The 57,671-nt window shown below is 58.9% G+C and carries 53 protein-coding genes and 2 pseudogenes; 14 read left to right on the top strand and 41 right to left on the bottom strand.

The window, feature by feature from the left end:
- Positions 1-25: 25 nt before the first annotated feature.
- The 7 genes and pseudogenes from AC1DKV_RS25975 to AC1DKV_RS26005 all read right to left on the bottom strand — a co-directional run bounded on the left by AC1DKV_RS25975 (position 26) and on the right by AC1DKV_RS26005 (position 5,575).
- Positions 26-325: a hypothetical protein gene (locus AC1DKV_RS25975; protein ID WP_441624506.1), complete on the bottom strand. Its 300-nt coding sequence runs from the start codon at positions 323-325 to the stop codon at positions 26-28.
- Positions 326-337: 12 nt separating this feature from the next.
- Positions 338-1,345 (bottom strand): annotated as a pseudogene (locus tag AC1DKV_RS25980) (IS630 family transposase); the annotation flags it as partial.
- Positions 1,346-1,462: 117 nt separating this feature from the next.
- Positions 1,463-2,152: a Crp/Fnr family transcriptional regulator gene (locus AC1DKV_RS25985; protein ID WP_441620705.1), complete on the bottom strand. Its 690-nt coding sequence runs from the start codon at positions 2,150-2,152 to the stop codon at positions 1,463-1,465.
- A 248-nt stretch (positions 2,153-2,400) separates the two neighbouring features.
- Positions 2,401-3,402: an NADP-dependent oxidoreductase gene (locus AC1DKV_RS25990; protein WP_441620707.1), complete on the bottom strand. Its 1,002-nt coding sequence runs from the start codon at positions 3,400-3,402 to the stop codon at positions 2,401-2,403.
- A gap of 8 nt (positions 3,403-3,410) precedes the next feature.
- Complete coding sequence (locus tag AC1DKV_RS25995; RefSeq protein WP_477138319.1) at positions 3,411-3,875, bottom strand: DUF2147 domain-containing protein; 465 nt, start codon at positions 3,873-3,875, stop codon at positions 3,411-3,413.
- A gap of 132 nt (positions 3,876-4,007) precedes the next feature.
- Positions 4,008-4,820, bottom strand: coding sequence for an oxidoreductase (locus AC1DKV_RS26000; protein WP_441620709.1), 813 nt, complete (start codon positions 4,818-4,820; stop codon positions 4,008-4,010).
- 149 nt (positions 4,821-4,969) lie between these two features.
- The gene (locus AC1DKV_RS26005) at positions 4,970-5,575 is read right to left on the bottom strand and encodes a TetR/AcrR family transcriptional regulator (protein ID WP_441620711.1); all 606 of its coding nucleotides are present in this window, start codon (positions 5,573-5,575) and stop codon (positions 4,970-4,972) included.
- A gap of 542 nt (positions 5,576-6,117) precedes the next feature.
- Between AC1DKV_RS26005 and AC1DKV_RS26010 the strand changes: the two genes are divergently transcribed.
- The 5 genes from AC1DKV_RS26010 to AC1DKV_RS26030 all read left to right on the top strand — a co-directional run bounded on the left by AC1DKV_RS26010 (position 6,118) and on the right by AC1DKV_RS26030 (position 9,937).
- Positions 6,118-6,600 carry a tripartite tricarboxylate transporter TctB family protein gene (locus AC1DKV_RS26010; protein WP_441620713.1) on the top strand — a complete coding sequence of 161 codons (483 nt, stop codon included), beginning with the start codon at positions 6,118-6,120 and terminating at the stop codon, positions 6,598-6,600.
- Between the two features lie 5 nt (positions 6,601-6,605).
- Entirely contained in the window at positions 6,606-8,147 is a 1,542-nt protein-coding gene (locus AC1DKV_RS26015; RefSeq protein WP_441620803.1) for a tripartite tricarboxylate transporter permease, read from the top strand.
- A 268-nt stretch (positions 8,148-8,415) separates the two neighbouring features.
- Positions 8,416-8,634 carry a hypothetical protein gene (locus AC1DKV_RS26020; protein ID WP_441620715.1) on the top strand — a complete coding sequence of 73 codons (219 nt, stop codon included), beginning with the start codon at positions 8,416-8,418 and terminating at the stop codon, positions 8,632-8,634.
- 540 nt (positions 8,635-9,174) lie between these two features.
- Positions 9,175-9,420, top strand: a complete 246-nt coding sequence (locus tag AC1DKV_RS26025; protein ID WP_441620717.1) for an AraC-like ligand-binding domain-containing protein — start codon at positions 9,175-9,177, stop codon at positions 9,418-9,420.
- A 166-nt stretch (positions 9,421-9,586) separates the two neighbouring features.
- A complete protein-coding gene (locus AC1DKV_RS26030) occupies positions 9,587-9,937 on the top strand; it encodes a hypothetical protein (RefSeq protein ID WP_441620719.1) in 351 nt (116 codons plus the stop codon).
- A 281-nt stretch (positions 9,938-10,218) separates the two neighbouring features.
- Here the strand turns inward: AC1DKV_RS26030 and AC1DKV_RS26035 are convergent, their stop codons facing one another.
- The 13 genes from AC1DKV_RS26035 to AC1DKV_RS26095 form a co-directional block, all read right to left on the bottom strand.
- Positions 10,219-10,365, bottom strand: coding sequence for a GFA family protein (locus AC1DKV_RS26035; protein ID WP_441620721.1), 147 nt, complete (start codon positions 10,363-10,365; stop codon positions 10,219-10,221).
- Between the two features lie 80 nt (positions 10,366-10,445).
- Entirely contained in the window at positions 10,446-11,939 is a 1,494-nt protein-coding gene (locus tag AC1DKV_RS26040) for an MmgE/PrpD family protein (RefSeq protein ID WP_441620723.1), read from the bottom strand.
- Positions 11,926-12,912, bottom strand: a complete 987-nt coding sequence (locus tag AC1DKV_RS26045) for a tripartite tricarboxylate transporter substrate binding protein (protein WP_441649919.1) — start codon at positions 12,910-12,912, stop codon at positions 11,926-11,928. The genes AC1DKV_RS26040 and AC1DKV_RS26045 overlap by 14 nt, the downstream gene beginning before the upstream one ends.
- 30 nt (positions 12,913-12,942) lie before the next feature.
- Positions 12,943-13,956: an Ldh family oxidoreductase gene (locus tag AC1DKV_RS26050; RefSeq protein ID WP_441620727.1), complete on the bottom strand. Its 1,014-nt coding sequence runs from the start codon at positions 13,954-13,956 to the stop codon at positions 12,943-12,945.
- Between the two features lie 41 nt (positions 13,957-13,997).
- Positions 13,998-15,017: a Bug family tripartite tricarboxylate transporter substrate binding protein gene (locus AC1DKV_RS26055; protein ID WP_441620729.1), complete on the bottom strand. Its 1,020-nt coding sequence runs from the start codon at positions 15,015-15,017 to the stop codon at positions 13,998-14,000.
- Between the two features lie 71 nt (positions 15,018-15,088).
- The gene (locus AC1DKV_RS26060; protein ID WP_441620731.1) at positions 15,089-15,334 is read right to left on the bottom strand and encodes a hypothetical protein; all 246 of its coding nucleotides are present in this window, start codon (positions 15,332-15,334) and stop codon (positions 15,089-15,091) included.
- A gap of 48 nt (positions 15,335-15,382) precedes the next feature.
- Positions 15,383-16,804, bottom strand: coding sequence for an FAD-dependent oxidoreductase (locus tag AC1DKV_RS26065; protein ID WP_441620733.1), 1,422 nt, complete (start codon positions 16,802-16,804; stop codon positions 15,383-15,385).
- A gap of 303 nt (positions 16,805-17,107) precedes the next feature.
- A complete protein-coding gene (locus AC1DKV_RS26070; RefSeq protein ID WP_441620735.1) occupies positions 17,108-18,046 on the bottom strand; it encodes a LysR family transcriptional regulator in 939 nt (312 codons plus the stop codon).
- Positions 18,047-18,129: 83 nt separating this feature from the next.
- Positions 18,130-19,476, bottom strand: coding sequence for an NAD(P)-binding domain-containing protein (locus AC1DKV_RS26075; protein ID WP_441620737.1), 1,347 nt, complete (start codon positions 19,474-19,476; stop codon positions 18,130-18,132).
- Positions 19,477-19,544: 68 nt separating this feature from the next.
- Complete coding sequence (locus tag AC1DKV_RS26080; RefSeq protein WP_441620739.1) at positions 19,545-20,522, bottom strand: Bug family tripartite tricarboxylate transporter substrate binding protein; 978 nt, start codon at positions 20,520-20,522, stop codon at positions 19,545-19,547.
- A 38-nt stretch (positions 20,523-20,560) separates the two neighbouring features.
- The gene (locus tag AC1DKV_RS26085) at positions 20,561-21,928 is read right to left on the bottom strand and encodes an MmgE/PrpD family protein (protein ID WP_441620741.1); all 1,368 of its coding nucleotides are present in this window, start codon (positions 21,926-21,928) and stop codon (positions 20,561-20,563) included.
- A 2-nt stretch (positions 21,929-21,930) separates the two neighbouring features.
- Positions 21,931-22,896 carry a Bug family tripartite tricarboxylate transporter substrate binding protein gene (locus AC1DKV_RS26090; protein WP_441620742.1) on the bottom strand — a complete coding sequence of 322 codons (966 nt, stop codon included), beginning with the start codon at positions 22,894-22,896 and terminating at the stop codon, positions 21,931-21,933.
- Positions 22,897-23,230: 334 nt separating this feature from the next.
- Positions 23,231-24,658 (bottom strand): aldehyde dehydrogenase family protein, encoded by a 1,428-nt coding sequence (locus tag AC1DKV_RS26095; protein ID WP_441620744.1) that lies wholly within the window; start codon positions 24,656-24,658, stop codon positions 23,231-23,233.
- A 258-nt stretch (positions 24,659-24,916) separates the two neighbouring features.
- Here AC1DKV_RS26095 and AC1DKV_RS26100 point away from each other — a divergent pair, with 258 nt between their 5' ends.
- On the top strand, positions 24,917-25,216 hold the full coding sequence (locus AC1DKV_RS26100; RefSeq protein WP_441620746.1) for a YciI family protein: 300 nt from the start codon (positions 24,917-24,919) through the stop codon (positions 25,214-25,216).
- A 93-nt stretch (positions 25,217-25,309) separates the two neighbouring features.
- Here the strand turns inward: AC1DKV_RS26100 and AC1DKV_RS26105 are convergent, their stop codons facing one another.
- From AC1DKV_RS26105 to AC1DKV_RS26145, 9 genes are all read right to left on the bottom strand, one after another.
- Complete coding sequence (locus tag AC1DKV_RS26105; RefSeq protein ID WP_441620748.1) at positions 25,310-26,389, bottom strand: porin; 1,080 nt, start codon at positions 26,387-26,389, stop codon at positions 25,310-25,312.
- Between the two features lie 198 nt (positions 26,390-26,587).
- Complete coding sequence (locus tag AC1DKV_RS26110; protein ID WP_441620750.1) at positions 26,588-27,427, bottom strand: SDR family NAD(P)-dependent oxidoreductase; 840 nt, start codon at positions 27,425-27,427, stop codon at positions 26,588-26,590.
- 15 nt (positions 27,428-27,442) lie between these two features.
- A complete protein-coding gene (locus AC1DKV_RS26115) occupies positions 27,443-28,450 on the bottom strand; it encodes a Bug family tripartite tricarboxylate transporter substrate binding protein (RefSeq protein ID WP_441620752.1) in 1,008 nt (335 codons plus the stop codon).
- Between the two features lie 91 nt (positions 28,451-28,541).
- The gene (locus tag AC1DKV_RS26120; protein WP_441620754.1) at positions 28,542-29,516 is read right to left on the bottom strand and encodes a Bug family tripartite tricarboxylate transporter substrate binding protein; all 975 of its coding nucleotides are present in this window, start codon (positions 29,514-29,516) and stop codon (positions 28,542-28,544) included.
- A 73-nt stretch (positions 29,517-29,589) separates the two neighbouring features.
- The gene (locus AC1DKV_RS26125) at positions 29,590-30,909 is read right to left on the bottom strand and encodes an NAD-binding protein (RefSeq protein ID WP_441620756.1); all 1,320 of its coding nucleotides are present in this window, start codon (positions 30,907-30,909) and stop codon (positions 29,590-29,592) included.
- A 107-nt stretch (positions 30,910-31,016) separates the two neighbouring features.
- The gene (tcuB, locus tag AC1DKV_RS26130; protein ID WP_441620758.1) at positions 31,017-32,216 is read right to left on the bottom strand and encodes a tricarballylate utilization 4Fe-4S protein TcuB; all 1,200 of its coding nucleotides are present in this window, start codon (positions 32,214-32,216) and stop codon (positions 31,017-31,019) included.
- Positions 32,209-33,612, bottom strand: a complete 1,404-nt coding sequence (gene tcuA / locus AC1DKV_RS26135) for an FAD-dependent tricarballylate dehydrogenase TcuA (RefSeq protein ID WP_441620760.1) — start codon at positions 33,610-33,612, stop codon at positions 32,209-32,211. The genes tcuB and tcuA overlap by 8 nt, the downstream gene beginning before the upstream one ends.
- Before the next feature lie 72 nt (positions 33,613-33,684).
- Positions 33,685-34,692 (bottom strand): LysR family transcriptional regulator, encoded by a 1,008-nt coding sequence (locus AC1DKV_RS26140; protein ID WP_477138318.1) that lies wholly within the window; start codon positions 34,690-34,692, stop codon positions 33,685-33,687.
- Between the two features lie 324 nt (positions 34,693-35,016).
- Entirely contained in the window at positions 35,017-35,232 is a 216-nt protein-coding gene (locus AC1DKV_RS26145) for a rubredoxin (protein WP_441620764.1), read from the bottom strand.
- A 211-nt stretch (positions 35,233-35,443) separates the two neighbouring features.
- Here AC1DKV_RS26145 and AC1DKV_RS26150 point away from each other — a divergent pair, with 211 nt between their 5' ends.
- From AC1DKV_RS26150 to AC1DKV_RS26170, 5 genes are all read left to right on the top strand, one after another.
- Entirely contained in the window at positions 35,444-36,613 is a 1,170-nt protein-coding gene (locus AC1DKV_RS26150) for a thiolase domain-containing protein (protein ID WP_441620766.1), read from the top strand.
- 4 nt (positions 36,614-36,617) lie between these two features.
- Positions 36,618-37,025, top strand: coding sequence for a Zn-ribbon domain-containing OB-fold protein (locus AC1DKV_RS26155; RefSeq protein WP_441620768.1), 408 nt, complete (start codon positions 36,618-36,620; stop codon positions 37,023-37,025).
- A gap of 36 nt (positions 37,026-37,061) precedes the next feature.
- Complete coding sequence (locus tag AC1DKV_RS26160) at positions 37,062-38,231, top strand: lactonase family protein (RefSeq protein WP_441620770.1); 1,170 nt, start codon at positions 37,062-37,064, stop codon at positions 38,229-38,231.
- Between the two features lie 110 nt (positions 38,232-38,341).
- Positions 38,342-39,475 carry a CapA family protein gene (locus AC1DKV_RS26165; RefSeq protein ID WP_441620772.1) on the top strand — a complete coding sequence of 378 codons (1,134 nt, stop codon included), beginning with the start codon at positions 38,342-38,344 and terminating at the stop codon, positions 39,473-39,475.
- 29 nt (positions 39,476-39,504) lie between these two features.
- Entirely contained in the window at positions 39,505-40,281 is a 777-nt protein-coding gene (locus AC1DKV_RS26170; RefSeq protein WP_441620774.1) for an SDR family oxidoreductase, read from the top strand.
- 36 nt (positions 40,282-40,317) lie between these two features.
- Here the strand turns inward: AC1DKV_RS26170 and AC1DKV_RS26175 are convergent, their stop codons facing one another.
- The 8 genes from AC1DKV_RS26175 to AC1DKV_RS26210 form a co-directional block, all read right to left on the bottom strand.
- Positions 40,318-41,052, bottom strand: coding sequence for an IclR family transcriptional regulator (locus AC1DKV_RS26175; protein ID WP_441620776.1), 735 nt, complete (start codon positions 41,050-41,052; stop codon positions 40,318-40,320).
- A gap of 83 nt (positions 41,053-41,135) precedes the next feature.
- A complete protein-coding gene (locus AC1DKV_RS26180; protein WP_441649920.1) occupies positions 41,136-42,170 on the bottom strand; it encodes an amidohydrolase family protein in 1,035 nt (344 codons plus the stop codon).
- Positions 42,171-42,266: 96 nt separating this feature from the next.
- Positions 42,267-44,144, bottom strand: a complete 1,878-nt coding sequence (locus AC1DKV_RS26185; protein WP_441620780.1) for an NAD-binding protein — start codon at positions 44,142-44,144, stop codon at positions 42,267-42,269.
- Positions 44,145-44,195: 51 nt separating this feature from the next.
- Positions 44,196-45,176, bottom strand: coding sequence for a Bug family tripartite tricarboxylate transporter substrate binding protein (locus tag AC1DKV_RS26190; protein WP_441620781.1), 981 nt, complete (start codon positions 45,174-45,176; stop codon positions 44,196-44,198).
- A gap of 113 nt (positions 45,177-45,289) precedes the next feature.
- Entirely contained in the window at positions 45,290-46,078 is a 789-nt protein-coding gene (locus AC1DKV_RS26195) for an enoyl-CoA hydratase/isomerase family protein (protein ID WP_441620783.1), read from the bottom strand.
- Positions 46,079-46,126: 48 nt separating this feature from the next.
- Positions 46,127-46,852 (bottom strand): enoyl-CoA hydratase/isomerase family protein, encoded by a 726-nt coding sequence (locus tag AC1DKV_RS26200; protein ID WP_441620785.1) that lies wholly within the window; start codon positions 46,850-46,852, stop codon positions 46,127-46,129.
- Positions 46,853-46,886: 34 nt separating this feature from the next.
- A complete protein-coding gene (locus tag AC1DKV_RS26205) occupies positions 46,887-47,930 on the bottom strand; it encodes a CDP-6-deoxy-delta-3,4-glucoseen reductase (protein WP_441620787.1) in 1,044 nt (347 codons plus the stop codon).
- 41 nt (positions 47,931-47,971) lie between these two features.
- A complete protein-coding gene (locus tag AC1DKV_RS26210; RefSeq protein ID WP_441620789.1) occupies positions 47,972-50,098 on the bottom strand; it encodes an acetate--CoA ligase family protein in 2,127 nt (708 codons plus the stop codon).
- A 323-nt stretch (positions 50,099-50,421) separates the two neighbouring features.
- On the opposite strand from AC1DKV_RS26210, the gene AC1DKV_RS26215 reads away from it, so the two are divergent.
- Complete coding sequence (locus AC1DKV_RS26215; RefSeq protein ID WP_441620791.1) at positions 50,422-51,174, top strand: hypothetical protein; 753 nt, start codon at positions 50,422-50,424, stop codon at positions 51,172-51,174.
- A gap of 68 nt (positions 51,175-51,242) precedes the next feature.
- On the top strand, positions 51,243-53,372 hold the full coding sequence (locus AC1DKV_RS26220) for a 3-hydroxyacyl-CoA dehydrogenase NAD-binding domain-containing protein (protein ID WP_441620793.1): 2,130 nt from the start codon (positions 51,243-51,245) through the stop codon (positions 53,370-53,372).
- A 211-nt stretch (positions 53,373-53,583) separates the two neighbouring features.
- On the opposite strand, the gene AC1DKV_RS26225 is transcribed toward AC1DKV_RS26220, so the two are convergent.
- The 4 genes and pseudogenes from AC1DKV_RS26225 to AC1DKV_RS26240 form a co-directional block, all read right to left on the bottom strand.
- Complete coding sequence (locus tag AC1DKV_RS26225) at positions 53,584-54,393, bottom strand: carboxymuconolactone decarboxylase family protein (RefSeq protein ID WP_441620795.1); 810 nt, start codon at positions 54,391-54,393, stop codon at positions 53,584-53,586.
- Entirely contained in the window at positions 54,371-54,871 is a 501-nt protein-coding gene (locus AC1DKV_RS26230) for a (R)-mandelonitrile lyase (protein WP_441620805.1), read from the bottom strand. The genes AC1DKV_RS26225 and AC1DKV_RS26230 overlap by 23 nt, the downstream gene beginning before the upstream one ends.
- Positions 54,872-54,937: 66 nt before the next feature.
- Positions 54,938-55,030, bottom strand: a pseudogene (locus AC1DKV_RS26235) ((R)-mandelonitrile lyase); the annotation flags it as partial.
- 126 nt (positions 55,031-55,156) lie between these two features.
- Positions 55,157-56,407 (bottom strand): MFS transporter, encoded by a 1,251-nt coding sequence (locus AC1DKV_RS26240; protein WP_441620797.1) that lies wholly within the window; start codon positions 56,405-56,407, stop codon positions 55,157-55,159.
- A 277-nt stretch (positions 56,408-56,684) separates the two neighbouring features.
- Between AC1DKV_RS26240 and AC1DKV_RS26245 the strand changes: the two genes are divergently transcribed.
- Entirely contained in the window at positions 56,685-57,575 is an 891-nt protein-coding gene (locus AC1DKV_RS26245; protein WP_441620807.1) for a LysR family transcriptional regulator, read from the top strand.
- Positions 57,576-57,671: the final 96 nt, after the last annotated feature.

Consider the following 57,671-nt stretch of genomic DNA (forward strand, 5'->3'; position numbering starts at 1 on the left):
CTAGTACAACATCCCGTAAATAGATTTAATAATTATCAGGCTGTAGGTACGGCTCCAGGAGCGTGACGACCACCTGGGCCATCTCGTCGAGCGAGCCTGCGCCTGGCAACGGCTCCCAACGCCCACTATGGTTGCGAAAGGCGGCGCCATAACGATTGCGGCCGAGTTCGGTCAGCCGAGCCACCACGGTCGGCTCCTCGTCGTCCAGACGTTTGATCAACAGGTGACGCCCGTAGGCTTGTGTGATGATCTGCTCGTGGCCGAGCAGGCTGCGCAGTTGCTGCTGCAATTTGGCAGCGTAATGTTTGGTGGGTAAGGCTGGCATGTTGATTCTCGATTACGATGCGCCGGTTTGCAGCGGATAGCCCCGGAAGCTCCATTTGAACGGGCGTGCCGCCTGATTGTGCGCGCGGATAAACTGCTCGGTGCGCTCGCGCAGGTGCGCGATGCTAGTGTGACTCGCATGGCGCAGTACCCGGCGCGTGTAGCGGGCAAACCAGAGTTCGATCTGATTGACCCAACTCGCGTGCAACGGCGTGAAGTGGAAGTGAAACCGCTCATCGTGCCGCGCGTTAAACGCCTGCCAGACGGCCTGGGCGCAATGTGTGTTCAGGTTGTCCCAGACGACGTGCACCTGTTTGCCCGGGTACGCGCTTGCCACGCGCTCCATGAAAGCGACCAAATCGTCCTGGGTGCGCCGGTCGCGGCATTCTGCCAGCACCTGTCCGGTATGCACGTCTAGCGCGGCAATCAACGCCTGGGTGCCGTGACGAATATATTCAAACTCACGCCGACGCAGCCGCCCCGGTGCGGGTGCGCGTCCTGGGTGCTTACGCTCGATGGCCTGAATGCCGGTCTTCTCGTCGATACTGAGCACCACCGCGTTTCGCGGCGCCTTCCGGTACAGCTTGCAAATGCCGTTGACCTTCTCGCGAAAGGCGGGGTCTGGGCTATGTAGCCATTGCTGGACCCGGTGCGGACGCACGTCGCCGGCCTGCAAAATGCGCTGCACCTGGCTGCGGCTGATCTGCTCGACAACGCCACGCTCCACCGCGCGCGCCACAATCTCATCGAGCGTGGGCGTGACCCGCCCCTCAGGCTCTTGCGTCTCACACGCCAGCGCGATCAACTGTAGTCGCGCCTCGTGCGTGATGCGCGGCGGACGGCCGCTGCGCTCGCCCTCGCGAATGCCTTGGGCACCTTGCTGGGCAATACGCTTGCGCCACAGGCAGACCGTTTGCACCGAGACATCCAGTTCCCGCGCAATGGCTGTATTGGCGTGGCCCTCGTGGGCCCACAACGCGATTCGCGCGCGCATCACATCTCGCTGCGGCGCCGTCTTGCGCTAGTCAGCCAGTGCGATGAGGGATTGCACATGGTACGGATGGGCGTGCGCATGCGAATGCAAGGCAGCTGACATTCCACGGGTAAGTCCTAGGATCAGTCGCTCGTAGCGCCGTGATCAGGCCTCGCTGAGCGCGCTCAGCGTCTGCTCCGACTCGATGACGATGCGGCCGTACGACAGCGACAGTGCACCCGTCGCGGCCAGGGCCTTGAGCTCCAGGGACAAGGTCTGGCGGGTGAGGCCCAGCATCATCGCAAGGGTCTCCTGCGTGATGGGAATCACCCGCCTGGAGCGGGGCAAGGCCGGAGCGTCGCCGCGCGCCAGCCTGAGCAATCGCCGCACGACGCGAGCGCGCGTGCTACGCAGCGCCGCATCCTCGAAGAAACTGAACATGGTTCGGGTGCGCGCCGTCTGCAGGACCGCAATCGCCCGTGCGAACCGGGCATTCAGCATCAATTGCTCGAACAGTGGTGGCGCGATGTGCAGCACTTCGGCGTTGCGCACGGCATGGATGTCATGCGTGCGGGGCAATCCGTCGAGCGACGATGCCTCGCCGCACCAATCCCCCGGCTCGAGCAAGCCGAAAATCATCTGCCGCCCGTCTTCAAGGACCGAGGATGCAGCGAGAGCGCCGCTCACGACGCCGAAGAGTCCGTTCGCCGGATCCCCCTTGCGCACAACGAACTCGCCGCTTCTGACACGAAACGGGCGCCCTTGCGTTAGCAACACCTTTTGCGACGCCGGTTCAAGCGATTCGAACCACGGGTCGCCAAAAATGCCTTGCAGCTCTTTGTATGGCGTCGACATTTGAGGATGCTCTGTTACCGGGGGGGCGAGCCACCCGGTCTTCGCATCGCCTCCTTCCGTACTGCGAGGGCATAGCTTCCATTTACATCAAGCTGGAGGCAGGGCATGTCTGGTCGCTTTGCTGGCACTGAACAATGTGGGGTCGCATCAGTTCTTGAGCATGCGCTGGCGGCATGCGGCTTCTGCGCCCCCGGCTGGTCATCCATGCAGTCGAGCAGGGTCGAAAAAGAACCGATGGGTGATCGCGCCTATCTGACCTGGACGACGACCTTTCCCCTAGCTCGCCCCTTCTCGACATAGGCCATGGCCTCGTTGGTCTCGTCGAAGGAAAAGACCCGATCCACTACCGGGCGTATCGCGCCGGCGTCAATGAGCGAGGTGATCTCGCGCAACTGGCGCCCGCTGGCCCTCATGAAGAGGAACGAGTACCTCAGTTCGCGACGTGCTGCCCGCTTCCGGACTCCCGAACTCAGAAGACGAACAACCAAGTTCACGAACCACGGCGCTCCGATTTCTTTTGCGAATACGGGATCGGGAGGGCCAGAGATCGAGATGAGCGTTCCGCCAGGCTTAAGGACGCGCAAAGATTTATCCAGCGCCGTTGCATCTTGACTGTGCAGAACCACATCGTAGTCCTGAAGAATCTGCTCGAAATCGTCTTTCTTGTAATCGATGACGACGTCTGCCCCGAGGCCTCTTACCAGGTCGGTGTTGGCGCTGCTCGTGGTGGTGGCTACAGTGGCGCCAACATGCTTGGCCAACTGGATCGCAAATGTGCCTACGCCACCGGAACCCGCCTGGATGAATACCTTCTGTCCTTTCTTCAGATTGGCCTTCTCGATCAACGCTTGCCATGCCGTCAGCCCCACCAGAGGGATCGATGCGGCTTCTTCCATACTCAGTGCCTTGGGCTTGATAGCCAAAGACGCTTCCTTGACCGCGATGTACTCGGCGAAGGCGCCGATGCGGAAATCATCAGGCCGGGAATAGACTTCGTCGCCCGGCTTGAACTGCCGGACGCGAGAACCGACCTTGACTACGACGCCGGCCACGTCGTGGCCCAGGACAAGAGGCAAGCGATAGGGGAGGATCAGCTTGAACTCGCCGTCCCTGATCTTGGAATCCAGCAAATTCACACCTGCCGCATGGACCTGGACCAGGATCTCATCCTCACCCAGCATCGGGCTCGGTACCTCCGCGGAACGCAACGCGCGCTTTTTCCCGTACCGATCGAGAAGAAACGCTTTCATGGTCGCTCTCATTCTTGACGCCCCCAAGTCTGCGAGCGGCCCAGCATTGGCACGCCAATGTAGCCGCGCACGCTGAGCGTCTTGCCGTCGTCGGCCAGGCGGACCTTGCTGCGATAGACCTTGCCGTTGTCGGGATCAAGAATCTGGCCGCCGACATACTCTTCGCCTTCCTTCTTCAGGCCACTCAAGATGACCAGGCCGATGACCGACGCATTCTTGTTTGCACCCTCGCATTTGTCGCACTTCGGATTCGGGTCTTCGCTCGGGGCAGGAAACACTTTCTCTATCTTGCCCTGAAGCGTTCCATTCGATTCAGTGATGCGGATCAGCGCGCGCGGATTGCCGCTGATGTCGTCAACGTTCTTCCACAGGCCAGCGGGAGAAGCATCGCCGGCCCGCACCGGCGGTGCCGCCAGCGCTGCCGCAAGGATCAGAGCGACGCCGGCCGCTTGTTTCAAACGAAGCGCTGCCATGGCTTCAACGGTTAACGTTGCCTGGCCGGCGGGTGGCCGCCTGGCGATGCATGATGACATGGACATTCCTTTCTCACAGATTGGATGACTGGGTATGTGCAACACGGAAAAGCGCGCGAAGCGGGTAACCGCCTATGCTTCAAGCCGCAGGTCTTTGCGAACCCCCGCATCCAGCACGCTGGCCGGCGCAAACCTGCGCAGCATGCGCATGCGCCTGGCGAGGCCCGGGGCGTAGTGAATTTTTGGATGCGTCGCCATGGCCGCCTTCAGCACGACGTCGGCCACCACTTCTGGCCCGTCCGCGCTGACGAGAACTTCCTTCACCCGCCTCTCCACGCCCGCGCGAATCTCTCGATACACATCGAGAGGGGCATCGGGTTCCATCAGGTTGGCATCAAAAGGGGTGTTGATGTAGGCCGGCTCGACCACCGAAACGCGGATCCCCAACGTGCGCAGTTCATGGTCGAGCGCTTCCGAATAGCCAGCCACCGCGTGCTTGGTGGCGGAATATAGCGCCATGTAAGGCATCGGCAGGAAGCCGAGCACGGAGCCAATGTTGATGATGCGACCATCCCCTTGCCGGCGCATATGTGGCACGACGGCCCGGGTCATCCGGACTATCCCAAAGAAGTTCGTATCGAAGATCGACTGGGCCTGCTCGATCGAGCTCTCCTCCGCACCCGCCGGAGCGACCCCGAAGCCGGCGTTGTTGACGAGAAGATCAATACGGCTTTCCAGTTGCATCACCTTTTGGACAGCAGCATCGACGGATTCGTCCCTCGCTACGTCGAGAGACAGCAACTCGAACGATCGCTGACCGGTTGTGCCTGCGCGTCTACTGGTCCCGTACACCTTGTAGCCCGCCTTCGCGAGCCGCTCCGCGGTGGCTTGGCCGATGCCTGAGGAGGCCCCGGTAACGAGGGCAATCTTGCCGCGCATGTTCATGTAGTTCCTCCGTCAGAGTGTGGAATTCGGGATCGTCCGGGATGCGCGTTGAGAGCGATTCGGCGCGACGCTCAAAACGAGCGTCGCCGCCATTTCGCATGATGCGCATCATATCAATGGGCGAGCGAGATGATTGCATTAACCCAGGTTTAGATACCAGGGGGGACCAGGCGCTCCAGCGCAGCTTCGAGCAAGCGATCGGACAGCGCTGGCTCGTCGACTGCACGAGCCAGCACCAAGGCGCCAACCATGGTGGCGATGGTCACGAGTGCTTGTTCGTGAGCACCGGGCTGTCCCCAGTCAGGAGATTGGCGGGCGACCAGGTCTGTCATCGCCTTGATGTGGCGAGTCGTCGCGCGGCGAACTTCGGGCGCCTGTCGAGGCGTTTCCGAGCCTAGCGCGGCCAAGGGGCATCCCATCTCGACGAGTTCGAGGTGTTCCTTGGACAGATAGGCTCGAAGCATCGATTCCAAGGCCGTCTTGGGAGCCGCATTAGCCACAACGCCTTCCGCGGCGGCCGCGGACTCCGCACACGCTCGATCCGCGGCTTCTGCCAGCATGGCTTCGCGCGAGGGGAAATGAGCATAGAACGCTCCATGCGTCAGCCCGGCGTCCTTCATGACGTCGGCGACGACAGCGCCGTCATAACCACTGCGCCGGATCGCTCGGGCAGCCGCGGCCACAATGCGCTCGTGCGACGCTTCCTTGGCGACGCTTCTAGCGTTGATCTTCATATTTCGCATGACGTACATCATACCAAATTTGCGCGATATTTGTACTGAGATTTTCCCGCAGACAACAACTGCCTAGTCAGCGCTCCCTCTACTGGCCTTAGGACGCGGTGAACGATGCAGATCTGGCGGCGTTGTCAAGGTGGAGTCCGATGCGGCGGTCAGGGCGGTGGTTCTCACCGGCACGCATCCCGGGCGCTTCAAGCAGGCCACCCTTGGGCCACCGCGACGGCCATTGAAGCGGCTGCGAGAAAGCGCCAGCAGGCAACGGATCCTCCCTAGGGATTTCACTAAGATTACGTGGCCCTGAATTTATTACATCACATCGTGACATATTTAGAAAGCTTGCCGCAAGCCGACTGAAAGCCGGTTGGAAGCAGCCGGCTTTAGAGTCCTCTCACCCGTTGCGCCACCGCCCTGATCGAAGGGCGCATGGTCATCGGCGTTCTCATAGAACGGAACGAAGGAGACCAATCCATGATCAGACGACGTGCCAAAGAGCGCTGCCCCGAGGCGGGCAGTGTCACATCGCAGCCCACGCTGCACAACGGCAGGAGGGGCGCAGCATGAACACCTCGCATCGTTTCAGGAAGGACTATTACGGGGGCGCGTTGATGACGCTGGTAGGCCTGGCCGCGGTGGCAGCCGGCCTTCAGTACCACACCGGAACGTTGAGCCACATGGGCCCCGGCTTCTTCCCGGTGGCCGTGGGTGCGCTACTGGCCCTGGTTGGCGTGCTGATTGCAATGTCCGCCCGCGGCGATTCACCTCAGGCCGCGCAGCCTGCCGGACACGGCCACAGCCATAGCGCGCCGGACCTGCGCGGGGCCGTGTGCATCGTGCTGGGTGCGCTCGCGTTCCTGCTGTTCGGCAAGTACGGCGGCCTGATCCCGGCCACTTTCTCCATTGTCTTTATTTCCGCCCTGGGTGACCGCAGCAATAGCCTCAAGCAGGCCGCGCTGCTCGCGCTGGCCATGTGCGTGGTGGCCGCGGGCGTGTTCTGGTGGGCGTTGAAGCTGCAATTGCCGCTGTTTGGCTGGGGGGTTTGACTGCTATGGTTTCCAATGCTTTGCATGATCTCTGGTTCGGGTTCGGCGTCGCCTTTCAGGGCACCAACCTGATGTGGTCGTTTTTCGGCGTGCTGGTCGGAAACCTGATCGGCGTGCTGCCCGGCATGGGCGCGCTCTCCGCGATCTCCATCCTCCTGCCGCTGACCTACGCGATGCATCCGGTGCCCGCCATCCTGATGCTGGCGGGTATCTTCTACGGTTCGCAATATGGCGGCGCGATCGGCGCGATCCTGCTGAACCTGCCGTCCCACCCGCCGCACGCAGTCACCTGCCTGGACGGCTACCCGATGACTCGCGCAGGAAAGGGCGGCACCGCGCTGGGCATCACCATGATCTGCTCGTTCTTCGCCGCATCGGTGGGCATTCTCGTGATGATCTTCGCGTCGCCAGTTCTGACGGCGATTGCGTTCAAGTTCGGCCCTGCCGAGATCTTCTCGATCATGTTGCTGGGCTTGCTGGCCGGCTCGACGATGTCGCGTGGCTCACCGCTGAAGGGGGTAGCGATGACGTTGTTCGGGCTGCTTTGCGGCGTGGTAGGCACCGACGTCAACACGGGGGCCTTCCGCTTTGCGATGGGCATTCCCGAGCTGAGCGACGGGCTGGAGCTGGTAGCGATCGCCATGGGTTTATTCGGTGTGGCGGACTTCCTGCTGAACGTCAACCGAATGAGCACTGTCACTGCCAAGACCAAGCTGCGCATCCGCGACATGCGCCCAAGCCTGGCCGAACTCAAGACGGCCTTCTGGCCGATGGTTCGCGGCACCGGCGTAGGAACATTGTTCGGCGCCATGCCCGGAACGGGGCCGACGATCACGACCTTCGTAGCCTATGCGCTGGAGCGCAAGATTTCCAAGACGCCGGAAAAGTTTGGCACGGGAATGATCGCGGGGGTTGCGTCACCTGAGGCCTCCTCGCACTCCAAGACGCAGGTGGACTTCATCCCCACCATGAGCCTGGGAATTCCTGGCGACGCAGTGATGGCGCTGATCCTCGGCGCGCTGATGATCCAGGGCATCAGCCCGGGGCCACAGCTGATCAGCGAGCACCCGGACATTTTCTGGGGCCTGATCGCCAGTTTCTGGATCGGCAACGTGCTGCTGATGATCTTGAACGTTCCGATGATCGGCGTTTGGGTCAAGCTTCTGCAGGTGCCGTACCGCTACCTGTTCCCGTCAGCCATGTTCTTCATCGCGGTGGGTGTGTTCAGCACCCAGAGCAGCCTGTTCCAGATCTGGGAAGTGCTGGCCTTCGGCCTGATCGGCGCCTTGCTCATGTGCCTGGAGTTCTCAGTGGCGCCGATCCTGCTCGGCTTCGTGCTCGGGCCGATGGTGGAGGAAAACTTCCGCCGCTCCCTGCTGCTCTCGCGCGGTGACATGACCGTGTTCCTGCAGCGGCCGATCAGCTGCACCTTCGTTGTCGCGTCGGCGCTTCTGCTGATCGGCGTGACCTGGTCGGCCTGGCGCAGCCGCACTGCAAAGAAGCCGTTGCTCGAAGTGCCGGAGTCCGAGCTGGTCGTCAGCGAGTGATGTTCCACTGCTTCATTGGCGCCGCACAGTGCAAGGTGTGGCGCCAACCGTTCCCGAGGATGCGCATCGATTCCTGGGCCACTCCTGGGATAGTCCAACGGAATTTTTCCGGCTCAGGCCAGATTATTGTCGGTATTGAAACCAATCGTTGTGAATGCTGGGGTTTACCTCCATGAGGGAAACCCCTAATATGCGGTCATCGGATGCCGCAATGCAACAAGTCAGACCAAGAGAATGGCATCCACCAGCTTTAAGAAAGAGGTGAGCCATGAATACCAATCGCCATGCCCTGATCGCTATCGCCGCAGTCGCAGCCGCCCTGCTGGCAGCTCCAGCGTTCGCCAAGAGTGGCAAATTCGACACTTACACCGACGGCGCGCGGTCTGGAAAGTACGATGTGTACACTGACGGCGCGAAAAGCGGCAAATTCGACACCTATACCGACGGTGCCAGGTACTACATAGCGTCTGACCGCGCCGCCCTCTAAAAGGGGCGAACCCGGGTCGGGGACCGCTTCCCTCTCCAGCCTGCCCCATAGGTCTTGGGAAAGGCACCAAGAGGAGCCCGCTTCGCATGCCTTGGCGAAGTGGCCCGCCCGGATGTGGACTTCAGATTGCTGCCGAACCCCACACTTTCCGAAGTGTGGGGTTTTTGCTTTTCGGGTACCCGGCGCAGGGAAAGGAAAAGGGCAATCAGCCCTCCCGCAGATCAGTCTGTGCCTTTCCAGGCAGTTTCAGTGCAGCGGCTCAGTGAAACCACCGCAAGGCCGGAAACACGGGCAATAGCTACTTTCTCCGCGGCCCCCTGCCCTCTCCGCGCCATATAGCAATCCGCTGCTCCGATCCGATGTGTGCGTGGAGGCGCATGACCACGTCTCTCGCGAACTCACTGACCATGTGCTGGGCTGGAAGCCTGGCGCGCCAGATGCGGCGATGTTCAAGGGTGAGATCAATCGCCTGAAGATCTACGCGCTGCGCCATGGCGCCGAAGTCGAGATATCCGCTCGCCCGTTCGGGGACTTTCCCTCGTGCATACGTCGCTCGGAGCCGGCGCCGAGATCGAATGTGACAGCCACCGACTGTGGATTGCCGAGGGCCGCACCGCGGTGCTCGCGCCAGAGGAGCGGATTCGGCTGCGATGGAGCCCCGGCAACCAGCAGATGATCGCCAGGGTGCCGCACACGCTGGTGCACGAGGCCGTGGGGTGCGAAGAGAAATTCCTCCACCGCCGGCCCTTGCAAGGCTGCCGCAATTCGATATCTCAGCAATCATAACGGATACCGGAATCCGCTAGCGCTTGAGCCGTTGTTTCCGCCTACAGCCGACCACGATGCCGCGCAGATCGCGCGCCTGGCACATCGATAAGACCCTCTCGGGCTCAGGCGCCACGCCGACTAACGCTTGCACCGCGGATCAAGCGCATACAACTTTGGATCGCATATGAAGACGACAGACGTCAACAGCACCAGTGAAATCATCGCCGCCGTCAACCCGCAGGCGCTCGGGCACTACAAGCAGATGCGCGCGGCGCTCGGCAATGCCGAGACATTAGACGAGACTACTTACGAGACGATTATCGCGGTGCAGTTCGCTTTGCTGGGCAAGGAGGTGCAATTCAAGATTCACGCGATCCGGCTGTTCTCCCTCGGTCTTTCCAAGGAACATGTCCAAGCCGTCGTACTCGCAGGAGCAGGCCTCACGATAATCATGTGTGAAGCCGCACGGGCTCTGACTTGGGCAGACGAAGCCTACGAAGAATTCCAGGCAAAAAACTGGCGTCCGGCCGGCTGACGAGCGACATTGCCATCGGGCGTGCGGCATTCCAATGTCGGGATGGCACGACGGGCGGGCACGGGGCGCGCTTCGAAAGGCTGCACCTGTGCCAATGGATCATCTCAGCGGTGCTAGCAGCTCGATACCATCAGCCATCGCTCGGATGAATGAAGAAGCCGAGGTCAAGGGGCCGCGGCACCGAGACCTATGGCTGGCCTTCGAACTCTACGACGCCATCGATATCAGGCATCCATTCAAAGCGCCGCTTCGTCCATATTTGTCTCACCGGTCGACCCAACTCATAGCCCAGAGGCCGCAATGTTTGCGCGAAAGGCTGAGCCAGACTGCATCTGACAGTCCGCGCAATTGCATATGGAGATGGTGCCAGGTTCGACCTCCGCCTCATACTGGATGGCCCCACAGTGGCACTGCCCTTCCACTTTCATGACGACTCCAGAGCAGATTGGAATATGAAGAATATCGAGCGGCCAGCGAGGACCAGCGCCTGCGCTGGTCCTCGCATGCCTTACAGCTCTCGTGTTACTCCTCGTTGAGGGCTCAGCAAACGCGTCAGCATCCGCACCGAAGGCAGTGTTTCCAGTCGGCACACACGATCGACGACTTCCTGCGCAGGAATTGGCAGGCCTGACAGCCGAACCATGCGATTGAACTTTGCGATCCTCTCCTCTTCATCGCATGGATCCCCCGGTGTCCCGTGTGCGTCACGCGTCTCCGCACGATGCACCTCTCCATTCTTCAAGTGAACTTCCACACGACAGGCGAACTGTCGTGGATAGACCAGTTCCGCGACTGGATCGACCACCAGTTCAACACGCCTGGCAACACTCGAATTCATAGGATCTCGAATGGCGTCGGGGCTAAACGCCATCGGGTCGCTCGGATCTCCGGTAAGCGCCAAAGCTGCACAGTATGGGATGCTGTACTGGGCATCCATAGTATCGCAGACGTCCGCATTGGCGTTGTTCTGGACAGCGAACGCACTTGTCGCGACGACAATCTTCTCTACTTCCCGCACATCGATACCGACTTGCTCCCGCATTGCAAGCAGAAGCTGTACAACGCCCTGGATCCACCCACAAATTGGATAGACCTTTACCCAGACATCGTCGATTGCCCATCCAGTCCCGAGGCCTGCGTCCAATAACTCCGGCTGTGCCCTCCCGCCGCCAAATGCATCCAGCAATCCGAACTTTCCGTCAATCGCCGTTGGGGGGGCGGTAAAACCACGACGAGCGAGCATCGCCATTCGAACACCCGCTTCCGCCGCTCGGCCCGCATGCATCCGCTTTACCATTCCCGCGGAACCCAGAGCAAAGTTCTTGACGCCAGACGCACACGAGCAAGCAAGGCCGGTTGCGCTCAATAGTTGTTCGAGTGGCAGGCGCATTGCCACCCCCGCCGCCAGGGCGCCGGCAACAGGCCCCACTACACTGGTCTTGTGGAACCCGCGCTGGGAGGGCTCCGTGCCCAGCGCCATGCTGATGCGTGCAGTTGCCTCGTAGCCAGCCACAATAGCCCGAAGAATCTGCACACCAGACGCATCGACGGCTTCCCCCGCTGCGAGTACTGCTGGAACGATGACTGCACCGGGGTGAACCAAGGCGGCGGATAGCAGATCATCGAGTTCAAATCCATGCATCGCGGTACCATTGCAGAGCGCAGCTTGGCTCGAGGCAACCTCATCGACGCAGCCCAGGATAGTGGAAGAGCCACGAGAAGAATCCGCGATGACTTCCTCTGCCATGATCTTGCCCCAGGGTTGCCGCACGCCAAGCAGAGCACAACCAATAGCGTCGAGAAGACACCAACGTGCTTTATCTATTGCATCGCGCGGCGTTTCGTCGCCCAAGGCGCGCAGATATTCAATGAGGTTACGCGCGTGGCCCGGAGGCGGCTCTTGAGATGTCTTGCTGATAGGTGTAGCCATGGCAACCAATTGAATGACGGTGAGGACGCAGAGAACTTTCTGAAACGATCGGTTTGCGCTATTGCAGCGCAATGTGTGCCGCTTTCACCACCATCCCCCACCGCTCGGTATCGCGTCCGAGGAATGTCAGCATTTCCGGGCCATTCGAGCCAACCGGCTCAGCACCCTCGGCGATAAACCGCTCGCGGACATCCGGCATCTTCATGATTTTGGAAATCTCATTGCTGAGTGTTTGTGCCACATCCTTGGGCATACCCGCCGGCCCAACCACTCCATACCAGCCTCCGGTGTCGTAGCCTGGTACGCCAGCTTCCGCGATGGTCGGCACGTCGGGCATAAGTGGCGATCGCTTCCCGCTTGTAACCGCGATTCCCCTGAGCTTGCCGGCACGAATCAACGGCAAGGCCGTAGGAATGGTGGGAAACGAGATGTCGACGTGTCCTCCAACGAGGTCATTTACTGCCAGTCCGCTACCCTTGTAGGGGACATGATCCAACCTTATTCCAGCCATCACCTGAAGAAGGGCGCCAGATAGATGCCCCGGAGAGCCGTTTCCGGCCGAGGCCTGCGTGAGGGGCGCCGGTCGAGTGCGGGCCAGCGTCAACAGCTCTGCCAGGTTCTTTGCCTGAATACCGGGATAAGCGACCAGGACATTGGGGACCATCGCGAGCAGAGAAATGGGCGTAAAGGCTTTGACGGGGTCATAGTTAGCCCCCTTCATAAGCAGCGGATTAGTCGTGAGACCAATCGACGCAAGCATCAACGTATAACCATCGGCCGGTGCGTGTGCGGTGGCGTCACTCGCAATCAATCCATTTGCACCCGGTCGGTTCTCTACCACCACGGGCTGGCCCAGTGCGGAGGTCAGCTTCCGGGCAATGATGCGAGCGGCCACATCCGTAAAGCCTCCAGGCGCAAAGCCGACAAGAATCCTCACGGGTCGACTCGGATAGTGATCCTGAGCCGAGGCTGCATTGGCAAATAGGGCAGCTGTCAATACCACCATTGTAACCAACGTTGTTCTGCCCTTCACTGGCTTATCCATGTCTCTCTCCAATTCCATACAGATGGAAGCTCACTTCAACTGCTGTAGACGCTCCAAAACAGTCTTGTTCACCAAGATGCCCTGCCGACGTCGAATCTCACGCTCCCGAAAGCCGCGCTCCGATGGAATTCGAATCTCCGCAGAAACTGTTTGGCGAGGCAGTGTTCTTACTTTGTTCAATAACTCCTCCAGTTGGTCCTTGAACTGCTCGGCAGGCATCAATAGTTCCGGATTGAAAGCGACGAAGAGATATCCAAAATCGCTAACGTCGCCATTCCGTAGCCGTGAACCCGCCATCAGGCCAAGACTCTGGATTGCGAGGGACAAGCCGTAACCCTTGTGTCCGCCGAATGGAAAGACACCGCCCTCCAGCAAATCTCGGGCAACGCGCGTGGGCTCGCCATGTTTGTCGATGCCAACGACATCACGGAATTCCTCGCCGAGGAAGGCCTTCATCAGGACTTCGCCTGACATCGCCGAGGCCGTCCCCATGTCAAAGATAAATGGGTCCACTTTGCCAGGTAGGGCAATAGCTAGCGGGTTGGTCCCCAACGCCTTGCTTAACGCCCCTGGCGGCACAACGCTTGGGCTGCTGCTGCCGAAGTAGATCGCCGCATACCCCTCCCTGGCAATCTTCTCCAGGTAATATGCGTTGCGTCCCGCAAACCAGCTGTTCCTCAACCCCACAACCGCTATGCCGGAGCGACGCACCTTGTCGATGACAACATCGACAGCACGGTTTAAAGAGATGTAGCCGACGTGGTTCCCTCCGTCGAGCAATGCCGAGACCGGAGACTCGCGCACGATTGAAACCGGCACACGGGGCTTCTTCATTTCCGGTCTTTCCGCAATGACAAGAATCCGCGGAAGGCCTGCGAACTCGTAACCCCACATGGATGCATCAAGCAGATGTCCGGAGATGACATCCGCCTCTGCACGTGTGAATCCAATCCTTATAAGGGTGCTCACGCCAAGATCATGCGCCTCACTTACGCTCAGTCGAATTGAGTTTTCGTTATCGGTGTCCAGCAGTTTCTCAGTCATATCGATAGTCCAAGGTGTCGAATGCGTGCGGCAATACTTCTCTATTCCACGTGGAGATTTATCTTCTTCACGACGGGCTTCCATTTTTCGAGTTCACCGGCGATGAACTTAGACAGGACAGCAGGTTCGCCTCCGACGACCTCATAGCCGGCATCGATGAGTTGCTCTCGCACCTTCGGATCCAGAAGAGTCTCTTTGAAAGCGGCGTTAAGGGTGGTAATTACCGCCCCTGGGGTTCCCGCGGGTACCAGTACGCCATTCCAGGAGCTCACGTCGAAGTGAGGCACTCCGGATTCCGCAATCGTCGGCACGTTCGGCAAGACGCTTGTCCGCTTCGCGGCGGTAATGCCCAATGCGCGGAGCCTCCCCGCTTGGATCTGCGGCTTAAGCACGACCGGCACACCAATAAGGGCGTCGATCTCCCCAGAAAGGACGGCAGACAAGGCTGGTCCACCCCCACGATAGGGAACATGCAACATGTTTGCGCCTGTCATTGACGCGAGCAACTCCCCTCCGAGATGTCCAAGAGATCCCGGCGCAGCCGATCCGTATGTAATCTGTCGCTTCTTCGATAACTCAATCAGTTCCCGGATGTTGTGCACCGGCAGCTTTGCGTTGACAACGAGTACCTGCGGGACGGTCGTCAAGAAAATCACCGGCGCAAAGTCACTCTGCGCAAACGGCATCTTCGTGAACACAAGCGGGTTGATCGAATGGGTCGCTGAGTAGGCAAACGTCAGCGTGTAGCCATCGGCAGCTGCCCGTGCACCGGCTGATGCGCCAATATTTCCCGCCGCTCCACCACGGTTCTCGATGACCACTGGCTGCCCCAGTAATTGACCCAACCGCGCTTGAAGTATGCGTGCGAGAAGATCTGCACCACCACCCGGCGGCCATGGAACAATCCAGCGAACGGGGCGATCCGGATAGGCCATGGCCGCTACGTCTCTTGATGCAAGACTTCCCAGGACACCGGTCAGCACTCCCGCCAGGAGCAGTGACCGGCGTTTTCCTAGCGGCACACCGCTCAAAGCCGGTGCCTGCGATATGGCATCATTCATGTCAGGCCATCCAGTTAAAATACCATTCAGTAGCGCTATCTCTAACGTGCAATACGGCGCGATGCCGTAGCTCACTTCGGAAGCATCGCGTCCACAACAAGCCTGACCAAGTCGACGTAACTGCGCATGATCAGGTAAGCAAAAAGACCTGCGATCCCGCCGCCAATAAGAAAAGCAGTAGATCCGCTGACTTCCCAAATCCAGAATCCGGCTATCGGCATACTCGACGCCAGCAGCAATGCAATCGCGTTGCCATTTTTAACAAGGAAATGCAGAGCAGGAAATGTCGGCATCGTCTGTTTGAAATGTGATTTCATCAATCAAATTCATCGATATTAAAAATTAACGTTGCAAAACCGGTTAAATCAGGCGGCGGCCCATGTTGACGCAATTGCATTTGCAGCGCGCAGGGCGAAGACAGTCGACCGGCTGAGACCGCCTATGTATGCAACCTGTTCAAGATCACCGCCACCCTCGATTCCGCCGGTCGTACAGCCTGCCGCATACAAATTCGCAATCGGACGATTGGCAATATCAAGCACCCGACCGGCAGCGTCGGTCGCGATTCCGCCCATGGTGTATGTGATCCCGGCGCAGAGCTTTACCGCATGGAAGGGTGCGGTTCGGATGGGCCACGCTCGATGAACGCCTGTGCTGCGCCGGGGCCGAAGCTCTCCGGTACCGGCGGCCTCGATTGCGGCGTTGTGCTGCGCGACGCTCTCTGCTAACTGGTTTGCAGGCAAGCCAGCCTGTTGCGCCAAGCCCTCCACGTCGGACGAGGCGTAGACGGTGCCTCCGTTCGTGATCAAGGTGGGATTTGCGGAAATGAGGTACTCGCGCCCTGGGCCATTCCAGATATCCGAGTCGAAGATGACGGTTGCTCCCAGGGGATCGGCCTGTGCCGCAATGGTGTTTGCCATGGTGACTCCACCCAGCCCTTCATCCATGAATCGTCGCCCGGATCTATCAACCACAATGCCCGCGGCACAAACGAGATCGAGCATCGGGAAGGGCGACAAATCGTCGTTGTAGATCGCATCCTGTGCGAGCACGTGCCCGTAGAACCGCGTCATTCCCACGAACTGAGCACCGACTTCACCTGCCATGCGCAATCCGTCTCCGCAGCCTGCCCGTGCGTTTCGTTGCTTAAGCTTCTCTGGCGCAGGTGCGATATGCTCGCGCAGCAAGTCCAGGTTGGAATGGAATCCCCCGTCGCAGATCACAACCGCGCCTGCCTCAATGCCGACTTGCGCGGTAGATTGCGTCGCCAGGAAGCCGACGCACTGCCCACCCCGCATCGTCAAGCGCTCGGCACGAGTTCCGTAGAGGACCGTTCCCCCATTGGCCTCCAGCCTGGCTGCCAGGGTTCGTAGCAGTACATCCCCGCCGCGCCCCTGCCAGTAGTGGCGTCCTTGCGTTGCAATAGGAGGTGCCAGCGTATGTCTGCGGTAAGGCTCGTGTCCAACCTTGATGAACCGCACACCGTGCTGCTGCAGCCATTGCGTTGCCTGCCCAACGTCATGTGCGAGTGCCTCCGCGAGGTCCTTCGCAACCGAGTTGCCAGCGCGGCTGACAATGGCGTCCAGAATGACTTCAGGATCTTCGGCTACGTCCTGGTGGGCGACGTGGAATGCCCCGCCTGCCATCCGGGTGTTGCACGGGTACCTACCCTGCTCACCTTTTTCAACTACCAGCGTTCTGATTCCTTGCTCTGCGAGCCGTAGAGCGACTGTCAGGCCCGCGATTCCGGCGCCGATGACAGCAACGTCTGTATTGACGACATCCATGCCCACTCCAGTAACTGGCTGAATCTCCGATAGCACTTCCGACGCTGGCTCCCGACGAGACTGCGATCTAGCGCACCGATGAATGAATCTTATGGCGGAGATACCTGCACAACCGCGCCCATCCTTTAAGGACTTTCAAGTACGAATTGAAGATCGAATCCTCTGCTTCCGATGGTCGCGTCGTGTACTACGTCAATGTCTCCATACAGCTGGAGAGTTGAAAACGTCGGCGAACGCGCACAGCGTAACGACGCCTTGAAGTTAAGCAATTCCCGAGTGTCAAACGCCGGCCGCGCGATGTGACTAGCGTTGAATCGTTGGAGGTCGCTCTTCCCGCCGCTGCAGGTCGGGATGTTGGCTAAGCACGTCGTAGAGAAAATCTGCCATGGCACGGACCTTCAGCGGCACGTGGTGGCGTTGCTGCATATAGATGGAGTAGCTCAACTCCCCCTCGACCTGTCCGTCCATCACCGTATCGAGCCGACCCGAACGCAGGTAGGGCGTGACGCGATAGAGAGTCAGGAGTCCGATCCCCACTCCACTCAGCATTGCCTCGATCAGGCTATCGCCGTCATTTGTGACAAGTGACGGCTGCCCTTCGCTTACCAGGATTTCGTTGCCGAAGCGGAGGCGCCACGGCCGGATCGCATTGGTCACCCAGCTCCGCAGATCGATCCGTCGATGACGCTTAAGATCCTCAATTGTTGACGGTCTGCCATGCCGCTGCAGATAGGCTGGCGAAGCGCAGAGAACGAAGGGCGAGGTCACCACGCGCCGCGCAATGAGTCTCGTGTCGGGCAATGGGTGTGGAAGGATACCGACGTCAATGCCCTCGGCGACCACGTCCGGGATTCGATTCTGGGCGATCAAATCGACCGAGAGGCGCGGAAACTTCTCGAGGAAGGATCCGAGAGCTGGTGCGACAAAGCGCGCGGCCATCCCGACAGGTGCAGCAACCTTGACCGTGCCGAATACCTCCGCAGAGGCATCACGCATTCGCTCTACCTCACTGTCGATGGCGTCAAATGCATTGACACAGGTCCGATAGAAGCTGGAACCCTCTTCGGTTAGGCTTAGTCTGCGCGTGCTGCGATTCAGAAGCCGAATTCCGACCCACTCCTCGACCTGCTTGATATGCAAGCTGGCGGCCTGGGGCGTGATTCCCAGTTCCCGAGCGGCCCGGCTTAGGTTCCCGGTCTGCACGACACGTATGAAGGTATTGATGCCCCGAACGCTCTCCATGTATCACCTCCTCGGCACGAGCAAACCTAGATGGGACTGTCAGGCTCCCTCGACGGGCACCGAGGCCGACACTGGAATGTCAGTCACTTCCGAGACAGCCCATATGCCCGGCCAAGTTCATCGATGTTCGAGTCTGGGCCGATCTCTTTAATGAGAGCCTCAACTCGGCTCCTAACCGCATTTGCAATAAGCATCGGAGCCCCGAACGACGCCGCTAGCTCCGAAACAAGACGCAAGTCCTTATAGAACAGTTTCGACGTAATGATGGCAGTTGGCACCCCCGTGCGTTCGGCCTCCGCGATTCTCTGGAGTGCCGCGGTCCACGCGTCCGTGTCCTTCGTCTGTTCCAGGAGGTCCGCCAGACCCAGGCCCAGGCGCCGGGCCAAATCGATACTTTCGTAGCAGATGAACCGATTACAAGCGCCAGTTGCGTTCTTCACAAGTTTCGCCGTTTGTCCGCTACCGGTCGGACCGAAGTAGATGCTGCGGCCCATAGTTTGGAGAAGGCCATAGACCTTCTGATAGTCTTCTTGGGACCCTCCGCAGAGCGCAAGAAGAGTTCCGTTGTCCGCACTGGCAGGCCCCCCTGCGACCGGAGCATCGACGAACCCGACTCCCAGTTGGTTGAGCGCCTGCGATATCGAGCGGGCATCCGAGGGACTTCCAGTTGTCTGATCGATCACCACTTTGCCGGGTGACAGGCCCCTCAGCATCCCTTTCTCGCCCAACAGCACCTCCCGAACATGGGCTGACGTCGGGACACAAAGCATGATGATGTCACTCTCACGCGCGAGGGAGGGCATGTCCGTTGCAGCCATAGCTCCATCCCGTACTTGCTCAGCCACCCGATCCTGGACCACATCGAACACGAGAAGCCTGTCTGCAGCCGTACGGACTCTACGCGCCAAGGCAGAGCCCATTGCGCCCAGACCCACGTAGCCAATAGTCGGCTTTTGTGCACCCACCCTGCTTTGAGGAAGCGGCGATTGCGGTGTGTGTCTATATGCGTCGTCGCTTACACCCGCCATTGAGCCTATAAGAGACAGCATGCTGCCCAGGCGAGAATCTCCACCATAGACGTTCATGCCCACATCCAGTAAGCCGCGGGCCACGGATGCCAGAGGCAGAGAAACGCCACATTGCTCGGAGAGTTGGATTGCTCGTCGAATGCCGTCGGAGAGTTCTGATAGCAACGGGCCCTCGAATCCAGGACGATGGTCCGCGAGTGCCGCAAGTCGCTGTTCCGTAAATCGACTACGCCCGCTGCTTCCGTTGATTGCATCAAGCATCGGAGACAACGCAAGCCCCGCCTTCAGGCCCATTGCGATGACTTCGAGTGTCATCAGGCTGCACAATGAAAGCATCGATGCTGCGATCGCCTTGCTTGCCTCTGGGTCGATCGGACGCACTGTTTGACTGGATATTTGCAACACTCTCTCCCTTTCATCCGACGCCAGTCCCTAGCGCCACGCTACGAGCCGCCGAGGACTTCCTAGGGTCATTGCTTTTGAATGTTCAACTTCTCGACCAGAGCCGTCGTGTCCGCCACTTCCTTACGAACGAAGGATGTGAATTCCGCGGGGTTCTTAAAGTACGGCTCTGTACCATCCGATTGAAGCCTCTCTGTCACCTGCGGATCTTTCATGGTCTTCTCCAGGGCCGCCGACACTTTCTCGACCACATCGCGCGGCGTGCCGGCCGGCGCAAAGAGGCCGAGCCAATAGTAGTAACTAAAGCCCGGCAAGCCTTGCTCCGCCACGGTTGGCACGTTGGGAAGAAGCTTCAGACGATCCTGCGATGTGACCGCGAGCGCCCGCAATTTTCCACCCGCGAGATTGGACGAACTGCTTCCGTACGCATCGACCATGAAGCTCACGCGCCCCGCAATCACATCCGGCATGGCAGCCCCGTTTCCTTTGTACGGAATGTGAAGCATCTGTACGCCCGCCTGCTTCAGCATCATCTCCGCCGCAATATGCGTGGTCGTTCCAACCCCGGCCGATGCATAACTGATCGCGCCACGGCTGGCCTTTGCACTCTTGAATACGTCAGCCATGGTCTTGTACTCGGTTCCTGCGCCCGCCACAACCACAGCTGGCGAACGGACCATTGAACCTACCGAGACAAAGTCCTTCATGGCATCAATGCCAGTCTCGCGTGAGAGAGCGCTTTGGATGGGTAGCGTCCCTCCCGTCGACATCAAGGTGTACCCGTCCGCAGACTCCGATTTCGTATAGCGGATACCCACCAACCCGCCCCCGCCAGGCCGGTTCTCCACCACTACGGGCTGACCGATTTCCTGGCCCAGTCGCTGGGCAATAATCCGCGTCGTGATATCGCCCCACCCACCCGCAGATACAGGGACGACCACTTTGATGGGTCGTGAGGGATAGGGCTCAGCCGCGTGGGCGATGGGAATTGCAGAAAGCGTTGCCGCGAATAGGGTAACCTGCCTTATTTTTTTAACGTTGGTCATCTTATCTCCTGTGTATTTTTTTGCAGAATGCGCGTCGGCTACGATTTCCCAGGCCAAAGAGTGCCGATAAGTCTCCGCACGTCCAGGAGATTCTCCATTGCACGTATCACTTCGATGGACGCTGAGATCTGCTGCTCTCCGACGCCGCCATACGGCATCAGGCTCCTGTACTTGCTTTCAATTTCTAGCCAGGTGATTCCACGCAAAGCGGCACCCTTCGGATACCGGACATGTTCTTCGATAAGCTGTCCACCGACAGTCTCGATGCGAACAATTGCGCCGCTCTTGTAGTTGGCCTTATCCGCGACCTCTGTATCTACGCGGAAGACCTTATCGAACAAGGAGCGGATCCTGGGGTCCTGAATCTTCTCTGGGAATGCGTGCTCCCAGCTGTAGTCACGATCCGCTGCGCCTGCAGCCGCGAAATAGAACGGGCTGTGCGCGATCCCGATGAGGTCGGTTGGATGCTTTGGCCCCGGGAAAGGATAATCGGGAAGGGTAAACTCGATCTTGCGAATGTCCACGACATCCAGGTCCCCTCGGCGCGCCGCATTGGCGGCAGCTTCGGCAACGGCGTGAAATGGCGACCCACCAGGAACTAGCTTGATGCCTAGTTCGGTCAGGATGCACCATTTCTCCCCGAGCTGACTGATCACCTCCTCGGCTTGCTGGGTGACGCCCAGTGTTTCGAAGAAGCCGCGCTTCATCTCGAACGTGGCGAGCTCGGCGGTGTATCCCAGCTGAGCGGCTAGAGCGCCGTTCACGCCCATCATTGCTGCATTCCCCGCGTGGTACTCCCTCGCTAAGCTGGTTGCCGCCGCGGCGTGCAAGCCGCCCATTGAGGTTGCCGCCAATGCGAGTGCATGGGCCGCGGCGTCTGCGTCGAGCCCCAGCAGTCGAGCTGCAGCTGCCGCCGCTGCAAACGTTGCCACTACGCACCCGTGAAAGCCTTTTCGCTGCAGGCCTCCAATCATGGCAGTGTTGATGTTGCCGGCAACTTCATAGCCGATAACTACTGCGGCAACTACCTCCGCTCCGGACGCACCGACCTTTTCTCCGACGGCGAGCGCCGCAGCACACGCCTGGGTCCCACTGTGGACAATGTTCCTGAGATCGCTGTCATCCGAAGCAGCCGCATCGCTCATAAGAGCGTTCAGGCGTGCAGCGGCCACGGCCGGCACCGACTCCCAGCCTCCAAACCAAACAGTCGACTCCGGAGAGCCTCCTCGCGTGACTTCCAGGGTTCGAACGATCTTGCTCGATTGGAGCGTCGATCCGAGAGCGGAACTGGCTAAAGTACTGGCGATCAGCATCTTCCCGTATTCAGCCGCTTCAGCGGGGATTTCGTCATACTGCGTTGAAGCGATGAACTCACCATATCGGCGAGAGAGAGTAGCGTTCTTCATCTTCAATCCATCTTGATGTTGCTTTGCTTGGCGACGTCACCCCAACGCCGCGTCTCTTTCACAAGGAACTGTTGAAACGCTTCCGGGGTTGTGACCTGGGGTGTAAGTGCGATCTTGTCGAGCGCATCGACGACCTCCGGCAGGGCCATCACGCTCGCGGCCTGTTGACTTAGTTCGGCGGCCTCTTTTGCCGGAAGGCCCGCGGGTGCAACGAGGCCTTGCCAACTCGTCATGACGAAGTCGCCCCCGATCTTCTCTTCGACCGTTGGAATATTGGCAAGTCGTTCCACGCGCTTCTGGCTGGTTACAGCCAGAAGACGAATCTTTCCCGCTTTCACACCCATGAACGCTCCAGGCAGAGTGAGCATGGCAACATCGACTTGCTTCCCCATCAATGCGGTCACGAGGGCATTTGCTGTGGTAAACGGAACGTGAGTAATCTTCACACCCAGCCGATTCTTCAACATCTCCATTCCCAAGTGATTGCCCTGTCCGATGCCTGAAGACCCATAGTTGAGCGAGCCAGGACGGGCCTTTGCCACCTTCTCGAGGTCCTCGAGACTTGTGATGCTGGAATCCGACGGGACCGCGACCACAAATGCCGATTCAGCCAGCTTCGCGATTGGCGTGAAGTCTTTGATCGGGTCGTAGCCGACCTTCTTGTAGACGTGAACGTTACTGGTGTGACTAGTGGAGACGATAAGCAGCGTGCGTCCGTCCGGATTCGCCTGGGCGACCTGTGCGGTCGCGATGTTTCCACCGGCTCCTGGACGGTTCTCTACGATGTATGTCCGCTTTTGCCTGACTCCGAGCTTCTCAGCCAGGATTCGAGCAAGGACATCGATATTTCCGCCGGGTGCCGATGCGACGACGATGCGAGTCGGTGCGCTTCCTGGATCGGCTGCCGCTCCAAATGCCGACAAACAGATGCCAGCAAGACATAGCTGCCGCCAAATATTCTTTGCCACGTGCCTCCTCCTAGTTCTCGATTTAATCTTCCCAACCATCGTTCGGTGGTTCAATCGTTTCCCACCCTGTCGTGGACGTTTGGGTTCATCTAAATTTGGTCTTTACCTACCGGTTTGTTACCTTTGGCGTAAACGTTCAGCGGAATCAGTCCTGCTGTATTGAATTCGCATACCGAAACGTTACGCGCGTGCGGAGGCAGGCTTAGAGGTCTACCGGGGCGTCGTTGAGTCTTGTCGTTTCCGGTCGTCAATGTGCACGGTAAAAAGTGCGCAAGAGCGGCCAGGAAAGAGCCGGCTTCCTGCGCAAAGGAGACCACCTGGAATCAAATTGCGTTTAGTCGCCTGGATTGAAGCCCAGGAGGGCCTTCGTTTCCAGATACTCCTCCAAGCCAAATACACCCACCTCTCTTCCGTTGCCTGACTGACGGTAACCGCCCATTGGGGCAACGTAGTTAGACGCAGCTCCGTTATAGAAGATGCGCCCCGCCCGCATACGCGCGGCAAGCTTGCGCGCACGTCCGGCGTCCGAGGAGAAGATGTACCCGCCCAGTCCGTACTTCGTTCCATTCGCGATGGCGACGGCCTCGTCTTCTGTACGGTAGGTAATCAACGACAACACCGGGCCGAAGATCTCCTCCTGCGCGATGGTCATGTCTGCTCGAACATCGGCGAAGATTGTCGGCTGGATGAAGTAGCCGCGATCCAGGTTGCCAGGTCGGCCAAGGCCTCCACATACCAATCGCGCTCCTTCTTCGATTCCGCGTTCGATGTAGCTTTGCACTCGCTCAAACTGCGGCCGATTCACTACGGGGCCAACTGTCGTGTCTGGACTTCGCGGATCGCCTACCCGTACCTTCTGCGCCTCGCGTTGCAGTAGGCCAATAAACTGCTCGGCTTGGCTCTCGTGGATCAGGATGCGAGTGGGCGAATGGCAGGACTGGCCCGTATTCGAGAACCCTCGGGTGACGTTATACCGAGCGGCTGCCTCGAGGTCTGCGTCCTCAAGAACGATATTTGCAGACTTCCCGCCGAGTTCCTGGCAAACGCGCTTGACGGTATCTGCGGCTGACTGAGCTACCAGAATCCCCGCTCTCGTCGAGCCGGTGAATGAAATCATGTCTACGTCCGGATGTCGGCTCAGTGCATCTCCGACTGTCGGACCATCGCCGTTAATGATGTTTACGACGCCGGCCGGTACCCCCGCGGCCGCCAATACCTCCCCAAGCAGCAACGCGTCAATGGGCGTGTATTCACTTGGTTTTACCACTACCGTGCAGCCAGCGGCGATTGCGGAAGCAAGCTTCCCGCACAGTAGTTGGAGAGGCCAGTTCCAGGCTGTAATCAAAGCACACACACCAATTGGCTCTCGCAGGATCACGTTGTCGCCCATACGGCTCTCGAAGTCGTACTCGCGAAGCGTAATCACGGCCTGCTTAAAGGCCTGGAGGGCCGTGGTCGTTTGACCAGCAAGGGAAAGCGGAGCTCCCATCTCCTCGGAGATCGCACTCATGAGGTCGGTCTGCCTCGCCGCGAAGGCTTCGACGATCCGTTCAAGCAGGGCAATCCGTTCGGCCTTGGTTGTCACACTGAAAGATTCAAAAGCTTTCCGTGCAGCGGTTACTGCTCGATCAACGTCTTCAACTTCGCCAAGCCGCACGTTCGCGAACGGAATCTCAGTGGCCGGGTTGACCAGTTCAAAGCTGCGGGTTCCTACAGGCTCAACCCACTCTCCCCCGATGTAAAACCTATCAAACGTCTTCATACCTTCCTCTAACTGAATGGACACTCGAACTCTTAGACGGACATCCGCCCCGCGCAAGGCCAAGGCTGCTGGTTGTCGCGTCCGTCCACTTCACAACGCCTTCGAGCCTGGCTTGCCGACTACCTTCACAATACTCTACATTGGTTCCGTTGTACAATTCGGGTTCCAATCACCGAAACTTTCGTGCGCGACGCACAAGGTCGGAATGGCGCCCATGCGCGCAGTCAGTCACAGAGGAATTCTTCATCAGGAGACTTTATGCTTTGCATCGTGTTTTGCTGCGATCGAGAGGGGTCGGCGGAGCTTCGTAAAGAGCTTCAGGCTACTCATCGGAACTACTTGAATGATTGGAACGACAGGATCCCGGGACCGCAACTGGATGAACTCGGCAATGCGTTCGTAGGAAGCGTTTTCCTGCTTAACATCGACACCTATCAACAGGCAGAGGAATTCATCCGGAGCGAGCCTTACAACTCCGCCGGGGTGTTCGCCAGCGTGAAGATTCGTCGCTTAAGCAAGGGCCGGTTCAACGCGCACCTGTTCGACGCGCCGAGATAGCACTTCGCTTCGTGCTGCCCCGGTCCCTTTGTGCACCTTTAGGCTCGTGTCACCATCGGTCTACACGAGCCTTCTGCACCGTCGCTTCAGGCGCTAGAACTTGTGTCGAATGCCTGCAACTGCGCCGAATTGGTTAGCGCTGTTGGCCACCGTTCCGAAGCTTCCCAGGCCAAGTGTCGAGCCGTTCTTGTTCTTCGTGTAACCAACGTTTAGGTAGACGTCGGTACGCTTAGAGAATGCATAGTCGCTGGAGAGCACGAAGAACCAAGGGTCGGCACTGGCTCCAGAAAAATCTTGGTAATACGCTGCGGCGACGACGTTTAGCGGTTGGGTTACCTGGTATCTGACGCCGGTCCAGTATAGGTTCGAGCGTTGATTCGATCCGGCCCGCGCGCCCGGTAGGAGTGCGCCGTCTAGCGCTTTGGCCCAACGGTAGCCAGCGAAGAGCGTGGCATTCCCAATAGCGAAATTGCCGCCAACTACAGCACGGCGGGTGGTGGCGTCCGGCGTAGTGGTTCGAGTACCGGTGTTGATCTGGTCATATGCGGCCGTCACCTCCCAGTTCTGGCCCGTGTACGTCAGACTTCCTCCGATCTCCCGGCCAATCTTCGGACTTCCTGGCACTTCGCTCGCATTGTCTCGAGTGCTGTCAGCGCCGAAGCTATACATTGCGTTCGCTTTCAGGCCCCCGAATATGCCCACATACTTCACCGTGTTGTCAGCTCTAGCGGAGAAGGCAGCGTCCTGCACCAGAATGGAATACTTTGATGCGATCCACATCGGGTCCACGGTGCCGAAGATGTCGTAGAGCGCATTGGTCTGACGACCCAGGGTCAGCACACCCCATCCGCTCTGCAACCCCACGTATGCTGATCGACCAAACAGTCGGCTGTTCTGCGACGCGCGCCCAGTGTCAGACTCAAATCCACTTTCTAGTACAAAGAGGGATTTCAATCCGCCACCCAGATCTTCAGTGCCGCGCAGCCCCCAACGGGAGCCAGCCATATTGCCCGGCGTCATGCGGACGACGCTATTGTTGCCCTCCGTTTGGTGATTCGCATACTCTATCCCGGTGTCCACTACGCCATATAGCGTGACGCTGGATTGCCCATATGCGCTTCCGGCGCAAACCGATGCCACACCGGCGAACCATACAATCGCCTTACTTTTCATGTCTCCTCCTCTTGGGTTTTTCTACTCACAATGTCGATTCGGTACTTTTGCGTCCCGCCGGGCGGCTCTGTTTCGAACATCGGCATGAGTTCCATTTTTTCAAATGGCAAAAAAATGGGACGCCCGCCCTGAGGAGCGAGGCCGCCTCTCAAGGCATTGGTAACGTCCGTTGAAACGGCCCGGGTCTGGCTGCGTCGCCTAGATGCGATTCAGGATTCTTCCACCGTCCACGAGAAGCGACACTCCGGTAATGAAGTTGGCTTCGTCGGAAGCCAGGAACAGCGCCGCATTCGCAACGTCCCAGCCTGTACCCTGCCGGCCGAGGGGCACCTTTGCATTTCGTTCCGCAGTGACCTGCTCTCGCGATTGCCCCCATTCCTTCACGCGCGTATCGACTGCCATCGGCGTGGCGATGAGCCCGGGCAGCACGCAGTTTGCTCGGATGCCGAAAGGTGCATTCTGGAGGGCCAACTGCTCTGTGAATGCAATAACGCCCGCTTTAGAGGCTTTGTAAGCGACGTAGGGATACTTTCCTACTGCGGCGGAAGATGATACGTTGACAATTACGCCAGACCGCTGCACACGCATGATTGCCACTGCGTGCTTGCATGCGAACACGGTGCCTCGGAGGTTGATCCGGCAGATGTTGTCGAAACCTTCCTCTGTGATCTCCATCAGATCTCTGTCTCCGCCCGCAATGCTGACGCCGACGTTGTTATGAAGTACGTCCAGGGAGCCCCACCGTTGCGCTGCATCAGTCATCACTCTCGCAAGATCTTCCTCTCGCGTCACGTCTGCGGAAGCAGCTACGCATTCGAGGCCTTCCGCAAGAATGATTGATGCGGTCTCTTGTGCGGACTCGATGTTCCGATCCACCGCCAGGACACGCGCGCCTTCACGTGCAAACCTGATAGCGGCTGCGCGCCCATTGCCTACGCCCTCTCCTGGACTTTGGCCAGCCCCGATTACGACGGCGACCTTGCCTTTCAGGCGCTCTCCAGAAGTACGGCCCAATGCAGATGCAATTTCGTTTCCCATTTCCTCTCCTAACCTTTAGCTTGCACCACTGACCAACTTACTGAAGTGACGCCACCGAGTGATGTCATCCTGGACCTGCTTGCGAAACGCCTGCGGTGCGCTAGTTCCCGGCTCCGCATACAGCTTGTCTCGCACTTGTGCGGCGACATCCGGCGATAAGGAGATGCGATTTATTGCGTCGTTCACCTTTCTCACGACGTCTTCCGGCAATCCGGCAGGTCCAATCATTCCGTAGTAGGTATAGGGATCAAGTCCTTCAAATCCCTTCAGTCCGGCTTCGGACACGCTAGGTACATCAGGAATAGCCTTGACGCGCCGCGTGCCGGTCACTGCCAACGCTCGAACCTTGCCACTGCTCAGGGCCGTAACCGCGCCTTGGACGGGCGCAATTCCGACTTGCACCGAGCCGGTGTACATCGCCTGGACGATATCTGCGTCTGCTTTGTACGGAACATGCGTCATCATCATTCCCGACACCTTGCTCATATACTCACCGGCCAGATGACTAGCGGATCCAATACCCGAAGAGCCGAAGTTCAGCTGCCCGGGATGCTTGGCCGAGTATGCGACCAGGTCGCGCAACGACTTCGCCGGTACGTCGTTGTTGACGATGATTACTCCTTGCGCCGTACCAACAAGGCCCACAAATGTGAAGTCCTTGACCGGGTCGTAGGGCAAGTCGTTGCGCACGCCCGGACTTTGCGATAGCGCGCTTCCTGTGCCCATATACAACGTATATCCGTCAGGCGCGGCTGCCTTCAAGGACCGGATCGCCACGATCTGACCAGCTCCTGGCTTGTTCTCGACCACCACCGGCGTCTTGAGTTCGACGGCGAGCTTCTGCGCGTAGAAGCGAGCGATCGCGTCTGTGGTACCACCAGCGGCAAAGCCGACCAGCAGACGAATCGGCCTCGAAGGGTAGACGTCAGCGAGTGCCGGGACACTGATGCTCACCAACGCCACCAACAACAGTGATCTACGGGTGACTGACGCCATGCCTTTTGCATTCTTCCTGTTATCCATTCTTTTTCCCCAGATGAGGACTGCTTGTTTCCGTGGCTACGCTACGGCAGACGCACCCATTGCTTTGAGTCTGATCTTGCCCGAACATTGCTTACTGTTTCGGCAGGTTGAGGTCGGTCACGAGTTTCCGTGTCTGGCTGACTTCCTTGGCTAGAAACTGGTTGAACTCAACTGTAGTCATCTGGGGCGTCTCTACCCCCTCGCCGTTCAGCCGCTCAGCCAGCGCTTTATTACTCAAGGCGCTCTTCAGAGCCTCCGAGAGGCGCTGAACGACCTCCTTGGGCGTGCCAGTTGGTGCTACAAGACCCATCCACGTGTAGTAGCTGTAACCCGGAACGCCCTCTTCCGCGAGGGTGGGAACATTAGGTAGCGCCGATATCCGCGCTGTCGAGGTAACTGCCAGCGCCTTGAGCTTTCCAGCAGTCAGATAGCCACGACTGCTCGAGTAGGCGTCGAAAATCATGTTTACGCGCCCACTCATGACATCAGGCATCGCTGGCCCGTTCCCCTTGTACGGGACATGGAGCAGTTGCAGACCGGCCTTTTGGTTGAACAGCGCGGCAGCAAAGTGAGGCGCGGTGCCGACGCCCGCGGAGCCATATGAGAGCGTGTTCGGATGACCCTTGGCACGCGCGACGAAGTCCCTGAGCGATTTGTCGGGTTGCTCCGGCGATACCACGACCAGGAATGGCGATCGTCCAACGAAGCCCACGCCGGTGAAGTCACGTGTCAAATCATAGCCCGGATCGTCCCGAATAACCTGCTGGAAAGCCATGGTGCCCGCCGAGCCTAGGAGGGTGTAGCCATCGGCTGCCGCTGACTTGGTCACGTTGATACCGATCAGGCCGTCCCCACCGGCTCGGTTCTCGACAATGACCGACTGCTTGAGGTTGGCTCCCATCTCCTTCGCGACAAGGCGGATGGTGAAGTCCAGCAGACCGCCTGGCGCGGTATTCACAACAATACGCACCGGACGATTGGGGAACGGGTCCGCGGCGAAGCTCGCAGAGGAGATTGCCAGTGCAATACCAGAAAAGGCCAGGGCCTTCACAATGGGGCGCTTCATGTAGTCTCCAAGATTTCATATTGGCCACCCATTTTCGAGTAGCTCCTTACCGCAGTGCTGGACTCCACAAGTCCTACTGCGTGAAACGAATACCGGACACGTCTTCGACGAGTCCCGCGACTTCCGCCACATCCGCCTTCTCGGCAGCAGCCACCGCCGCTTGTTCGTACAGGCAGCGCACCTGATTTGCCACGAACATCGGGGCGCCAACCTTACTTCCGAGCGCACAGGCCTTGCGCAGGTTGTCGGCGACCTCACGCAACGGTCTGACGGGGCTACGATCGCCGGCCAAAAGGGCGGGCAGGAGCGCACGCGACGCGCCACTCCAGCCGGAACTCGAGTTGATCACCGTCGAGATGTCTTGCAACCGCAAGCCGTAAGCGATACCAAGCGCGGTGCATTCATAGGTAACCAACTGCCCCAGCGCGAACATTGCGGCCTCCACAAGGGGAGCCACGGCGTTGGCATCCGATTCTGCTGACTGGCCCGCTCCCTCGTTCTCCGCGCTCGTCGGACCGATACATGTGGCGGCCATGTCTCCGATGACTCCGACCATGTCTTCGAGCTGGGAGCCCTGGCCAAGGGTATTGACCCCAACCTGCAACAAGCCACGCACGATGCTCGTAATCGGAAGCGGTACCTCAACCTCCATCCCAAGCATCATTGCCTGGGTAATATCCTTGAGCATCAGAGGAAGTCCAAACCGGGTGGAAGCCCTTCCCTCCACTAACGCAGGTAGCATCTTCTCCGTTACCTGACTCCGTCCGAGGCTTTCGTTCAGCTCTACAGCCATCCGCTCCAGGGGAAGCCCAGCCTTGATCCCCATGGCGACAATCTCAAGCATGCCAATTCGACCAGCACCATTCATGGCGTTGTTCACCATCTTCATGGCCTGGCCATCACCAATGCGGATGCCGCAGCGATGGATGGTACCGGCCATTGTGTCCAGCAACGGGCGTGCCTTCTCATAGACCCCGTCCGAGCCCGCGACCATAAGGGTGGCACTTCCACTCGCTACAATTTGCGGGCTTGCAGAAACCGCGGCATCCATCATCTCCACTCCAATTTCGGAGAGAAGCGAAGCAATTTTCCTGGTCTCGGCAGGGATGCCACTGGTCTGGTCGATGACAATCTTCCCCGCCGATAAGCCGGCGGCGAGTCCCTCTGGGCCCGAGACAAGCTGCAGAACGTCGGAACTACGTGGCAAGCAGATCACGACCGCGTCGCATTTCCGTCCGAGGTCTGCGGCAGATGCAGCCACGCTGGCGCCAAGGCCTTTGAACACCTCGAGCGCCTGGGCATTGAGGTCCCAGACGAAAAGATCGTGTTTGCCGATGAAACGTCGCGCAAGTTCTCCTCCAAGCGCGCCGAGACCTACGTATCCAACCTTCATTGCAATGTCTCCTGTTCGTGTTTGCTTGTTCTTTCGCCCTGCTTTCAGCTGCGTTCAGCCCACATTTGGGACATGCGGAACCGCCGTGTCGCAGAGATCAACGTGCACTATTCACTGCCCAACTTGAGGCTGTTCGCCTGACGCTTCTCCAGCGCTGACTTCAGCAGAGCCGCAGAGCGGAAGATTCCGTGCGCGAACTTTCCGTACGGGAGTGTCGCGAAGAGCGCCATGACAATGCCGAGATGGATGGCGAGCAGGCTAGGCATAGCCCCGGACTCCCTGAATGCAAGCAGTGCCAAGCCCGATGCGCTCGTGAGCAACAGGAGCACAATGAACCCGATGTCCATTGGCCGTTGTCGCAGATCTGAACGATTCGGGTCACGATGCAGATTCAACCAGAGGAGGCCGAAGGGCCCGACTATCAGTCCCACGCCACCCGCGGTGCCAAGGAGAACCGGGGCGCTTAGCAGCGGGTACGGCGCATGCATTTCGAACGCGTAGTGGTACAACGTTGCGACAGATGTGGCAGCAAAGCAAAGTAAGAATCCATAGAACGTGAGGTGGTGGAAGCGTCGTCTCCACAACGTGAACTTATCGTCTGCCTCATTGCAGCCTGCCCCATGACCGCCATCCAGATACTTCAGCGTCAGCACGTTTGAGGTGGCCTCGGCAATAGCTCCGGCACCAAGGCCATTGACCGATAGCGCACGCCAGAATCGTGATACCCCGATTGCCAATGCGAGCAAGGAAAATCCAAAAACAGCACCGAAAAGCGCGGCCAGGAGGTTGTGCGGGAAGATCGCGTAGAAGTTCGCTGCCAGACCATCCTGAACCAGGGATCCTTCGGTTACCACCATCGCCAGGATCAGAAACAGCGCCAACCCAGTGGACAAGGCAACAGCAACAGTTGTCCCGTTGTTGCGATACAGACGGCCGAACGTGGCCGGCCACGCGTACTCGGTGTAGGTCTGCAGGCGTACGCGCGCCATCGCCTGGGGCACGTTGACCCGGAAGTCATGAGGAGGGGCATACTGGCAGGCGTGATAGCAGGCACCGCAGTTGTGACATAGGTTCGCCAGATAGTTGACGTCCGCCTTGTGAAACTCAAGACGTCGCGTCATTGCCGGAAATACTGCGCAGAAGCCTTCGCAGTACCTGCACGCATTGCAGATCTGCATCTGGCGAGAGACCTCGGCTTCGTCGTCTGTAAGCGGCAACACCGCGATCTGACGCAGTTTCGCGGACGCAGAGGTCGATTGGTCAGCTAGCGACTCTGCCTCCTTTACCAAAAGTTCCAAGTCATGCATAGCTTTCTGTCCGCTTGATAGTGGCAACCCGCGCTGCCTGAGTTCCTGCGATCCGTCCAAATGCCGTTCCGATCGACATACCGACACCGGCCGTATAGCCTTGCCCCAGAACATTGCCAGCCATCATCTCGCCCGCCACAAAGAGGTTGTCGCTCGGACTGCCATCAAAGTGGACTTGCGCCAAGTCGTTTACCTTGAGTCCCAGATAGGTGAATGTGATACCAGGTCGTAGCGCGTAGCCGAAATACGGCGGCCTATCGATAGGCAGCGCCCAGTGGGTCTTCGGCGGGTTCACACCCTCTGTCTGGCAATCGTCGAGGGCTGTATGGTCGAACGTCCCCACTCGACAGCCTGCGTTGTATCGCTCCACGGTCTGAACAAACGCATCGACCGGTACGCCGAGCTTCTTGGCCAACTCATCAAGCGTGTCCGCCTTGTGCCCGGGGAACACCGGTGGCATAAAGCGTCCCACGGCCTTGCTGTCGATAATCGAATAGCCGATCTGATCTGGCTGCTGAGCGACGAGCCGACCCCAGATAGCGTATCTTTTTGGCCAGAAGTCCTCTCCTTCATCGTAGAACCGCTGCGCGTTCTGGTTCACGACGACACCCAGTGACACACAATCAATGCGTGTGCAGATTCCACCGTCATATAGAGGTGCCCTGGCATCAATGGCCACGCAATGTGACTGCGAGGGGTCACCGATAGAGTCCGCACCGGCTTCGATCATGTGCTTCAGTAGGACGCCCTGGTTGAAGCGCGTCCCGCGGATGAGAAAATTGTCCGCCGGCCACTCACCTCTTTCGTTCTGTCCCCAGGCGTCGCGTAACCATTCGCGATTAGATTCGAATCCGCCTGCCGCAAGGACACAAGCCCTTGCCGTGAAGCGTTCGCTCTCGCCTACAGCGGCAACGAAGCGCGTGCCATCCAGCTCGATCCCATGTATTGGCGTGTTGTAGCGGATCTCTACGCCCAGAGCTTCCGCGCTGCGATAGTAGGCATTGACGAGGGCCTTTCCGCCCCCCATGAAGAAGGCATTCGTGCGTGCAACGTGAAGAGCCCCCGATAGCGGCGGCTGGAAGCGGACGCCGTGCTTTTGCATCCATGGCCGGCAGGTCGATGAAGCTCGAATCACCAGACGAGCGAGCTTTTCATCGGTCTTGCCACCTGTCACCTTGAGCAAATCCTGCCAATACTCGTCTTCCGGGTAGGCGTCTACCAGGACATCCTGCGGCGCATCGTGCATGCACCGCAGATTTCGGGTGTGCTGCGAGTTGCCGCCGCGCCATTCCCGCGGTGATGCTTCGAGCAACAGGACGGATGCGCCTGCTTCCCGCGCCATCAGCGCCGCGCACAACGCGGCATTGCCTCCGCCTATGATCAGTACGTCAACCATCTGTGTCTCCTTAAGGCTCCGACTATATGAGTTAGGTCGGATCCCCGCCATCCTCTCTTCGCAAACAGTTCTTCATGGAACATGAAGACTCTGCCCGGACGTGGCCTGATTGATGGCACTGCAGGAAGACGCTGCATCCCTTGTCCCGGATTGCCGGCTATCGGCGAGTGTCGCACCCGGCCATCGCCCTTCCGAAACAGTGCTTCGGATGACGTCCGCCAGGACTATTCGCGTTGCCAGCGCCGCGGGCGATAGCTCATCTTCACTGAGACTGATGAGAATGTTCTCTCGTTGAGCGCCTTCATCGCCGAGTTGCACACTGCTCAACTCCGCATGGGAGCCCGGTGCCAGCAAGGAACCAGGCTGGATTGTTACCCCCATTCCGGCTTTAACCGCGCGCATTAGCAAACTGAGTCCGTCAACTTCCGCCACCACATTTGGCTCTACTCGAGCGTGTTCGAAACATCGGGTAAGCAGCGATCGCAAGCCGTGAGAACCACTTGGAAGAATCAGCGTAAGGGCGGCGGCTCGATTGATGGTGGCGTTCTCGCCCAAGGGAATACCGAGCAAGTCTGGCAATCCAATCAAGAACAGTCTCTCGTTGAGAAGCCGCACTCTGCACCAGCGCTGTGACGGTTCCTCGCGAAAGAGCACCGCCAAGTCGATCTGCCTGGCGCTGAGCATATTCGACAAATAGCCGGAAAGACTTTCGACAATTCTGACCTTCACGTCGGGATAGCGGCTGCGCATCGCCTGCATGAAGCGTACGCCGACAATTCCGGCAGTACTATGAGCAAGTCCTACGCTCACGTATCCGGTAAGCCGAGCGTGCCGGGCAGCAGTTGCGGCGGCATCAGCGTGTCGCAGTGCAAGTTGGGCCTGGCGCCAGAAAGCGAGGCCGGCATCGGTCGGAACAACACCTGTCGACGTTCTCTGCAACAAGCGTGTGCAAAGTTCACCCTCCAGACGGCTGATTTGCTGGCTCAACGCCGATGTCACGAGGCCAAGGTCGAGCGCCGCCTTCCCCATGCTTCGATGCTCGATCACACTGACGAAATAGCGCAGTTGTCTAAGTTCCATCTGTGCTCGCTTAAACGAGTGCTTCTGAAGCGATGAGAGCTGCTTGCAGGCGACCGGGAGACGGGGGAAAGACCCGCCACGAACCGTCTTCATGTCGGAAGAACCAAATCGAATGCAGTTCTGACGCACGCTCAAACTGAACTTCAACGCACCCTGTTCCCTGGATCGGATGGCGTCCCCGAATAACGCGCGTCGCGACGCGGTTGCCATTGCCAATCCATTTCTCGAACAGGGATCTCAACGAGGTCGGCGCATCTCTCATGGTCTCGCTCCAATGGCCAGGAATGCGCACACCGTTGACTGCGCATCGCCGTGGCTGTGTTCCTAGATTTCTACCATTTCGAAGTCGCTTTTGCCGACTGCGCATTCAGGGCAACGCCAATCATCAGGAATGTCTTCCCAGCGTGTGCCAGCAAGGATGCCCTCGTCCGGCATACCCACAGATTCGTCGTACATAAATCCGCACAAGGCGCATTGCCACACCTTGAACTCCACTCCAGCGCCTACCAATTCAGCCGGACCTGCTTGAACGTCTTCCACAACTACTCTCCTTGGCTTCGATATCCGGGTTGATGCCAGCGGCAATCCGGCCACTGCTCCCAGAAAAACACATGGTGCTGCGATGTGCACCCGAACGGATACTCCCAGCACAACCACAGTTCCGATGCTATCATGTGTTCTAGTGGCTAGCATAGATTCCACTGATCGGAACCGCAAGACGAATTTTCAGGATGTGTTGAGGAGGACAAAAATGAGTGTCAGAGGCAAGGCTTGTATCGTCGGCGCATACGAGCACCCCTTGCGCAAAGCGCCCTTGCATTCCGTGGCGCAGCTGCACGCAGAGGTGGCGAAAGGAGCGATCGAGGACGCGGGGCTGACGCGTGAGGACGTAGACGGCTACTTCTGCGCTGGGGATGCCCCAGGGGCAAATGTTTGGTCGATGGCCAACTATCTGAACCTGAACAGGCTCCGCCACGTCGACTCGACCGACATGGGCGGATGCTCCTATCTGGCTCATGTGGCACATGCGGCGGAAGCCATCGCTGCCGGCAAATGCAATGTGGCGCTGATCACGCTTGCGGGTCGGCCGAACTCGGAGGGAATTTCTGGAACTCAGGTGCGGGTGCGCGGCACAAATATGCCTGAAGCTCCATTTGAAATGCCCTACAACCCAGTCACCTTGAACCTGTACGCCATGTGTGCAATGCTGCATATGCACAAGTACGGCACGACGAGCGAGCAACTTGCCTGGGTTAAAGTTGCGGCCTCTCATCACGCCCAGCACAACGCGAATGCGATGCTGCGAAACGTGGTAACGGTTGACGAAGTTCTTGCTTCCCCGCTCATTGCAGATCCACTGCATCGCCTCGATTCGTGCGTCGTCAGTGATGGCGGTGGCGCCATCATCGTGGCACGCCCGGAGATTGCCAGGACACTCAAAAGGCCGGTCGTCAGGGTTATCGGCAGCGCAGAAACCACCAAGCACCAAATGGGGGGGGACATCGATCTCACGTACACCGGCGCGGCATGGACTGGCCCCCGGGCGTTTGAGGAAGCTGGCGTCCGCCCCTCCGATATTCAGTACGCGTCAATCTATGACAGCTTCACCATCACTGTCGTACTACAGCTCGAAGATCTTGGATTCTGCGAGAAAGGCACCGGTGGACGGTTCGTTGCAGACGGGAACTTGATTGCAGGCGCCGGGAAGTTGCCTTTCAACACCGACGGCGGCGGTCTCTGCAACAACCACCCCGCAAACCGCGGTGGTATTACAAAGATCATCGAAGCCGTGCGTCAGCTTCGCGGTGAAGCACATCCGAGCGTGCAAGTCCCGAATTGCAAGCTTGCGCTGGCTACGGGCATCGGCGGCGCCATCGGTCACAGGCATGGCGCTGCCACAGTCATCCTGGAACGGGAGTAAAGAAATGTCGACCATCCCTGCAGATCGCAAAATCTCGGATCCAGCCCTGAACCCTGGGGATGAACCGTACTTCGAAGCCGCAGCCAAGGGCGAACTTCTCGTTAAGGCGTGCGACAGTTGCGGCAGAGTTCACCACTATCCGCGTGCCATTTGTCCGTTTTGCTGGAGCGCCGACGTCAGGTGGTCGCAGTCGACTGGCAAAGGCCATATCTACACGTATAGCGTTACTCGTCGCGGAGCCGGCGCGCCATATTGCATCGCCTATGTGACTCTGGACGATGGGCCCACCCTGATGACGAACATTGTCGATACAGACTTGGACACGGTGAAGATTGGGCAACGAGTCAGCGTCGTCTTCAAGCTTTCAGAGTCCGGCATCTCCGTACCGATGTTTGCTCCGGCGCCTCGATAAGCCAGCTGGTTTCCCAACATCGCGACAGGAGTAACCATGAGAGAAGCCGTTGTTCTTTATAGCGCAGTAGACGACATCATTACACGGTACCGCGTGAACGTGGATGCGGGGACGTTAGACAAGCAAGAATCGATTCAGGCCATGTCCCGCGTGCAATACGCCTGGCGTCACCCTTCGTTGAATGTTCTCTACGTGACGACAAGTAGCAGCGGACCTCATATCAAGTCCGACTACAGCCATGTCGCCGCTTACCGCATGAAAGAAGATGGCCGGCTGACACCGCTCGGTTCGCCAAGAATCCTGCCGGACCGCGCCGTTCACATGTGCGTGGACCCGAAGGGAAAATATATTCTATGCGCGCACAATTTTCCGGAAACGGGGGTCACGGTCGACTGCATCGAAGCCGACGGCTCGATCGGCGCCAGGATCGGGCAAGCCACCTCTGCCAACTTCGGCATCTATCCACACCAGGTCATGGCGTTTCCCTCCGGCGAGGCCGCCCTCTTGATCGACCGCGGAAACAACAGCACGAAGGATCGTCCGGAGGAGCCCGGGGCCCTCAGGAGCTTTACCCTTGATGACGGCCAGCTTACTGCCCATGAGGTAGTGGCCCCCAACCGCGGATTCGGATTTGGCCCGCGGCATATCGACTTTCATCCTTCCGGCAAATGGCTTTACGCGTCTGACGAACGCACAAATTGTCTTCACACGTTTCGTATCGAAGACAACCTCATTGAACCGCGGCCGCTCAGCACCCTGCCAACGCTCCACGCCCCCCAGGAGATACACGCCCGACAGCTTGCAGGACCCATCCACGTGCACCCTAGCGGGCGTTGGGTCTATGTCGCGAACCGCGCCGATGGCAGCGTGGAGTGCGACGGCGTCCGCGTGTTCACTTCGGGCGAGAACAACATCGCTGCGTATCAGATTGATTCTGAGACGGGACTCCCCTCTCTTCTCCAGCACATCGACACGGAGTCGTTTCATGTTCGGACATTCTCTTGCGATCCGACCGGTCGACTGTTAGTTGCCGCGAGCGTGAAGCCTCTTGGGACAAGAGTCAACGGAGCGATCGAGATTGTTCCCGCCGCGCTCTCGGTATTCCGCATTCGAGACGAGGGGCAACTCGAGTTCCTCCGGAAGTACGACGTGAGCACAGAGGGAAGTCAGATGCAGTACTGGTCTGGACTGGTCTCACTGCAATAGCACGTATCTTTGAATGCTATGATTCATCTGCATTTTTTACAACCTGTTCCACGGAATGAAACTATCGGCCTTGCGAGCCGCACATCAGATCGGTGGAAGAGAAGAGCAATATGGAAGGAGACATTGTGTCCAATATTTCAACCATTTTGATTGCCGGAGACTGTGGCCCCACCCATGGAGCCGCGGAAGGCTACCCTATCGAAGGGTACACGGAGCTAGTGAAGCCAGTGCTTCAGGATGCCGACATGCGATTTGTGAATTGCATGCGTACTTACTCGAGCAAAGGCGTCAAATCCGATCATGCACCTCAGGTTTGCCAACCAGCGGAGATGGCCAGGATCTTTACCGATGGGCTGTTCGATGCCGTGACGATGGGCAACAATCACAGTTACGACGCGGGTCCTCAGGCATTGGTTGATACACGCGAGCTTCTGAACTCCCACGGCGTACAAGTGACCGGTGCGGGACGCAATCTGGCAGAAGCACGCGAGGCAGCGATCGTTGAGAAGAATGGCGTAAGGGTTGGATACCTTGGCTATACGTCCGTCGCAGCGGTAGGAAGCGATGCTGGTCCGGATAAGCCGGGGGTGGTCAATATTCGCATCCATACGACATACGACACCCGCGGCCCGCATCAACCAGTCAGAATTCGCACGAAGCCCGATGAAGGCGATCTAGCGCTGCTGCTCGACGACATCAGGGCGCTGCGCTCGCGAGTTGACATCGTCGTTCTCGCATTTCATTCTGGCGTCATTCGCTTGCCGCGCGTTGTTGCCGACTATCAGGTCGCTGTCGCCCATGCAGCAATCGACGCTGGTGCAGACTTGGTGGTGGGACACGCGCCACACCTTCCCAAGGCCATCGAGGTCTACCGAGGCAAGGCTATCTTCTATAGCCTGGGTGTTTTCGCCATGACGAAGTCGTTTGCGGCACCTTCGTGGACAAGCGAACCGGCCTGGGCTCACGGTGCCGTACGAAATCACACGGACCTCGACCCGGCGTACCCGCTCATGCCCTATGGTCGCGATTGCACGAAGGGGCTGCTGGCCAAGGCGAAAGTGTCCAAACATGGCATTCTGCAGGTGTCATTCTTGCCAATGACGTTTGACGATCGCTATCGCCCTCAAGTACTGCGTCGCGACGACAAGCGCTTCGACGAGATTGTTGGCTACATGGAGTGGGTGTCGGAAGATATGCCGCATCGTTTCACCGTGAGCGGTGACGAAGTCATTGTCACCGAGTAAGCATTGTTCCGAACGGATGCGAGTGAGATATGGACCTAGGAATCAAAAGCAAGACAGCCCTCGTAACCGCATCCAGCGGTGGCATGGGCCGGAACATTGCCCACGCTCTCGCGGCCGAGGGCGCGAATATCGCATTGTTCGCCCGCTCGGCGGATAAATTGGGCGAGGTGGCCAAGGAAATTGAGCGCACCTACGGCGTCCAGGCGGTACCCATTGTTGGAGACATGACGTCCACGGAAGACGTCGCACGTCTGGCGTCAACGCTTCAAAAGGAAATGGGAGGCACAGACATCGTCGTCCTGAACACTGCCCGGCCTCCGAACCCCATCCGCACAACCATTGACGAGAACGATCCGCTTCGCTGGCATGAGGCTTATGAGAACCAATTGCTAAGCGTCATTCAGGTAGTTTCGGCTGTACTGCCTGGAATGACTCAGCGTGGCTGGGGGCGCCTGGTTGCCGTAACGTCAGCTTCTGTGAAGCAGCCGATGCCCCATCACAGTCTGTCCACCGTGTTTCGCGCAGGTGTCACCGCCTACATGAAGCACCTGGCAAACGAGGTCGGGCAGCACGGTATCACTGTGAACTGTGTTGCGCCGGCGCTAATTGACACGTCGCATCGAAATGCAGTCTCGGCTTATAGCGCATCACAAACCGAGGCCCGCAAGCGACTGACACCACTTGGCAGGCTGGGGACGCAAGAGGAAATTTCTTCCGTTGTGACGTTCCTCGCGTCGGTGCAAGCGGGATTCATCAACGGCGCCACAGTTCCGGTCGAAGGCGGGATGGTAGGCTCGTTGTACTAGGTGGAAGGTCTGGCGCGTACCTATGCGCCAGACCTTTCAGGCGCGTCCGCCAAACTGGCGAGAAATGGTTGCCGCAGCGGAGATCACCAGCTTCGTGAACTCCTTCTCATGCATTTGCATCCGTACCGTCGGGGCACCGACGGAGATGCAATAGAGCACCTGATCGTTCACATCTTTAATCGGCGCCGATACAGCAGAAATACCAAGCAGCCTTTCGCCATGAGAGACAGAGAAGCCGTGTTCCCGGACGTCTTCCAACTCTGACAAAAGTTCTGCCTTCGTTTTCTTCAGTGCCCGCGCAGCCGAGGTAACAATTGGGTTGAGCTCCGACTTATCCATATAAGCCATTAAGACCCTGGATGCCGATCCCGCGAGCAAGGGAACCTGCTCCCCCGCCTGCACAACTGCACGCAAAGGCGACGCCCCCGTTGATACCGCGTCGATGCAGACGCGGTTCTGACCGTTCACCGTATGAATTGACACCGTCTCTTTCGTCTTTTCAGCAAGCTCAACCAAGACCGGGCGCGCGATTTCCCTTATCCCCAACGTGCTCTTAACCAAGCCAGCGAGTTGCGTGAAACGGAAAGAGAGGCAATATTCCTGGTCCTCGAGTCGTACCAGATAGCCGGCCTGTTCGAGGCTCTGTACGATGCGAAACGTCGTCGACTTGGGCAACTCTATGCGGTCGGCGATCTCCTGCAACGACAGGCTGCTCCGGTCGGCCGAGAAACTTTCAAAAACGGCGAGAATACGCTGCACCGAACGCATCATAAGGAAACTATCCCGTCAGAAACATGAATGCCGACATGGTACACCAGCGCACACCGGGCAAGTAGCGGCAGGCGCCACCCCCGCTAGCATGCGTGCTCGGGGTGTCCGCTTCCGAGTCCATACACGCGAAACGCGTTGTCGTGAAACAGGGCACGCTTCTCGGCGGCGGAACAACCCTGGACGATCCGCTTGAATGCGTTCCAGAGGGAGGTGTAGCTGCAGCTCTGTTTATCGACCGGGAAATTGCTCTCAAACATACAACGGCCCGGACTGAATGTCTCAATGCACTCGAGAACATAGGGCTTCCACGCGCCAGCCAGCTCCAATGACGTAGGTGGCGCGTGGCGCACATGAAAGTCCCACCCTGTATAGAGCATGCCCAATCCACCAACCTTTACCGTCACGTTGGGAAACTGGGCCAGGCGCTGAAGCTTCGCACGCCACTCCCGGAATACCGCCGTCCGGTCGAGATGAGGCGGCAAGCCAAGAATGCCGCCGCAGTGGTCGAGCACCACACTGACTTCCGAATGACGCTCCAGCAACATGACGAGATCATCCAGTTGATGATAGAAAAGCCAAGCATCAAACGCGAGTCCGTAGCGAGACAACTGTGCGAAACCATCTTGGAACCGCGCCTCTCGCATCACATGGCGCGGGGCAAAGCTGCGACCATACCCCGCAGCGCCGGCATCCCAGGTCGCGCCGTGTCGAATCCCCTTCAGCCTTCCCTTGCCCGCAACGGCCATGGCCTGAAGTACCTGCTCGACCTCGTCACCAAGCATGAGGTCGGCATGAGCGACAATGCCACTGCAAAACTTGGCTAGCTTCCCGCCAAGCATTTCACATTCCTCACCAATCCTGGTTGCAAACTCGACTTCACCAACAGGCTTCAGCGGCTCTGGGCCATCCTTACGGTAAGAGGACTTGTATTGAACGAAGACCGTTCCAACGATATTCGTTCCCGCTTCGATCTCTGCCAGGAGTTCATCGGCAAGAAACCGCCCGCGTTCGTCGTCAAACAGATGATGATGCGGATCGATAATTGGTAGCTCGGGCTCGATGGCTTCTTCACGAAGCGGCGAAACCCAAGCGGCGAGCTCATCGAGTGAGCGGGGCATATTCCCGCGGAATTCCGGTACGTAGGACATGAGATAGGGAGAACGGAGAGAGTTGCTGTTAGTCAGCACAAGGGAGCGAGTCTGCCACGACCCTGGTCAGCCTTGCGTCTGCTCAGTTTTGATTTCCGAGAGTCCTTGGCGCACTTCCACGCCAGCCCAGCCCTCGTAGTATCGAATCAGTTCACTCACATCGTCGCCATACGCCTGTTGAGCATTCGCAAGTCCGAAAAGCAGTCTGGTTGACTCAAACACCCACGGCGTCACGCCCAAGCTGGAAGCCTCGTCGCAGACAAAGCGGAGCATCCGATGCGCACCCTCGATCGACTTACCGTACGCGAACTTTCGGGTTGCAACCTGCTCGGGGATGATGGTCGCACTCGCCGTTGTCCGACCCGTTTCGATGCCGAGGATCTTTGCCATGGTGAGTGGCTCAAGCCCTGCTTTTGCGCCGGTCACGTAAGATTCGCAACCAACTGCAAGAAGCGTCGCTGACAAAGCCTCGTCAATAGCAACCATCAGCTGAGCGTCGCCTGCGCGGCTCGAAAAATGACAAATCTTTGAGGCGACCGCATCCAGCATGGGAGTTATATGGATAAGGGCAGACCCATCTCCGCCAACTACAGCCCTCCAACCCGCTTCCGCGGCTGAAGCCCAGGCGGGCACCATAGGTGCATCCAGGTAATAGTGCCCGGCGTTCGTCAACTGTGTGGCCAGTTCTACCGCCACTTCCCTTGGCACCATGCACGTATTTAGCACACACCACTTTTCGGAGCCGCCAACCAGCAATGACGAGAGTGTTCCCCCGACGTCATTTTCGTGAGCCACAACGACAACGCAGGAGCGCCTTTCAAGGCTCCGGTCTGATTCAGATGTGCCCGCTATTTCCAGAGGTCCGGCGCTTACGTCAAATCCCCATCCTGCTGCGTTCAACTTTGCCGTCCAAGTATCGAGATTCTCCGGGCAGCAAACCACGGCGACGCTCCCGAAGACCGCCTTCCGTTCCTCTGAACCTGCGGAACTCACCGGCGAAGTGCTTTCTGCCGCCCCTTTCACCGTAACGCCAGCCCAAGGCTCCAGATAGGTGATCAGCGCCGTACCGTCGCGTTCTGCACCGCCCTGGGAAACCGCGTACCGCCAAAGCTGCTGCACAGATCGCGATACCCAGGTTGGCACACCGAAGTTTCCGGCTTCCTCGACCGCGAGGGTGATGTCCTTGGCGGTGATAGCCATCCGCGCCCCGTAGTCGAAGGATCGCCCGAGGACTGCACGCCTGAACTTGTTTCGACTGGCGTTCGTGCTCGAAGCACCTGAATTGATGACATCAAGCATTGCTTCCGGATCCAGGCCCGCCTTGACCCCCAGCACGAATGCCTCGCAGGTTGCAGCCATGCCAGACGCCGAGACAAGGTTATTCAGAAGCTTCAGCGTTTGTGCCCTTCCGGTCTTCTCCCCCAGATACAGCAGAGTAGAGCCTGCCAGCGGTAGCATGGCGGCCTCCGCCAGCGAGAAGGCTTTTGCAGGGCCGGAACACATGATGCCGAGCTTGCCATTCCCAGCGGTAACAACGTTCCCCGTAATGGGTGCATCAAGAAGCGCAATTCCGGACTGTTCGAATCGCTGCGCGGCCTCCCGGGCAAACTCTGGGCCAGTCGTGGAGAGGTCGACCACTACGCGAACAGATTTACCGTGCACCACACCCCGATCGCCGAAGAAGACAGCTTCGAGTGCACGAAGCGATGGCAGGCAGGTGAAAATAAGCTGCACACGACTCGCGACCTCCGCAGCTCCATCGCACGGGAAAGCGCCAGCCTGAACTGCGGCGTCCAGCGCTTCCGTGTTCAGGTCATGCACGTAGACCGCGAATCCCTGGTCAAGCAGGCGAAGCACCATTGGCCCGCCCATGGCGCCCAGCCCAATGAAGCCTACGACCTTTGCAGGAGAACTTTGCAATTGCGACTGTGACGCTTCCATCATGGTTAGAACTAGTGTGTAGATGTTGTTCGCCTGGTGGCGGATTGCAGGCGCTCAGTCGGCCTTGGCACCAGACTGCTCGATGACCTTACCCCACTTCGAAACCTCGGCGGCCAGGAAGCGCTTGAACTCTTCCGGACTGGACCCCACCGGCTCGGTACCGGCGGTCTCTAACTGTTTCACAACTGCAGGCTGTTTGAGTGCCTTGACTGTTGCCTGATTTAACTTTGCGATGATGTCTGCAGGCGTCCCCGCAGGAGCCAGCAGGCCCTGCCAGTTGTTAACTTCAAAGCCAGGATAGCCCGACTCCGCAATCGTCGGCACATCCGGAAGTGAAGCGGACCGCCGCGGACCAGTTACCGCGATCACGCGCAGCTTCTTCGCAGCGGCGTTGGGCAGCGTCGCTGGTGGGGTCAACAACGCAACATCGACCGTGTGACCAAGAACTGCGGCAAGTGACGGAGCCGTTCCGTTATACGGCACGTGGACCGCATCCATGTGTGCCACCTTCTTGAACAACTCCATGCCAAGATGGGCACCCTGTCCGTTCCCGGCCGATGCATAGCTCATTGCACCGTTCTTGGACTTCGCATAGCCCACCAGCTCTGCCACCGATTTGACTGGCACTGCCGGGTTGACAGCCAGAAAGAAATAGTTCGCGGTTACCTGGGAGATGGGAGCGAAGTCTTTCAGCGCATCAAATCGGAGGTTGTGGTACAGATTCACATTGATGGCGTGACTCGAGTTTGCCATGAGCAACGTGTACCCGTCCGCGGGGGACCTTGCGACAAACTCGGCAGCAATGTTACCCCCAGCTCCAGGTCGGTTCTCCACTACGATAGGCTGGCCAAGGCTCTTTCCAACCTCCTGCGCCAAGATTCTCGCAATGAAGTCTGCGCCTCCGCCGGCGGCGACGCCTACAATCATGCGAATAGGCTTGTTGGGATAGTCAGGTTGCTGGGCCTGCGCCTGCGAAAGCGCACCGAATGCACAAGCCAAACCTGCGATGTAAATGAGGGCGGATCGTTTAGTCATGGCGTCTCCTCCAATCGGGTTTTGTCGGGGTATCGTTATTCGAGTCGCCGTTCAGATCAGATTGTCTGAGGGGTGCTCTTCCGTTTGGATTGGCTGGTTCCTTTGCGCAGTTCCTAGAAGCCTTCGAACTTGGGCTTCCGTTTCTCCTTGTACGCTTGGATTGCCTCCTTGTAATCCCGGGTCGACTGAATGACGGCCATGTGCGCAGACACGGATTCGAGACTCGTGCGGAAGTCCGTGCGGAGACCTTGGTACATCAGCTTCTTGATCTCCCTGAGTTGAATCGGCGGGCCATCGGCAAGCCTGCTTGCGAACGCAAGTGTCTCATCAAACAGCTTGTCGTCCGGAAACACGCGATTGACGATCCCAAGGCGGTGAGCCTCTTCGGCCGACACGAAGTCTCCAGTCCAAAGCAACTCTAGTGCCCTGGAAGGCCCAACCAGCCGCGGCAATAGATAACAACCCCCATTCCCCGGCAACAGCCCGACGCGGACGTATGCTTCGGCGAAGCGAGCCGATGCTCCCGCGAATCGCAGGTCGCACTGGAGCGATAAATCCATGCCAGCGCCAACGGCCGCTCCATTTATAGCCGCTATCAGGGGCTTCTCGAAGTCCTCAATGGCCAACGCGACCTGGTGCGTCACGTTCTGAAGTCGCTGCTTGCGCTCGAGCGGCGTGGGGTCTCCAGCCTCGGCAGAGCGGCGACCAAGGTCCCCGCCGGAACAGAACGCATCTCCAGCGCCTGTAATCACCACGCAACCAATGCCGGGATCATGGTCCGCATCGCGGAGAGCTTCGCGCAATAGTGCAAGCATCTCTTCGCTCAGCGCGTTCTTCTTCTCTGGCCGGTTGAGCCGCGCCACCAAGACGCGGTCAACGATTTCAATCTCAAGGTCTGCCACTTTCCGTCCTCACAATATGCGCATTGTCTTTTGCAGCTCGTTGGGCAATTACCGCGCTGCAGCCTGTCGATGCATGGCGTGCTCGGCACGTGCTTCGTCAATTGCTACCTTGATCTTCCGATTGAGCCATCGCTTGTTATTGGCGAAGGCCGCCCTATCACGCTCACCAAGCTTCCTGGCCTCCTTGAGGGCGCGCTCAACAAGCTCATTAGCGGAGGTCACCGTGTTGATCAGTCCTCGACTAATAGCCTCATTTGCAGACATGCGCCGTCCGCTCTGGATCATGTCTTTGGCCAGAGCCCGCCCGCCAATCGCTTCCAGCATGCTTGCCCCGGAAAAGGTGGCAATTCCAAGGTCAATCTCAGGAAGCGACAGCGCAGCGCTGTCCGCAGCGACACATGCATCGGCTAGCAGCGCAACCATTGCACCCGCTCCGCTGGCGATCCCGTTCAGGGCGCAAATCACTGGAATTCCTGTATCCAGAACAGTGTCCTGCAATGCGGCAAGAGCCAGCGACCGCCGCTCCTTCTGTTTCGCGATATCTCCATCCGGCGGCAGTTCGCGGACATCAACGCCCGCGCAGAAGACTTTCTCACCGCTGCCCGTGAGGACGATGGATTTCACTGACGCATCCTTGGCACTCTCCTGAATCGTCCCGGCAATCGCCTGCATCATCGCCACCGTCAAGGCATTCGCCTTCTGCGCCCTGTCGATGGTAATGACGAGTTGCTCGTCCTTGAGCTCGATGATGAGGTTTTCCTCTCGTGCTTCCATTGTGTCTCTCTCGTCCGTTTCTGGTATGCGCCCGTCAGGATCCCTTGACCCCACCAGGTACAAAGATGTCTGCGTAGAACTCGTCCGTCGGTAGCTGACAAGTCGCCGTGAAGTCATCACGGGCCGATTGCACGACTACCGGAGCCCCGCACGCATAGACTTGGTGCCCCGACAAATCAGGGAAGTCCTCCATGACAGCCTGGTGCACAAAACCGGTCCGCCCATTCCAGTTGTCCGCAGGTTGAGCGTCTGATACAACGGGAACGTATGTCAGCCCAAATTTCGTGACCCATTCCTGAGCGAGTTGCGCCAGATAGAGGTCTTGCGGGCGCCGTCCACCCCAATACAGCGTCATCTTCCGGCCGTGCTTCTTGCGCGCCTCGCTCTCGATCATCGCCTTGACGGGCGCGAAACCGGTTCCACTTGCTACGAAGATAATCGGCTTGACGCTCTTTTCCCGGATAAAGAACGCTCCCTGTGGGCCCTCGATACGTAGCAAGTCGTTGGTCTTCATGTTCTGAAAGACGAGCTTGCTGAACGGGCCGCCGTAGTTGCGAAGATGCAGTTCGATAACGCCATCGCCCGCATCAACGCTGGCGACCGACAAGCTACGGCGAATGCCGCCGGGTGCGACGATATTGATGTACTGGCCGGGCAGAAATTCCAGGGTCTTGTTTGCCGGCAAGCGCAGCCGAATCATCATGACGTCATCGGCCAATTTTTCCAGCTCGTGGACTCTGCATGGCAGTCGAACGAATGGAATGCCTTTGGTCTCTTCCAGTATCGTACATTCGACTGTCACCGGCGTCTTGGGCGTTGCCTGGCAAAGCAGCGCATATCCATCCCCTCGCTCCTTTTCGCTCAACGCAGATGCCGACGATTCTCCATGGTCTACTTCGCCAGCCACAATGCGTGCCTTGCACGAGCCACAGATTCCGTTTCTGCAACTGTGAGGAAGTGGATAGCCATTCCGCATAGCTGCCTGGAGTATCGGCTCCGTGGAACCCACGTCAAGGGTGGGTCCGTTCGGTACGAAGGTCACGGGGAGCGACTGTGTCTCCATCAGTACTTCAGTCATATTGTCTTATCCTCATTCCCCATCAAGAAACCGTTGGCCCGTCATTCGGAAACGGACGGCGTTACAGGGATAATCACAGCATCTGCAGCCACAACTCCCTCCGGAAGTACAAACAGCGGGTTGATATCAACTTCCGCTACGCGCTCGCGGTTGGACCACGCGAACTGCGACAGGGCAGCCAGGGCTTTTGCGGCCGCCTCGGTGTCCAAAGGCTTGCCACCGCGGGCACCAGCCAGGATTCGCCGGCACTTAAGACTGTTGATCATCTCGCGCCCCGTCTCCACGTCGAAGGGCGCAATTCGACACGCGGTATCGCCAAGCAACTCGGCGTAGATACCGCCCGCCCCTACGACCACGACCGGGCCGAATACCGGGTCATTGACAACGCCGGCAATCAACTCGAAGCCGCCCTGAATCATTTCGGTAACGAGCGCCCCGGTAATGCGAGCATTCGGTGCCTTCTGCTTTGCGTTTTCCAAGACGGAGGAGATCGCCGTCGCGAGTTCCTCACGCGTCCGAATGCCGATCTTTACGCCGCCCACCTCAGTCTTGTGGGCGATATCCGGGGACACTATCTTTACGACCAGAGGCGCTCGCATCTTTTCAAAGATGTCTGCTTCCTCGCTGCTGTGCACAATGACGTCATTGGAGACGGGAATTCCGGCCTGACGAAGGATTCGCTTGGCATCGGTCTCGGATAGAGATGCCAGATCCGCCTCGGCCACCGACGAAGTTGCCGCCCGCGCTCCAGGAGAAGTCTCAGGCTTATGTTGCTGTCGACGTTGCGCTGCGCGGTAGTTCGCCAACATCGCCATGGCATGTGCGGCACGGGATGGCGACGGGAAGACAGGGATCCGCGCGGACTCGAACACAGCGAACGCGTCACCGACCAGATCTCGGGGTGCAGACGAGAACACCAGCAATGGCTTACTCGTCGTTTGGACGACGCGTGCCATGACTTCCGCTGCTGCCTGGCAGCCCGCTTTCCCCGTCGTCGCAAGGTTGACGCATACCGCATCGACATTCGAATCGTCCAGAACGGCCTGCAGCACAGTTTCCAATTTGTCACGATTGGCCGGCGAGAAGTAGCCGGCGGTCAGATCGACGGGATTGTGGACAGCACCGATGCTTGAGATCACGGTTTGCAGACGGGATTGCGTCTCCTCCGTCAGTTCGCAGAGCATCACGCCATCGGGCTCACCGGCGTCCGCGAATACAATGGCGGACCCACCGGACACGCCGAGCACCGCAACGCCGGTACCCTCGGGGGTCTTGTTGCCTTCCAAGGCTTTGAGGAAGTCGACCGCCTGGTGAATTTCGCGGATCTCGATGATTCCGCTCTGGGCGAACAGGGCCTTATAGAAGTCGTAGCTTCCGGTCATGCTCGCTGTATGCGAGGCTGCAGCCTTGGCACCTTGCTCGGTAATGCCCGCCTTCCACAGGAGAATCGGCTTCCCCATCGACAGTGCGCGTCGGCCAACTTCGAGGAGGGCCCGTCCATCGCGAGTTCCTTCGATGTACGCAACAATGACACGGGTCTCCTCATCGTCGAGCAACGCGTCAATCAGCTGAACGGTATCGATGTCGCTCTCATTGCCAGTTGCAAGAACGTGCCTGAAGCCGATTCCGGCTGCAGCGCAACCTAGCGCGATGCTGTAGCCGAATCCGCCACTTTGTGTGACAAGCGATACGCCACCCTTCTTCAGCTTCGGCTCGCGAGTGATACTGCCGAACGCCGCATACACGCCGTCGTGGATGTTGGCAAAGCCAAGGCAGTTCGGTCCCAGGATGCGGATCCCGGCTTCTCGCGCAATCTTCAGCATCCGCTGTTCCAATGCGATCCCCTCGGGTCCGCTCTCGCGGAAGCCGCCACTGAGAATCACCACAAACTTGACTTGTTTCTTCGCACAAGTTTCAAGCACTGCCACGGCCGCCTGCGCTGGGACACCAATAACGACGAGATCGACATCCTCCTCGACATCGAGTACCGATGCGAAGCACTTGTGCCCGTCAAATACTTCGTACTTCGGGTTCACGGGATAGATCTTTCCGGCGTACCCATTCTTGACCAAGGCACGCACAACCTGCGAGCCAGGGCGGTTAGCGTCATCCGAAACGCCCACAACAGCGATCGACCGCGGCTCAAAAAGAAACTTGAATTTGCTCATACGGTAAGGGGAGAGGACTTCCCAAAGTGATGGTGGTGTAACCCGCGACGCCTGGGTCATCCCTGCAGGTTCTCGAGTGGGGACGCCGCATCGAAAGCAGTGGCGCCATGAAGCGAACTGTAGACCCGCCCTCGACCCACGTCAATATTTTCGGAATACGTTCCGATGTTCGGAACCTGTAGTGGCGGAAGCGGCTCGTCGCACTGTTCCACTAGTCGGAACCTGTGCTATTCGGTAAAACTCGTGCTAGGATGATTGCACGGTCTGCGATTTGCCGACCAGCGCAGAAGCGCGATCTGTCTTTTACCCATGGAGAGTTGCAGATGATCTACACCCGTAGCGGCAGCGACGCGCTTGCACAGCGCAGCGTTATCGTGTCCCCTGGTACCGGCAATAGGCATTGGGGCACGGTTTTCTTTGGTCCGCGCTCGTCGAACTCGGACGGCGTTGGCCCCCAGGCGACGATGTCTGAGCTTGACGCGAATGAAGCGATCGTTCCTCACTTTCACGGCGTTACGATGTTCCAACTCTTCGTCGCCGGATCGGGAACAATTGGTACTCGCGGGCAAACGATCGAGCCGTTGACGGTGCAGTTCAAGGATCATCACACTGCGTACGGCCCGATTACCGCCGGTCCTCACGGCTTGTCGTTCGTCGCCATGCGGATGTACACCGGAAACTCTGAGCCGGTATATCTGGACAAGCCGGGCTATCGCGATAAGTTGCAACCAAGCAAGCGTCGGCATCTGCATTCGGAACCCGTCCGTTTTTCCACTGCTCCCGTACTCAAGGCGCGTACGGAGGCTGCATGGGATACGCTGTTTGACGATGAGGATGACGGTATGCGAGCGCGTGTGGTTCGATTGGGCGCAGACATGCAGATCGAAGGCCCAGATCCAAAGCGCGCCGCCGGGTACTACCTCTTTGTTGCCAACGGCAGCCTCCGCCACGAATCGGAGGAGTTGCCTCTCTGGTCTATGGTCGTCGTCCAGCCTACTGAAGAGAAGTTCGCGATCCGGGCAGGTTCGGAAGGGCTGGAAGCACTTGTCCTCGAGTACCCGCGAGAGAACCGCTGATACCGGAACCTATCCTGAACCGGCGGCACAGAGAACGGTCCGGTGATGTACACAGTAGAGAGGCCTGAATGACACAGACAGAATTGGTGCACTATGGTGTGGAAGACGGAATCGCGGTGATTTCTGTCGACAACCCACCGGTCAATGCGCTCGCTCCCGGTATGCGAGAAGGAATGATCGCCTCGTTGGAGAGAGCGAATGGTGACGACAGTGTCGTAGCCATCGTACTTATCGGGGAAGGAAAGAACTTCATCGCCGGAGCGGACATTCGCCAGTTCGGTCAAGCTCGTTCGGTCTCAACCCGTACCAGCACGGCCGCCATTGATAGCAGTGCCAAGCCCGTCGTTGCAGCAATACAAGGTTATGCGCTGGGCGGCGGGCTCGAGCACGCCCTGGCTTGCCACTACCGCGTGGCCACAGCCGGTGCAAAGCTCGGCTTGCCCGAAGTCACATTGGGAGTCATCCCTGGTGGTGGTGGCACACAGCGGCTTCCACGCCTGGTGGGGCCGAAGAAGGCACTTCAAATGATTGTTGGCGGTCGCCCCATCAGCGCGGAAGAGGCTGAGCGAATCGGGGTCGTAGACACATTGGTACCACAAGGAGATCTGCGCCGGTCAGCAATAGACTTTGCGAAGGCGATCTCCGCCGAACGTCCCCTGCCCCGTCTCAGAGATCGAAACGTCGAGTTTAGGGAAGAGGACCTTGGAACCATTGTTGCCGATGCGAGAAACTCGGAAGGAAAGAAAGGTCGATTGCTGCCCGCCCCCAGCAAGGCGATTGAATGTGTCGAGGCCGCGGCGCGGCTCAGCTTTGATGAAGGAATGGCTGTTGAAGAGCAAGCCTTCGCAGAGCTTGAGAACTCCCCCGAAGCAAAGGCTTTGCGTTACGCATTCTTCGCCGAACGCGAGGCCAGAAAGGTGCCCGACGTAGTCACATCGAGCATGGCGCCGATTAGACGGGCTGCCATCATTGGCGCCGGCACCATGGGCGGTGGCATCGCGATGTGTTTTGCAGATGCAGGCATTCCCGTCAAAGTTCTTGAGACAAGCGCTGAGGCATTGGAACTTGGACTGAAGCGCATCACCGACACCTATGCCACAAAAGTTAGGAGAGGCAGTCTCACGCAGCCTGAGATGGATCGGCGCCTGGTCCTTATCGAAGGAGTCCAGGAGTACAACGCGATTTCCGACTGCGACGTCGGGATTGAGGCGGTCTTTGAACGTCTGGACGTCAAGCAAGACGTGTTCCGTCGCCTGGATGCTGCGCTCAAGCCTGGCGCGCTCTTGCTCACAAATTCGTCGGCAATCGATATTGACCTGATCGCCGATGCTACTTCTCGCCCGGGCGAGGTTGCCGGGGCACACTTCTTCGCTCCCGCTAACGTCATGAAGCTGTGCGAGGTCGTAAAGGGGCCGCGAACGGTCCCCGCGACTATCGCACGCACGATGGAAATGGGCCGCGCCATCGGCAAGGTTTGTGCTGTGGCTGGATCTTGCGATGGATTCGTCGCCAATCGAAGCCGCGCCCCCATGATGGCTGAGATGATGCTCATGCTTGAGGAGGGTGCGACTCCGGAGCAAATCGACAGCGTAATGGAGCAGTTCGGGTATCCGAAGGGTCCATTCGCCGTCAACGATATCTCCGGCCTTGATGTGAGTTACGAAGGCCGAAAGCGCCGCGCTGCAGCAGACCCTGAGTTCAGGAAGCTTCACGTGCCTGACCGCTTGGTCGAGATGGGCAGAAAGGGGCAGAAGACGGGAGCCGGCTGGTACCGGTATGAGAACGGCGACCGTACCCCGATCGTGGACGATGTAGTTAAGCAGGTTATTGCCGATATCGCGAAGGAGTTCGGAATCGTCCAGCGCCAGTTCTCCGATGAAGAGATCCTTCATCGTGTACTCTTCGCGTCGGTAAACGAAGCCTGCAAGATCCTTGAGGATGGCAAAGCCTACAGATCGAGCGACATCGACGTCATGTGGCTGTTTGGATTCGGGTTCCCACGGCACAGAGGTGGTCTGATGTTCTGGGCCGATACCATCGGTGCCCCTGTCATCTATCGGGAAGTCTCGAAGTGGCACGCGTTGTATGGGAAACGCTGGCGCCCCGCCAGGCTTCTCCAGGAAGTTGCAGAGACAGGCACTCGCTTCCGTGACGTGAAACCCTCGAATCCCGAGGCTACCGCGTCCCAGGCGGCCTGACCTGGATTTGGGAAGGCGCGGTCCTTCCCTGCCGCCTTCTCGTTTTCCGGTTTGCAGGCTCGCGGCACGTTCTACCTAGCGCCTCCAGAGGTTTCGCGCTCCTGCGCCGTATCTGCAGCCCGATAATTATTCAACCTAGTTACGGAATGTGGCACCAGGAAGGCGACGGTCCGCCCATCGGATCGCCGCCTTTTCCTTGTGGCTTTCCTGTTCACTTTGGCCCGGACGCAGAGTCCAGGTGCCGCGCCAACGCCTCGCGCGCGCGGCCGGCAGTCCCTGCATCCACGCGGTCGGCCAGGACCTGGGTGAGCTGGCGCAACTGGCCAGCCGTGAGCCCAACATTCATGCTGATGCGCATATGCGCCTGCAATTGTGACTCGGCCCCTGGCAGCGCCGACAACATGCCTACGGTGGCCAGTTCGCGGCTTTGCCAATCAAGGTTGTCGCGTTCGAAGATGTCTCCGAACAAGTGGGTCTTGAGATATTCGCCAATGGCAGGCGCGAAATCAAACAGCGCCCCCTTTACCGGCGCGCCCGACAATTTGGTCTGGTTGGCCGTCCCCGCCGCCAGCAACGCGTCGCCCTTGGGCACGGCGCGGCTGGGCACGGCGCCCGGCGCGTCTTGCATACCACGCTGCTTGCGGACCTCAATCACCTTCATCAGTTCGGCCAGCGCGTTGAGGCTGCGCGGAAAACCAGCGTAAGCGTAGAGCTGCACCAGAATCTCCTTGGCATCAGTTACCGTCAGCCCCACGTCCAATCCTTGATTCAAGGCCACGTTTAGCTTGGCGATATCACCCGCTGCGCCGAAGGCGGCGATAGGTGCAATGGCCTGCTGCCGCGCAGTGAGGGTATCAGACGGACTTGGTGCGGTGCTTTGTGTGTGGGTCATTTCTTGGGACTCCTGCGCGTTCGGGGCAGCGTGGCTCGGTGCCGTGGCCAGCCCCAAACTCAGGGCCACGGCGAGCACGCCGGCGTGGCGGCGTTTCATCTGGGGTTCAGCGAGCGTTGTACTGCTCATCGGTGACTTTCTCCATCCAGGTGACGTTCTTTCCATCGTCCGTGCCTGTGACGGCCAGGTGGGTCATCGCTGTGGTTGGCGCGGCGCCGTGCCAATGCTTGACACCGGGAGGACACCAGACCACGTCGCCGGGGCGGATCTCCTGCATGGGCTTGCCCCATTCCTGCGTGAATCCCACGCCCGTGACCACTACCAGGCGCTGCCCGGCAGGGTGGGTATGCCAGGCCGAGCGCGCGCCGGGCTCAAAGGTCACCAGGCCGCCGGAGGCATTGATATTCTTGTCGGCAGGCCAGACGGGGTCGATCCGAGCCTGGCCGCTAAAGTAGTTGGCAGGTCCTGCCGCCGAAGGCTGGCTGCCGACGCGTGCGATCTGCTGGGCGGTTGCGGCCGCTGGCGTGGCCGCCTGCAGATCAGCGGCGCAGGCAACCGCAGCCTGCATGGCGGCGACGCACGCGGCAATTCTCGGAAAGTAGGTCATAAGGCTCCGTTCTCGGTGGAATAGAAATTCAATCGACGCAACCCAGCCGTTTGCCACGCCGCGCGGCGGCCCTGAGAGATATTGCTCATCGGTGACGTGCTCCATCCACTCGACGTTCTTGCCATCGAGCGCCTCCTGGATCGCGAACTCGCCGCGAGCACCGTCGGTGTAGGCATACTAGCTAACGCGCGCCGTCGGCAAACGCGCTGCGCCCACCCTTACGGCCAGCGGTATCGCCGCCCGCTGCGTAGCATGGCACCAGCGCCCTCGCGTCGAGCCGGTCTCTCACGGAACCGTATTCAGCCTGGGCGCCACGGTCGCGAGACGCGTACCGTTGCCGACAACGAGGGCCGACAGGACGAGTAGGATCGCTCCGCCAATCAGCGGACCGGACACATTGAGGTGATCCAGCAAGCTGCCTCCAAATGCCCCGCCCATCATTATCGCGAGTTGAATTGCTGCCACCATCAGACCGCCGCCGCTTTCTGGCTCATCGCTGATTTCCTTTGCCAGCCAGGTAGACCAGCACACGGGTATTGCCGAATTCAAGGCACCCCAGCCGACCATCATGGTGGCGGCTCCCCAGAACAGGTGACCCAATTCCATTAGTCCAAGCGTCAGCATTGCCAGCGCGACAGGCAAACACCGCAACAGCCGATACAGATGATTCTTCTGCAGCAATGCCCCTGCCAGGTAAGTGCCGACGAATCCGGCCATGCCCAAGCCCAGGAGCAGCAATGACAGCGCATCCGAACCCAGGCCCATTTCCGCCTCCAGGAACGGTCGCATGTAGGTGAATGTGGAAAACGCGCCAGCAAAAGTCAGCATTACCGCGATCATGCCAACTGCTACATGGGGGCGCTTGAGGAGTCCAAAGAGCCTGCCAAGCGGGATCGGCGCCCGCGGCGGCATGGCGGGCAGGCTCTTCGCCTGCCAAACCAGATTTGCCAGCACCAGCGGCACGAGACCGGCAAAAACGGCGCGCCATCCCAGCATGCCGCCGACGTAGGCGCCAATTGGCGCAGCGAAGGCCGTCGCCACCGCATTACCCATATAGATCAGGCCGAGCGCTTTGGGGACCGTGTCTGCCGGAACCAGCCGAGTTACCGTGGCCGTGGACAAGGCCCAGAAGCCGCCGATCGCGACCCCCAACAGGGCGCGCGCTGTCATCAGCATCGGAAAGCTTGGTGCCACGGAGATCATTGCCAGTGACAGCAACATGAGGGTCGTCGTCCCCATCAACAGATAGCGCCGATCGAAGCGCCCCGAAACGGGTACGATCCCCAGACTGGCCACAACGGCGAACAGTCCGGACACCGAGATCGCCTGGCCCGCCATACCCTGGGTCGCATGCAAGTCATGCGCAATCGGCGTAAGGAGACTGACGGGCATGAACTCCGACGCAATCAGCATGGCCACGCAAAGCGCCATGGATCCTACCGCGCTTTGAATCTGGCGCTTGCCGGATGCCTGCGGCATGGTGGAAGTTGTCATTTTCTTGATCACAAAACCAAGACGAGCGTCGTCGCTCCACATGGAATGTGGCCGATGCGCCATCAAGGGATATTCTTATGGGAGTCGTATCCGCCTGCAATCGCCCGGATACCAGAGAAGACAGAGACGCGGCCTCGCCGCGCTCCGCAGCAGTGCTCATCATAGGAGCAAACGTGGCTTCCTGGGCTCGATAGATCCGCATGCCCCTATGAACGCGATTGATCAATCAAGCGTCGTTGTCTGCCGGTCAAGCCTGATGGGCCGAAGAAATCCGTTAAGATCAACGTTCGCAATCTTCAAGACCAATCTGCAACCAGTCATGGCGCGAGAAAACATTAGTGACATTCTGGTTTTTCTGGCAGTAGCAAGAGAGCGCAGCTTCACCCGGGCCGCCGCTAAGCTAGGAATGTCTCAGTCGGCGCTGAGCCACGCCGTTCGCGGACTCGAGACCCGGCTGGGCGTCCGGCTTCTGACCCGGACCACGAGGAGTGTTTCCCCCACCGAAGCAGGCGATCGTCTGATCGAGAACGTGGGACCCCGCCTGGCGGAAATCGAAGCCGAGATCCAGGCGGTGAGCGAGCTTAGCGATAAGCCGAGCGGCACTATCCGGATCACCGCCATCGACCACGTCATCGATACCGTTCTGTGGCCGCGCGTGGCGGAGATCTTGCCGAAGTACCCGGACTTGCGCGTGGAAATGAATTCCGAATACCGCATGCTGGACATCGTCGCGGAGCGCTTCGACATCGGCGTGCGCTTTGGCGACCAGGTCGCGAAGGATATGATTGCCGTCAGGCTGACGCCGGACGTACCCATGATGATCGTCGGCGCTCCGGCCTATTTTGACAAACGGCCGGTTCCATCCTCGCCACAGGACCTGCTGAAGCACAATTGCATCACGCTCCGGTTGGCCGGGGGAGGCATCTACGCATGGGAACTCCGCAATGGCGAGGACGAGATAGAAGCGCGAGTCAGCGGGCAAGTCACGTTCAATAGCGCATATCAAATGCTTCATGCAGCGCTGAGCGGCTGCGGTCTGGCTTTCGTTCCCGCGGATCTCGCAGGCCCGCACGTGCGTGAAGGCCGTTTGCTCAGTGTCATGGAGAACTGGTGTCCGGCATTCCCGGGGCTGCATGCCTACTATCCAAGCCGCAGGCAATCCTCGAGGGCCCTCACTTTGGTAATCGACGCCATCCGCTACCGGCATTAGGGACTCGAGGGCGGCCATGACCGTACAGTGCACTGTCGTAGCCTAAAGACAGGTGATCCTCGACGAGCGCAGCAGCGTTCCGTCCCAGGCTGGCTG

The organism is Cupriavidus sp. 05T41 (assembly GCF_056396525.1).

Coding starts and splice junctions, on each gene's coding strand:
- AC1DKV_RS25975 (WP_441624506.1), bottom strand. CDS start 325: ATGCCAGCCTTACCCACCAAACATTACGCTGCCAAATTGCAGCAGCAA.
- AC1DKV_RS25985 (WP_441620705.1), bottom strand. CDS start 2,152: ATGTCGACGCCATACAAAGAGCTGCAAGGCATTTTTGGCGACCCGTGG.
- AC1DKV_RS25990 (WP_441620707.1), bottom strand. CDS start 3,402: ATGAAAGCGTTTCTTCTCGATCGGTACGGGAAAAAGCGCGCGTTGCGT.
- AC1DKV_RS25995 (WP_477138319.1), bottom strand. CDS start 3,875: ATGGCAGCGCTTCGTTTGAAACAAGCGGCCGGCGTCGCTCTGATCCTT.
- AC1DKV_RS26000 (WP_441620709.1), bottom strand. CDS start 4,820: ATGAACATGCGCGGCAAGATTGCCCTCGTTACCGGGGCCTCCTCAGGC.
- AC1DKV_RS26005 (WP_441620711.1), bottom strand. CDS start 5,575: ATGATGTACGTCATGCGAAATATGAAGATCAACGCTAGAAGCGTCGCC.
- AC1DKV_RS26010 (WP_441620713.1), top strand. CDS start 6,118: ATGAACACCTCGCATCGTTTCAGGAAGGACTATTACGGGGGCGCGTTG.
- AC1DKV_RS26015 (WP_441620803.1), top strand. CDS start 6,606: ATGGTTTCCAATGCTTTGCATGATCTCTGGTTCGGGTTCGGCGTCGCC.
- AC1DKV_RS26020 (WP_441620715.1), top strand. CDS start 8,416: ATGAATACCAATCGCCATGCCCTGATCGCTATCGCCGCAGTCGCAGCC.
- AC1DKV_RS26030 (WP_441620719.1), top strand. CDS start 9,587: ATGAAGACGACAGACGTCAACAGCACCAGTGAAATCATCGCCGCCGTC.
- AC1DKV_RS26035 (WP_441620721.1), bottom strand. CDS start 10,365: ATGAAAGTGGAAGGGCAGTGCCACTGTGGGGCCATCCAGTATGAGGCG.
- AC1DKV_RS26045 (WP_441649919.1), bottom strand. CDS start 12,912: ATGGATAAGCCAGTGAAGGGCAGAACAACGTTGGTTACAATGGTGGTA.
- AC1DKV_RS26050 (WP_441620727.1), bottom strand. CDS start 13,956: ATGACTGAGAAACTGCTGGACACCGATAACGAAAACTCAATTCGACTG.
- AC1DKV_RS26055 (WP_441620729.1), bottom strand. CDS start 15,017: ATGAATGATGCCATATCGCAGGCACCGGCTTTGAGCGGTGTGCCGCTA.
- AC1DKV_RS26060 (WP_441620731.1), bottom strand. CDS start 15,334: ATGAAATCACATTTCAAACAGACGATGCCGACATTTCCTGCTCTGCAT.
- AC1DKV_RS26065 (WP_441620733.1), bottom strand. CDS start 16,804: ATGGATGTCGTCAATACAGACGTTGCTGTCATCGGCGCCGGAATCGCG.
- AC1DKV_RS26070 (WP_441620735.1), bottom strand. CDS start 18,046: ATGGAGAGCGTTCGGGGCATCAATACCTTCATACGTGTCGTGCAGACC.
- AC1DKV_RS26080 (WP_441620739.1), bottom strand. CDS start 20,522: ATGACCAACGTTAAAAAAATAAGGCAGGTTACCCTATTCGCGGCAACG.
- AC1DKV_RS26085 (WP_441620741.1), bottom strand. CDS start 21,928: ATGAAGAACGCTACTCTCTCTCGCCGATATGGTGAGTTCATCGCTTCA.
- AC1DKV_RS26095 (WP_441620744.1), bottom strand. CDS start 24,658: ATGAAGACGTTTGATAGGTTTTACATCGGGGGAGAGTGGGTTGAGCCT.
- AC1DKV_RS26100 (WP_441620746.1), top strand. CDS start 24,917: ATGCTTTGCATCGTGTTTTGCTGCGATCGAGAGGGGTCGGCGGAGCTT.
- AC1DKV_RS26105 (WP_441620748.1), bottom strand. CDS start 26,389: ATGAAAAGTAAGGCGATTGTATGGTTCGCCGGTGTGGCATCGGTTTGC.
- AC1DKV_RS26110 (WP_441620750.1), bottom strand. CDS start 27,427: ATGGGAAACGAAATTGCATCTGCATTGGGCCGTACTTCTGGAGAGCGC.
- AC1DKV_RS26115 (WP_441620752.1), bottom strand. CDS start 28,450: ATGGATAACAGGAAGAATGCAAAAGGCATGGCGTCAGTCACCCGTAGA.
- AC1DKV_RS26120 (WP_441620754.1), bottom strand. CDS start 29,516: ATGAAGCGCCCCATTGTGAAGGCCCTGGCCTTTTCTGGTATTGCACTG.
- AC1DKV_RS26125 (WP_441620756.1), bottom strand. CDS start 30,909: ATGAAGGTTGGATACGTAGGTCTCGGCGCGCTTGGAGGAGAACTTGCG.
- tcuB (WP_441620758.1), bottom strand. CDS start 32,216: ATGCATGACTTGGAACTTTTGGTAAAGGAGGCAGAGTCGCTAGCTGAC.
- tcuA (WP_441620760.1), bottom strand. CDS start 33,612: ATGGTTGACGTACTGATCATAGGCGGAGGCAATGCCGCGTTGTGCGCG.
- AC1DKV_RS26140 (WP_477138318.1), bottom strand. CDS start 34,692: ATGGAACTTAGACAACTGCGCTATTTCGTCAGTGTGATCGAGCATCGA.
- AC1DKV_RS26150 (WP_441620766.1), top strand. CDS start 35,444: ATGAGTGTCAGAGGCAAGGCTTGTATCGTCGGCGCATACGAGCACCCC.
- AC1DKV_RS26155 (WP_441620768.1), top strand. CDS start 36,618: ATGTCGACCATCCCTGCAGATCGCAAAATCTCGGATCCAGCCCTGAAC.
- AC1DKV_RS26160 (WP_441620770.1), top strand. CDS start 37,062: ATGAGAGAAGCCGTTGTTCTTTATAGCGCAGTAGACGACATCATTACA.
- AC1DKV_RS26165 (WP_441620772.1), top strand. CDS start 38,342: ATGGAAGGAGACATTGTGTCCAATATTTCAACCATTTTGATTGCCGGA.
- AC1DKV_RS26170 (WP_441620774.1), top strand. CDS start 39,505: ATGGACCTAGGAATCAAAAGCAAGACAGCCCTCGTAACCGCATCCAGC.
- AC1DKV_RS26175 (WP_441620776.1), bottom strand. CDS start 41,052: ATGATGCGTTCGGTGCAGCGTATTCTCGCCGTTTTTGAAAGTTTCTCG.
- AC1DKV_RS26180 (WP_441649920.1), bottom strand. CDS start 42,170: ATGCCCCGCTCACTCGATGAGCTCGCCGCTTGGGTTTCGCCGCTTCGT.
- AC1DKV_RS26185 (WP_441620780.1), bottom strand. CDS start 44,144: ATGATGGAAGCGTCACAGTCGCAATTGCAAAGTTCTCCTGCAAAGGTC.
- AC1DKV_RS26190 (WP_441620781.1), bottom strand. CDS start 45,176: ATGACTAAACGATCCGCCCTCATTTACATCGCAGGTTTGGCTTGTGCA.
- AC1DKV_RS26200 (WP_441620785.1), bottom strand. CDS start 46,852: ATGGAAGCACGAGAGGAAAACCTCATCATCGAGCTCAAGGACGAGCAA.
- AC1DKV_RS26205 (WP_441620787.1), bottom strand. CDS start 47,930: ATGACTGAAGTACTGATGGAGACACAGTCGCTCCCCGTGACCTTCGTA.
- AC1DKV_RS26210 (WP_441620789.1), bottom strand. CDS start 50,098: ATGAGCAAATTCAAGTTTCTTTTTGAGCCGCGGTCGATCGCTGTTGTG.
- AC1DKV_RS26215 (WP_441620791.1), top strand. CDS start 50,422: ATGATCTACACCCGTAGCGGCAGCGACGCGCTTGCACAGCGCAGCGTT.
- AC1DKV_RS26220 (WP_441620793.1), top strand. CDS start 51,243: ATGACACAGACAGAATTGGTGCACTATGGTGTGGAAGACGGAATCGCG.
- AC1DKV_RS26225 (WP_441620795.1), bottom strand. CDS start 54,393: ATGAGCAGTACAACGCTCGCTGAACCCCAGATGAAACGCCGCCACGCC.
- AC1DKV_RS26230 (WP_441620805.1), bottom strand. CDS start 54,871: ATGACCTACTTTCCGAGAATTGCCGCGTGCGTCGCCGCCATGCAGGCT.
- AC1DKV_RS26240 (WP_441620797.1), bottom strand. CDS start 56,407: ATGTGGAGCGACGACGCTCGTCTTGGTTTTGTGATCAAGAAAATGACA.
- AC1DKV_RS26245 (WP_441620807.1), top strand. CDS start 56,685: ATGGCGCGAGAAAACATTAGTGACATTCTGGTTTTTCTGGCAGTAGCA.